This is a genomic window from Cryobacterium sandaracinum (assembly GCF_004403415.1).
GTDB classification, from domain to species: Bacteria; Actinomycetota; Actinomycetes; order Actinomycetales; family Microbacteriaceae; genus Cryobacterium; species Cryobacterium sandaracinum.
Window position 1 is genome coordinate 55,295 of record NZ_SOGO01000025.1, and the last position, 57,671, is coordinate 112,965.

Consider the following 57,671-nt stretch of genomic DNA (forward strand, 5'->3'; position numbering starts at 1 on the left):
CCACGGTTCGTACCGCCGGCTCCGCCGGGAGACCGGGAGCGCACGCAGACCCCACGTCCCGCAGGAACGGTGCCTGAAGGCAGCAAGAGCTTCATCGTGACGTTGCTGCTTTCGTTCTTTCTTGGTGTCTTCGGCGCCGACCGGTTCTACCTCGGAAAGACCGGCTCGGCCGTCTTGAAGCTCGTCACCGTCGGTGGCTTCGGCTACTGGATGATCATCGACCTGCTCATCACGCTCTTCGGCGGCCAGCGCGACGTGGGCGGATTTAGGTTGGCCGGATACGACAAGCACAGGAAGACTGCCTGGATCGTCATCGCTGCAGTTTTCGGTTCAGCTGTACTGATCAGCATCGGTGCGGTGACACTCGCGGCCGCCGTCGACAGCGGTGGTCCGACGTCGTTCGGCTGGGTGCTCCTGGCGATCCTCGCTGCAGTCGGGATCGTCGCGGGCTCGATCTGGATGCTGCATCGTCGTCGGGCCCATGGCGCAGCCGCGAAGGAGCCGCGCGCCGTCGACTCGCTGCCCCCGCTCGTCCGCGAGCGCATCGCGAAACTGCAAACGCTCCGGCAGCTGTACCTGATGCACGCGGCAGCCGGCGACCGCGTCGCACCGTCGCTGATCGGGCAGATCGATTCAGTGATCGTAAACGTGACTGAACTATTCCGGCGGCTCAGCCTTCCGACCGACAAGGTGCAACGGGCTCTTGCCCAAGCCGAGTACGTCGACAAACTCGGCAAGCTAGCTGAGGCACTCGATCGCGACTACCTGCTGGACGTGCTCGCCAACCCGCGACTGTGGGACAACCCGGAGCAGCATATCCGCGGTGTAGCAGTGATGTTCGACGCGGTAGATGCCCAGCTTCTTGACAATATCCGGCAGGTGAACGGCCGCCGTGGGTTGAAGTTTCAGGTCGCAATCGACGGTCTTATGGACCCACGTAAGGCGATGGACGACCGGCAGCGCGACCTTGGCTCAGCGTCGGGCGCCGAATAGCGCGCGTTTCGGCTACGGCTCACTGCACGGCCGCGGGGTGGGCGCCGTGTCAAGGCGCCGTGCTCACGATGGCGGATAAGTCAGGTCCATTGCTGACCGTCCCACCAGCGTTGTCGGCCGGAACCGTCGTCATACCAACCTGCGGGAGTGATCGCGCGCGAGTCCGCGAGTATCTTGACCTCTTCTGCCTGGAACCGCTCAGTCCATTGCTGGCCATCCCACCACTGCTGCTGGCCAGAGCCATCGTCATACCACCCCGCCGGAGCGGGGTCCTGTTCAGAGCTGCGCAGAGCGGGATTTCTCTCGAGCATGTAGTTGATGCGATCCGAGAACTGTTGCGGGGTGAGTTTGTTCAGTTCGCTCTGCCAGTCCAGAAGCGCGCCGTCCGCATCGTCGATTCGGGCATTGGACAGCAACCTCCACTGCTCTTCGCTGAACGCCCGAGCGAGGAGCATCGCCCGAACACGCTCCTGCCACTCTGCACTGCTCATACTGATCTGCGGCATTCCGAACCCCGCCTCCACATCAGTGGATGGCGTTACCGGCGCAGTGTCTGGTGCACCTGGCGACCTCGGAGCAACCTGACCTTGGGTAGTCTGAAAATGAGCCGTCCACTCGTGGCCATCCCACCACCGCAGGTTTCCCGAGCCATCGTCATACCACCCTGCGGGCGCCGGGGCTCGACGCGGGTCGGACTGGAAGTGTTCAGTCCACTGCTGGCCATCCCACCAGCGCTGACGCCCGGAATCCGCGTCGTACCAGCCCGCGGGTGCGGAAACGCGCGAAATGGCAACCGCTGCTTGACCTTCGGCCCGGCGAGCCTCGGCGAGGCTTGACTCTAACTCGCGGAGCCGCGAATTCTTGTCGCGGGACGCGCCCACCATAGCAATGGTGCCGATTGTCAGTCCGACCAGTGCGAGACCAGCGATTGCCGCACCGAGTCCTGGTCCGTCCTCGTCCGATTGCGCGTACTCATAGTCCGGGGAGGATCCCTCCTCCTTGTCAACTGGAACCGACTCCGCGGGTCCTACGAGCGCATTCGTCCCGTTCTTATACAGCAGATCCCGTTGAGCGCCGGGAGTACCTTTAGAGTTCGCAAGATGCGTTCCCTTCGGAACACGGACACTTCGGAGTTGCCATTCTTCAGCCATGCGATTCCTTTCTCCGATGCCTCTGGAAGGATTGCCCACCAGCGCAGCATCCGCATCCTTCGCACGAATCGGGACGGAATCTGAGTCTTGAGCCATGTGAGTTTTTGCCTGTTCTCTTTGTTCAATCGAACGTACTGAGCTCCGCCTTTAAGCCGGGGCCTCAAAGAAAACCGAGCTACGCCGCGGCGCCTGCCTCCTGACGGCAACTGAAATAGGCGAAGGGCGATGACGGTCGTTCGAGCAGTCCTGATCAGGGGTTGGCAGCCAAGTAGACGCCGTTTTGTGTGCGTTCTAGCCGACCGTTGTTTTGCCCGGTCAGTAGCGCGGCCGAGAGGAGATCTCGGGACTTGGTCGTCAGCGATGTACCGCCAAACATGTTCAGGGTCTCCCGCATCAGTTCTACTTCATTCATCCCTGCTGAGGTGTGGCAAATTTCCACCATTGCATTAACCAGTTCTCGAGGGCTGATGTGTTCGAGAGGGCGGGCGACCCCACCAGGCGTTGGGCGGAATCCTCGCCAGGTCCTCGGGTCAAGGCGGGCCGGCCAAGCGAACGGTTTCTCGTCCTGGGCCTTCAGCTCCTCGGGCAGGTGCCGAAGGATCGATTGCATGCGAGTTGCATTAACTCGTTCGAGCCCGAATCCCAGCGCCAGTAATTTAGTGAGGCGTACGTAGTGGATGGGTCCCTCCGCGTCGACAATCGCTCTGAGTGCGGTGGATACGGAGGCAGCGGCCTGTAGGCGAGGGAGGGCATCCAGGACACCGGTTTGCCCGAGGTAGCGAACTTGGTATGGATCGAATCTCTCCGCATTCAAAGAAGGCGGGGGCCCAGCCAGGGCGTGGGAGCGATACGTCGGGGACAAGGCAGATGCTAGTTTCCGCTCAGTCGTCGAGGGCGATGCACCCAGTGAGGGTGGCGTCTGAGCGTGCAGTGCCATGGCCATTGGTTCCTCTGGGGTCTCCGTCTGGCTTGCCTTTGCGGCCGCGGCGAGCGTTTGGGTAAGTCGATCGAGCACAGAATCTCGACTGCTCAGCCATTCAGGCATCCATATCCGTTCCACGGCTGGCCAGCGCATCAGCTTCGAGAGGACCTCGACCGGCAGTCCGTCCCGATCCGAGACGGTGCGCCTCGCCGCCCAACCGGGTCCGTCCAGCAGCACGGCCATGATGGGCTTGCCGGGGTCGCCCTGCTCGGCGACGCTCAAGTCGATTCGGAAATCGGAGAGGCCAACATCCGTCGTCACCGTGAGTCCGCGCTCTCGCAGCCCTTCGGCGATGTCTTCTCGGTGACGGTCAATGGCGGTCGATATCCGCGTTGACCCGGCCGCCGCGTCGCCACCCTTTTCCGCCATTTCAAGGTACGCCTTGAAGTGTTTAATGCCGACCGAGGTCGTTTCCTCCGCCCTGAGGTCTTTCGGGTTGAAGCTGCTGAATACGATTACCTGGCGCCTCGCCCTTGTAATTGCCACGTTGAGTCGACGCTCACCTCCGGGCAGGTTCAACGGCCCGAAGTTCAGGGGGAGGTATCCACGGTCGTTGGCACTGAAAGCCGTTGAGAAAAGGATGGTGTCGCGCTCGTCACCCTGAACATTTTCCAGGTTCTTCACGAATAGGCCGTCGGTGTCGTTGTCGAGCGCCTGCACTATGCGGTCGTCACCACTGTCGCGCAGTCTGGTCTCGATCAGAGTTCGCTGTTGCATGTTGAATGTCACTACTCCGATTGAGGGAACCACGAGGGGGGAGGCCCAGAATCGTCTGATGATCTCGTCCACGACTGCTTCGGCTTCCACCGGGTTGGTGCGGAGAGCTTTGCCCGTGCCGCTTCGCAGGAACTGGCCGTTTACACGTTCCAAGCTCACACCGTAGCCGGCGATCCCATTATTCCCGGACGTGTGTATGGGTGCCGGGAATGATGAAAGGCGGTCGCGGTAGTAGGCCCGGTTACTGTAACTGATCAGGGATTCGTCCTGACTCCGATAGTGCCAGGATAACCATTTGCTCGGGACTTGGGATTGCACACACTCGGAAAGAATGGATTCCTCATCACGGACGAATTCCATCGCTCCGCTGTCGTCATCCGCGGAGCCGATGCTGCTTTCGCCGAAGCTGGATGGCGGCATCTGTTTGCTGTCCCCAACTACGACGACGGATTTCGCGCGCCCCATTGCTCCGATCGCATCCGCGACCCGAACTTGGGAGGCCTCATCGAAGACGATGATGTCGAATAGTCCGGCTTGCGCGGGAAAGAACCTGGCAACGGATTCCGGACTCATCAGCATGCAAGGCATGATTTGCGTGATGAGGTCTCCGAAGTTGCGCATCAGGTCCCGCACACCCATGCCGCCGCGCTGCCGGTCCAGCTGCCGTTTGAGCAGCCCAATCTGGCCGGTGCTCGCGGTGGCACCAAAGGTGCGTTGACCGAGAACGGTGAACGGAATATAGGACGGTAGGTGTTCGCGTACCGCGCGGGAGGAGTCAGTGAAGCGCGTGATTGAACGGTTGTGCGCCACAGTTTCGAACTGGTCCAGGGCAGTCGCGTGAGCGCGTTCGCCAATCGATGCGATCGCGAGGCCCTTCTCAAACGCCCGGCTGGCGTCGACGAGTTCGGTCGTGCCGGCCAGGATGCTTGTCCGCGCCTCTGACAGGCCCGCTGCTGTAAGTGGTGCGAGGTGTTCCAGGAGATCGACCCACCGACGCAGGGAATGCATTTGGGGATCGAGGGCGTCTCGCTCGGGAGCCGTCCGCCGCCACGCAGCAATGAATCCGATGTGGCCCGACCATTTGACTAGCGGCTGTGGGGTCACGCCCAGCGCGGAAATGAGTTCCTCCACTGCGGTGCCACACCTTGTGACGGCCGCACGCAGCTTAGGGCTGACATTCGCACCAGCATCGCTGTAGTAGGCGCGCAATGCGACCGTGAACGCCTCGCCGTGCGGCGAAGTAGACGGCGTGAGCACGCTGCCCACCCAGCGAAGCCAGTTAAGTTGCCTGGACAGGACTTCCACGTCCGGGGCCAGAAGGGGGTTCCACTCTCCGGGGATCGTCACCCCATCCACGCTTCGAACTAGGACCCTGACCTCGTCCAGTTTGGATTGCGCGGCGACGAGTTGCCTCGTGACTTCCGACAGGCTCTTCAGAGGGATGACTACGCCTTCCACCAACACGCCGTCAAGCATCTGTAGAGCAGCGAGCCTGCGTTTCTTGCGCCCGAAGAAGCCGGAGGCGTCGGCTGCGGTTGCGGCGGCATGGACACTTGTTGTATCGAGCTGGAATGCGGCCGGGGTGACCACGTCGAGGGCGGCCTGGTATCCGGCAATGAACGCAGTCACCGCAGCCATCGCATCGCGCTCGGCGTCACGCCACTCACTCGCGACGGTCGCCTCAAGGACGCTCAAAGGGAGTCGGGGCGACGTCGCGAGTGTTGCCAGGGCAGTGAACTCCGGCGCTGTAACAGTATGGGTAAGCACGCCAGCGACGGTCCCGTCGGCCGGTAAGTCTTTGACCGCGGCATCCATTTCGAGGGATGCCGCGCGAACCCGCTCAATGTCCAGTGACGGTACGGGCGGCTCAGTCAGGAACGCCCACGGGTGCTCCGGCCGTGCACGTGCCGGTTCCGCAACATCCGGGAGATTCCGAAACACCCGTCGAACATCATCCAGAACATCGGCGGTGACGTGACCCGGCAGATCCGACGGCACCGACATCGCCGCTACATCCTGGGCGGAGGACAGCGCTTGGGTCCTGGCTGAGTAGTACGAGAGGCCGGCCGGGTTCTCGTCGTGGAGCCTGCTCGCATACCGCGCCAGGCTTCCTCGTGCGGTCGCCAGCGCCTCAAGGTCATTCTTGAGGCCTTGTCCGTCGACCGTCACACGGTGTTCGAGAGCGGCTCGAATTTGGGCGCGCACGGCAACGGGCTTGCTGGCTTTGTCGTGCAGATCCAGGGCGAATGCACCCATGCCCACTTCCTCGAGCCGCTTCTGCACCACTTGGAGAGCTGCTCGCTTTTCCGCCACGAAGAGGACTCTCTTGCCGTCGGCCACGGCTCGGGTGAGGAGGTTCGTGATGGTTTGCGATTTGCCTGTGCCCGGAGGACCCTCGAGTACAAAGGTGCGATTCGCAACCGCTTCCGCGACGGCGGCAAGCTGTGAGGAGTCACCGGGAACCGGGCATTCGGCGCCGAGAGCGTCAAGGTCGGCCAAGGGTGGAGGTGGGACAGGGTCAGCGAATGCCTCGGTCGGCGTATAGATGAGATGGTTGACGAGTGAGTTTTCGGCGAGCGTTTCCCAGTTCTCGTCGAGGTCCTTCCAGAGCCGAAACTTGGCAAATTGGAGGATTGCCAGGTCCAAAGTCGACTCCACACGGTAGTGGAGTTTGGCCGCGACGATCGCTTCACGGGTGGCTCTCAGCGCCGCTTCTAGGTCGATTCCCGAAGCGCCTTCGACCGGCTTCTCCAGTCCCGGGATAGATAGACCGTCCTCTTGGCGCAGCTTCTCCAAAAGGCAGTAGTTGGGTGTTGACTGGCCTGCTTCGTCCAGCACCACTCGGTAGCTCCCGGCCCGGTTCGTCGTTTCCAGGGTCACGGGAACCAAGACCAGCGGGGAGCGCAACTCGCGTCCCTTGACATTCCAGACCAGGGTCCCGAATGCGAGGTAGAGATTGTTTGCACCTGTCTCCTGAACGACGGTGCGCGCCTTGTACGCAAGAGCTCGCAGTCGGGTCGTGTAGGCAGCATCGGTCACATCGGCATACACAGACTTCTTGTCCTGCAGGAGCAACGCGAGTTGGTCTTGGGGAAGGTCTCGCCCAAACCGGATGCCGCGCTGACGGTCAATGCTGGCGACCTGGTCCGAGGGCAGAAGGGTCAGTCCCGTGCCGTTGACAATAAGATCTTCGATGCTCGCGAGGTAGCGGTCGGCAACTACGAGGGGGAGCCTGCCGCGGTCAGTGAAGTTGATCAGCCTGTTGCGGAGGCTGAGGTCGAGCAGCGCGTTCTTCCATTGCTCGACGCGGTACGGAACGACCCGGCCGGGCCTGTCTTTCATGGTTCCGGCAGGGGCGCCGGCATGCGGTGGGGTCGGCATATCTGGAGTGTGGGGGTGGTACTCAGTGACGATGATGGTGCCGCTATCGTCCTGGGTGCGCGCTGGCAGGGGGATGATCTGGTTCTTCCGCGCCTGCACAACGTCGGTCACCCCGATGACGTTCTCAAGGTTGCCGGAAAGCTGCGAGACGTACGGTGATCGTTGCGACTGAGCGAAGGTGCTCTCGGTGAGCTCGGTCGTCAGCATCGTCGTCTCGACGAGCTTGATCAGTTCGAGGTCGACGAGGTTGACGACCTCCGTCGCATCCGTCGTCGCCGGAGCACCAAGACTGCGGTCTTCCTCGCGCCAGTAGCCGACGAAAGCGTGTCCATCGACGACCCAGAGAAGTGGGTTGATTCCCGCTTGCTCAAGGGCAGCGGCGAACACGACCGTAGTGTCCAGACAGGTGCCAACCCGTCCCTCGAGAACCTCGGCAGGGTTGCGCACCTTCTGTCCCACGTCAGCCCAACTAGCTGGTGGATTGGAATAGCGGATGGCGCGATTCCGCATCGCCTCGAAAACAGCCGCGACGATCTCGTCGACCCTGTCGGGGCCGGCCTGATACCCCTGAAGCGAGCCGCTACCCGTGTCGTGTTCGAGGATGTCGGAAGCCTCGCTAAGCAGCGGTGCGATCGCAGGGTGGTTCGGCTGCACATGGGCGGCCAGCATCTCCAGTGCCAATTCAACCGGGCGTGACACCCACTGGTGCGCAGCCAGAAGCTGGACCTCGACTGACTTCTCGGCCACGGTATCCCCGGCCACGAGTAGTCGAGCGCGAATGACGGCCGGACGTTGCTCCTCGACAGTCAGCATCACCGCTGGGTCCATGAGCAAACCGAGCTCGGTGAATGAGCTGGGTCGGCCGGCCCCGAGCTCTACCAGTATCTCCCGGGGGGATCCAAGACTGCCGAGGGCACTGGTGACCTCAAGCCGGAGTACAGCCTCACGAAGCTCCGGGCCATGGTTCGTGATGGTCAGTTCGCTGACGACGGCCTGTCGGTTGTGGGCCAGAGCGTAGCTGAGGATCGGAGTCGCGGAAAGCTCAATCTCGTACGTGGCACTCATAACCGGCGAAGCCGGCCCCGCGACTTGGGATGCAGCAGGGGTTTCCTGGGCGCCGTGCTTCGGAATCACGACGGTTTCCTCCGCCGGATTTGGACGGGCGGGAGCTACCGCGAGTTTGAGCTCCGCCGCGGCCCCGGCTTGTTCCGTGGCGTCCACGAGCGCGAGCAGTCGCTCAGCACTGTCAATCGCCCGATAGGCGTCGTTGTTATCAAACTCCCCACCGTGCGCCCAGCTGTTCCGTACATCGCGCAATTCGCTGGCGAGCCTCTGCGCTTCGCGCGGAAGCATGTCCGCGAAGGGATACCCCACCGGATCCAACCGCTCGGTGATGACCCGGAGAAGTGACTGCAGGTCTTTGGGCGAGTAGGTCTTACCCAGGATGCGGTTGTGGCGGTCCTTCTCCTCGAGAAGGGTCACCCAAGTCTTCCCTTGAGGAACAATCGGGGTGAGGGCAGCGCTGACGAAAGGTCCGAGGCCATCTACGACGAGTTCAAGTGCCCGTGCGACGTACTCGCGGTTAGTCAGGTCCACGTTGACTGCTCCTCTGCATCACCCCGGCTGGGCAGAACGCTGCGCAAGACAACGCTCTCCCATACAACCAGAACCAGCGGATCGCGGCTCCCAGTCCTGTCGCCCCCGAACAGGGGCGCTAGGGATTCAAGAAGATTCATCAGGTGGCCTTCATCAGACGCTCTGGGCGGATGGACGGGTTCGAGCCGGAGTAGTGGCCGACCTCGATGCCGACTCCGAATTTTTCACCAACCATCGGCTGCTTGTCCCAGCAATTGTGTTGCTCGGCGCGTCTATAGGTCTGCGAGAAGTGAAGCTTTTCTGTGATCCGACTCAATGTCCCGGAGGGCGATACCGGTGTACTCGACCACTAGTTGGATGTCGTAATTCTCTCCAGTAAGAGCGAGACAGATGCTGGTGTTCTCATTGGCCCATGTCTCAAAGCGAGAATGATGGCCCACACTGATCGCCATACCCCATTCGGTCGGGTCATCTTCGTACAGGTCGTCGTTCCAATAGATGTTGGATTCTCCGGAGACGCCGTACTTGCTTGTGAGCGCTTCTTTGAGCGTTGAAAAGGCGGTGATATAGCTGTTCTTGTTCTGGTACTCCTGCGTGATGATGTATTTGGCTCGGACGAGTTGGTCCTCAATGAGGATGTAGAATACCTGCGCTTGCAGCCCGGCCAACACAGTGTTGAACCCCAGCGAGTCTTCGTCTTCATGATCCGGTTGCTGCACCTCAGAAGCCTTGATCTCCGACATGGTGGCGCCCCACGGCACTTTCCTGAAGCCGAGGGCAAGTTGAGCTGGGTTGCCAGCCATGGGCGAAGGCTCTGTGGCCCAAGTCCCGTCATCGTTCAGGACGACCATCGCACCACCTTCAGTTGTCGCGCGCATCGAACCCCCATTGAAATCCTTGACTGAACCACTCGAGTGAGTGCCTCGTACAAGTCAACAGGATCGGGCCACGCGGGGGCGGAGTCCGCTACCCCCAATTCGCGCGACTCTTGGAGAGGCGATCAATGCCAAGAGATCTCGAACAGTGTCGGCCACGGCTGCGGTGATCAAGTCACCTCTTACGTCCCAGTAGGGGAGCGCGTTGATGGGCCGGTAGTCATAGGGCCGCTTCTGGGCGTCGGTCATGGTCGGATCAACGTCTTCGGCACAGAATCAATGCGGACAACGGGGGTGGATTCGCGGGTCGTCAGCCACACGCCGGGCACGTTCAAGTTGATCAGCAACACCATGGATTGCCCGATGTGGCATCGGACAACCTCGAACAGATCGATGTCGTCGCCGTCCTGGCGCAGGCGAAGGGGTGCGTGAACCCCGGGACTGGTCACGCGCCGAAGCAGTCGTCGGTCGAGGTCGAGCCAGTAGCGAGTGGCGGATGCCGTCGTTACGACGTAACAGCCGGTTGCGTCATCCGTCAAAGTATCCACGCTGTGCTCCTTCCGGGCCCGACTAGCCCATTTCGCCGATCACTCCGCGGGTGCGGGTGCGATGCTCTGGATCGTGGTGGACAGCTGCCAGTAGTTCTCGACGAAGGCCGACTCGTCATCCTCGGGATTCATCAACCAGTAGCCCCGTGCGCCGACCCCGCAGCGCACGATCTCACGGAGCGGCCGCGTCCGATCGTTCACGGTTCGACTGGCACCTTCGCCGGGGATTCGGGTGACCGTCATCGCGTCCAGATCGAATCGATACGTGGAACTCAGCGTCGTCACAATCCAGCGGCCGCCCTCGGCACCGGTCAGCTCCTCCGTCCGTTCGCTGGCCATCACTCGGGGCGATCTGCCGGCTGAGCGGGCACAGGTTCAATGCGCACGACGGTGCTGGAACGTTGCCAGTAGTACTCAACGGTCTCAATGTCGGGGCCTTCGGGGTTTAGGAGCCAGTAGCCGAGCTTTCCAACCCTGCACTCCACGATCTCCCTCAGCGGGCGAGTGGGCCCATTATCCGTGGGGGCGGACGAGGGATCGGGAAACCGAAACCTGTCGATGGTCATGGCGTCCAGGTCGATCCGATAGGTCGAGTCCTCAGTCGTGATGAGCCAGCATCCGCCTTCGATACCCCACAGGAAATCCGGTCCACTCGCCCCGCAGTCGCCTGCAGCGCCTTCAGCCATGTCAACCATGCCGCACCCCGTTTCTCTCGGACCGGGTGTCCACTTGTCGGACCTCTCGGGCCTGCTGAAGTTCAACGCTACGAAAGTTGCCGGTTTCAATCAGCCGACTCAGCGACAAACCCGGCCAGCCCCGTGGTGAAAGGTAGGACACACGGGAGTCTTCAGCGGCTTCAGCAATAGGCTGCGAGGCAAATAGCTACGTGGAGGTGGACCATGGCCGGAGCAGAGCGTCCCGGGGAACCGGACACCTCGGGGGTTTCCGAGCCCGGTGTGTGGCGGCTCAGGCGTGCCATGGCGGCGAGCCCGGATGTGGTTTCGCCGCAGCTCGCGCGCAGCCTGCAGGCGACAGAGAACATGTGGCGCAGTATCGCCGCAGAGTTTGGGTTGCTGACCAGCGGGCAAGTCGCCGAACTCCTGGGTGCCAGGCCGTCAAACCGGAAGCTGGCGGCGCGGCGGCGCGCTGCGCATCAGATCGCCGGTGTCGTCCGGCGGAATGCTGTCCTGTATCCGGGTTACCAATTCGATCGGGCCCGCGGAACGATCATCCCGGTTATGGCGCGGCTCATCGAACTGGCGGCGGCAAATAACTGGTCCGAGGCGGATTTGTTGCTTTGGCTGTGCTCTCCGACGACGGCATTTGACGCGGAGGACCGTCCCGTCGATCATCTCGAGCAACCGGATGCAGTGTTGCGTGCGGCCAAGAATCAGTTCGAGGCCCGGTGGTGACGGTGTTGAGGCTGCCCGTGCAATCCACGGGCTTTCGGCGACCCCATACAAGAAGTCGCTCCTGAGAATCTTCAGGAGCGACTTCTTGGATTCGGCTATGTCGTAGGCGCAGCACCATCCTCAGGGGTGCACCGGGTTGCCCGCTGACGGTCTCCGCGACGCGCGTTCGTGGTTGTTTCTACCGCCACTGTGTTCGAGGCCTGATCCTGGACTTCAACGCGTAGGTACGCGGCGATTGAGCGCAGGTTGTAGTTGGTGAGCAGGATCGTCACGAAAACCTGGGCGGCAGCGAACCCGCGCACGCTTCGGCGGGAGGCGTCGTCCAAACTCTCAAGAACGGGGCTATTGACACCGGCGTTCAGGCTTTCAGCGGAGTTCCGTGGTGGAGTATGAAATTCCTGCCACTCCGGGCTGCCGTAAGTGAAGGCCTGACGCTCGCGCAGACCGTCCTGTTTGCCGAAGGTCACAGAATGCTGGATGCAGATTTTGTCGGGATATTCCGGGAGGTCGTTCTCGGCGACGCGAGGACTGGCCGAGCTGACGTCGCTCGCGGGCCTTTCGCGTAGGCGGCAGGTGACGGTCGGGTTGGCCCCGACGGCGGGGCACATCATGCGGACCCGGCCTTGGTCATCGGGCTTGCCCTTGGGACGAAGCTCGAAGTGAACGCGTGCCTGAATGCGACCTCTATATGTTTCTGCGTCGATGGTGCCGTTGACGTGATCCCTGGACGCGTTTTGGAGTGTCGTGGGCATGCTGGCGCAGTAGGCCTTGCCTTCGATAAAGGTTGATCCGAAATGGCCGCCTTGCACTCCGAGTCGCTCGATGCGGTAATCGGTCGACGGTGTGAACCCGAGGTTGAACGTGGGCTCATGGAGACGCTCGACGCGGGAGCTGGCGAAGTAGGCCTTGTCGGCATCCGTGATGCCGAGTGCGAGGCCGGTGCTGAGTGCCGAACGCATCAGCGAAACGGCTTCTTCGGTCACCCCGATGTTGGGCATGCTCAGGGTTGCACTGATCGCCAGCTTGGGGAATCGGGATTCCCCGGGGTGTTCCGAGTCGACGCGCACGGCGATATTGGCCATCCAGCCCCAGGTGAAGTCGCTCCTGCCGACACCCTTCCCGTGCACATGCCAGCCGGCGAATGCGTCAACAGGTCCAGAATCCAGGGACAGAGGGCTGGTGCCGATTTCGTCTGCAACATTCTTCGCCAAGTTGTTTTTGGAGAAGCCGCGGGTGGTCGGCGACCCGATGAACGTCTGGTCGACGGCGAGTTCGATGCGATGGGTGGCCTGGCGGAGGCGCCGCGGCTGCTGCATAAATGTCATGTGCAGGAACCCCTTCGTGAATTCGCCCAGACGGGTCTTCATCTTCTTTTCGAGGTCAGAGTCGTGCGCGTCTAGGACGGCCTGGATCTCCGTGTACGTGTTTGCCGTTTTCCTCTCCTGAGGAAAGGGATCCATGAGTGGGAGCATGCGGTGGAAGGCACGGTGAGTGACGTCGAACCAGCGCTTGGCCTCGCGAGTTTCGCCTGCGAAACCAGGTGCCACATCGGAGAGGTGCAGAAGCGTGCGGGATTCCTGAGTCAGTCGGTTCTGTAGGACCACCGCGAGGGAGCTGATCTGGAGCGGACCGTGCTCGCTGGCGAGCAGAAGAAGCCCAACCAGGGTGGCGTGGTCAGAGATGAGGGGGAGTCGTGCGCTGGCACCGGTGACGTGAGCGTCCTCGCTTCGCCACGCATCCAGCTTGTCAAGGATGCCTGACTGGAGAACCCGGGAGTGGGCCAGAGCGACCTGCTGCGAAGTGAAGACATGGTCTGTGCGACCACCGGAGTGGACTTCGGATGCGCTCATGCCGCCGAAATCGGTGGTGTCCGGTGTGGTGGAGTCAGTAGTCATGGTTGCCCGCAGCTTGGGGAGGCTGTTGGTGTCGGAGTTGAGGTTGTCGATGAATCGGTTGTTTGTCATAAGACATATGTGTGCGGCGGATTTCGGGCACTGAGCAGAATTCGGCCATATTCGTCACCGTCCAACCCCTTGCCTGAAGGTAATGCCTGATCAATTGCATAAAAAGAATTTCAAAAGAATTTCTGAGATTCTCAGATCTGTCGATATTGGAACGCCTCGCACCACAACCGTAGGAAGAATTCGCGGATCAATCCGCCGATTCATGGACGAAGTCCCGTGAGTCCGCGAGCGATCGCGCATCTTCAGGCTGCCCCGCGCATGACTTCGTCGAGGCCGCCACCCCGGTGGCCACGACGGGCTACCGATGAACGGCACGAATCCCCAGGAGAACCTGTACGCCAAAGCCGAGGCGCTCTGGCTGAAAGATCCAGATCCGGACCCACGCTCGGTCCGCTACGCGGAAGCCGACAGGAACAGTGCACACCGCGGCGCTTCCCGACCGACCGCAGCCAAACGCCCAGCCAACTGGGTCTCTGCCCTCTATAGCTACGAAGACTACTGGCGTGAAAACGGGAGAACCCCGCGCGAGCGCACCCGAAACCTTGCCACCCTCCCCGCGGAAGAACGGCGCCGGGGCGAGTGGGCCCGGTACCAGCGCCGCTTCGAAGACAAACTCTGCCGATACCAGCTCCTTCGGCTCGACGTCTCACCGGCATTCGAGTTGGATCCCCACGACCAGGCATGGCAGGAAAACTTCGACGCCTGTGTCCAACACGTTGACCTGACCGGGAAACTGCCGTCCCACAACGGTGCAGACACGGTGGAGTTCTCGCTGGCCAGATGGTTGGGCCGCCAGCTCCGACAGTTGCAGATGGGGACACAGTCCGCGGGCCGGGCCGCGCAGCTCGCTGTGCTCATGGCCCTGCAGAACACTGGATCTGGACTCCGCCACTCCCGCTGAGTACGGGATACCCGAAAGACCGACTCGTCGACAACGGATGCCCAGCGTGCACCCCAAGAGGAACACCTCACCGTAATTTGGTGACATGGCTATTCACGAACCGGAGTCCCGATGCGGGTGTCTCGCGCTCGGTGATTGCCGAGCGTGGGACAAGTCAGCGAGGGCGCTGTGATCACTGCGACCGGGCGCGGCACGCTGTCCGCCGCCAATCGCATCGGATTCCTCGGCGACACCCACGGCGACATGCAACACGTGTTGACCGTGGCACGAACGATGTCAGCCCGAGGGATCGAACATCTGGTGGTCCTGGGCGATTTCGGGTTTCTGTGGCCGGGGCACAACTGGGGCATCGATATTGACAAGTTGAGCCGACGACTCAAGATGACGGCCCAGACCCTCGCGTTCGTTGACGGCAATCACGAGGACTTCGACCTCCTCTACAAGTTCCCGGTCGCCGATGACGGGCTGCGCTGGATCCGACCGAACATCGTCCACATCCCGCGTGGTTACAGGACCGTACTTGCAAGCGGCGCCACCCTTGCTGCCCTCGGCGGCGCCAACTCGGTCGATATCGGCCATCGTGTTTTGGGGCGTTCCGTCTGGGCGGAAGAGTCAATCACCGAGGCAGACCTCACCACGCTCGGGCACGAAGTTGCCGACGTGCTCATCGGACACGATGCACCTCTGGACCTACCGTCCCTAGATGCGTGGCTGGCGGCAACAGACCACGGGTGGCCGCCAGCCGGCCTCAAGTACTCCGCTGAAGGACGTGCCATGTTCCATCGCGGGTTCCAGCAAGTACGTCCCCGGCTCTACCTCGGCGGCCACTACCACCTGCACGTCGACGAACTGGTCACCCACGCCTCCGGCGACGCGGAATTCCAGACACGCGTTGTGATCTTGGATCAGGGTGGCTCAGCATCCGCGAGCAGCCAGGCCATCCTCGACGTGCAAACCCTTGGCCTGGAATTCATCACCCGGGATGGTGGCAGAGAAGGGCCGACGAAATAAGAACCGATGCGCTCGATGACCGCGAAGGCACCCCCGCCGTTTACTGGCGATCAAGGCAACCCTCCTCATCTTCTCCTCGATCTTGGTGCCAGCGGTGTCTGTCGCGGTGAGTTTTGCAGCCAAGGTCTTCGCTCTCCGCGCACACTCGCAATGACCTCATCCGAGCAGCTGTGCAGGGCGGTCGCCGCTGTCCATGCCCGGGAACAGCGAGAACCCCGCGCTTGGGCGGGGTTCTCGCTGTGGCGACTGGTCAGTCGTTCAGATGCAGGATGGCGAAGTCCGCCTCCTCTACGGTGAACTGCTCCCCATATTCGCTGGTGAGCTGCTCACGAATCGACTCCGGCGACATGGCCATAGTCTCCTGGTAGGACTTCGCCTTGGCGAGAGCATTGGCGTTCCAATCAGCCTGCACATTGTCCACCCCGAACTGAGCGGCCTCCGGCGAGAATTGTTCGCCGTACTCCGAGGTGAGTTGACCGTAGAGTCCCGCTTTGCTCATGTGCATAGTCTTCGAGTAGCTCGCGGCCTTGACTAGCGCGGAAGCGAAGTCAGCAGGAACGGCTGGGGCCGGAGGCTCGGGAGCCTGCGTTTCCTCAACCGGAACCGCCTCTTCAACTGGTGCCGTAGTCTCGACCGGCTTTGGTTCCGTCGTCGCAGCCGAATCCTCCGCGGCGATCGGCGCCACGGCGGCGGGCGTTGCATCGGTGGCCGTGGCTGCGTTCGCACCCGAGATGAGCATGGAGAGGGCGATCAGGGCGGCGGAGACGATCCAGGCGATCTTCTTGTTCTGGTCGTAACCGGCCAGCATCCGTCCCTGCTTGTCGCGCTGAGCTCCGGTGAGAACCAGGATCAGGTCGACCAGAACCCACACGCCCAGACCGCCGAAGGTGAACAGCTTGAGCAGGCCGGTGCCGACCTTGCCCAGGTAGAAGCGGTCGGCGGCAAACATGCCGAGCAGCAAGGAGAGCAGCCACGTCACCACGAACGACTTGTCCGAGACGAGCACCGGTCCGGATGGCCCGGCCGAACCGGCAGGGAAGCCCGGCCGCGGTGCCGGAGGAGCGAGAGGGATGGGCTGTTCCTGCTGCGCGGCGGGAACGCCGGCTGCACCTGAAGTGGTGGGTTTGATCTCGGACATGCTGTGGCTCCTGTTCGATTGATGCTGTGAGAGTGGAAGTGGGGTGGCCGGTTAGTAGGCCGGCATCTCGATCACGATGTCGAGGCCGTTGTCGGGGTGGTAGCCCCACGAGGCGGAATAGTCCTCCCAGGTACCGGTCTGGCGCCCGTCGAGGGCCCGGGTGCTGTCGATCCGGTTGATGACGCTGTCCGGGGTGTCGAGCTCGAGGAGCACGCAGGCCAGGTCGTCGAAATTCGCACCGGCCGCTTCCTCACCCTCGCTCTGCATCGAGATGCTGCGACCCTCATCGCCCACGGTGATCCAAGGGTTCGTCTCGACCTCACAGGTGGCGGCGGCATCCGCCATCGGGTTGCCCAGCGCGATCGAGCCGAGACCGCCGGCAACGGATGCCATGAGCAGCGACCCGACAACGCCGACGACCAGGCCGATGGCCAGGCCGACTGCGCCGACCCTGACCTCGCGGGGGCTGAACGCCGGCGGCGAGGTGGGAAGTGGCGCCGGGGTCGAGGGTGCTGCTGCAACCGTGGGTGCTACAGCATCCGTCGTCGAACCGGCCAGCGCCTCAGTGCTCGCGGTGCTGTTCTCCTGTGGTGTCATGACCGTGATCTCCTATGAATGGTCTGGCTAAGCGCTGAGCGCCGAGCGCGGCGATCCCGGCGAACCGCGCCGAGTGTTGAAGTGGTGGGAGCAGGCGGCTCACGGGCGTTCCCCCCGTGACCGTGCGCCGCCTGCCTATGCCTGAAACTTCGGGTGGATCAGGCACAACGTCACGCTAGGGGCGACCGCAACCAGTGCGCCCGCAAGTGACTGATAACAGGGGTTATCAGCAAACTGCATGGGTTCTCACTCCGCTGCCCTAACCTGAAGTCACACGAGCACACACAACAGGCAGAGGGGGGAGCACGAATGAGCACGTCTGAGCCGGCGCTCCTGATGACGATGTCCGACATCGCAGCCCTCGCCCGGGTGCAGCGCCCGGTCGTCTCGGTCTGGCGCACCCGCTCCGCTCGGACCGATACCCCGTTCCCTGCCCCGGTGAGCCGCCGGCGCGGCCAGGAACTCTTCGACGCCCACCAAGTGGGCCAGTGGCTCACCGACACGCGCCGCGGCAACAACCCCGACGCGTCAACGGATGCCGCAGCCCACGCCGCCCCCGCCGAATCGGCCGGCAGCGCGCAGTCCTCCCTCAGCGCGGTGACCGCTCTCCTCGCCCTGCGCAGCCAGCTCGGCACCCCGCTCAGCACACTCAGCGACGCCGACCTGCTCGACGCCGCCGACGAGCATGACCCCGACGACACCCTGTTCTACCGCGAAATCGACGCACTCGGCCCGGCCCGTGCCGCGCTCATCGGATACGTGGATGCGCTGGTGGAGGCTGCGTACGGCGAGGGCCCGGCCTTCGAGGGGCTGCTGGCCGACCGGTTCCGGCTCGACCTGCGCGACCACAGCGAGACCGCACTGAGCAGCCCGGCACTCGAGGTTCTGGCGCTCTCCGCGTCAGCGCTCGCCGCTACCCAGCACGGCGACGCACTATTCGTCGACGCAGCCGGGAGCGCGGGCGACATCCTCCTCGCCCTGGCACAAGCCGACGCCGACCACAGCGACCTCACCGTGCTCACGCCGAACGACGACGGCGAGGCCGGGCGTCTCCTGCGCCGGCGCCTGCTCGTGCACGGCATCACCCGCGTGGGCCTCGAGGTGGCGGAGTCCGGGGCGTTCGCGGTCACCGGTTCCGCCGTGCACATCGCCCAGTTGCCTCCCGCCGGCCGAGCCGCGATGGCACCCGCCGAAATGCTCTCGGCGATCGACCAGATCGTGCTGCAGATGACCAACGACCAGCTCGGCGTGGTCATTGCCCCCTCGGCGGTACTCAACGATGCCGGCCTCTCCCGGGAGAGCGAGGAGCTGCGCTCCGCCCTGCTGCGCTCGGGCCGCGTGCGCGCGGTCGTGCGCCTCCCGGTCGGACTCCTCACCCACAAGCCGCAGCAGGCCCAGGCGCTCTGGTTGCTCGGTGCTGCGCACGTGCAGGTGCCCCTCGCCGACCGGTGGACCATGGTCGCCGACCTCACCGCAACGCCACTGACCGCCGCCGTGATCGATGACCTGGTCAGCGACCTCGTTGCCTCCCTCGGTGACCGAGGCACCGTGCGCGCCCACGCGTTCCGGTTTGCGCGCTTCGTGCTCACGCGCATCCTGCTCGCCCGCCGGGACTGGCTGGTGGCCGGTGCGCGCCCCGTCGCATCCGCACCCGCAACGCAGGGCGCCGCGCTCGCCGTGCGGGTCGACGAACTGCTCGCGCTGCTGGCACCCGCGCCACGCCCAAACCCCGAAACGGATGCCGCACCCGGCCTCAGCCACCTTGCCCACTTCTCCGCGCACGCACCTGACCCCGCCGACCATTCCGCGGGCGGGCACATGCCCGGTACCCCGGCGGTACAGACGGTGGAGCAACTCCTGGCCGCCCGGCACCTGCGCTACATTCCGGGCAACCGCCTCGCCGCCAGCGACGTGACCGAAGGCCTAGCCGAGGGCGCCGGCGGGAGTCGGCGGCGTGGTGAGGGCATCCGTCTGATCGGGCCGGCCGAGGTGCTCGGCGTGATCTCGCTCGGCCAGCGCCGCATCGACCGGCTGCGTTTCGCCGCCGACTATCCCTCCGGCCGGGTGACGGAGCCGGGCGATGTCGTGTTCACCACAGTGCCGCACCCCGCCGCGATCGTCGACCGGGAGGGCACCTCGGTGGTGCTCTTCCCCGCGCGCATCCTGCGGATCAGCGCCGACGACCCGAACGGGCTGCTCAGCGAGGTGCTCGCCGCGGACATCACGGCGCTTCCGCCCGGGCAGCGGCGGTGGCAGCGCTGGCCGCTGCGCCAGGTGCACCACACGCAGAGCCGTGCGCTCACCGACGCCCTCGCCTCGCTACGGTTGGAACAGGGACGCGCTCACGAGCGCCTCGCCCACCTCGACGAGCTCGCCGCCCTGCTCATAACCGGCGTCACCGCCGGCAGCGTCACGGTCTCCCTGACTGCGGGCCCACAAATTTCACACGCATTCGCTCCATCGGAAGGAACCAACTAGTGGCACCCAAGATCAAAGTCGCGGCCTTGCCGTCGACCATGAAAGAGCTGAAGGACACCCTGTGGAAGGCCGCCGACAAGCTGCGCGGCTCAATGGATGCCTCGCAGTACAAAGACGTCATCCTCGGCCTGGTCTTCCTCAAGTACGTGTCCGACGCCTTCGATGAGCTCCGTGAGCAGATCCGCACCGAGCTCGAAGCCGACGGCCTCAACGAGGACCAGATCGGCCAGCTCATCGACGACGTCGACGAGTACACCGGCCGCGGCGTCTTCTGGGTGGGTGCCCGCGCCCGCTGGACCTACCTCGCCGAGAACGCGAAGGGTCTACCCGCAATCGCGGGGGAGGCGCCGAAGTCGATCGGCCTGCTCATCGACGAGGCGATGGACCTGCTCTCCGCCGACAATGCCGCTCTCGCCGGTTCGCTGCCGCGCATCTACAACCGCGACGGGGTCGACCAGCGGCGCCTCGGCGAGCTGCTCGACCTGCTCAACTCGGCTCGCTTCACCGGTCACGGCGCCACGAAGGCCCGAGACATCTTGGGCGAGGTCTACGAGTACTTCCTCGAAAAGTTCGCGGCCGCCGAGGGCAAGCGCGGCGGCGAGTTCTACACGCCCGCCGGAGTGGTGCGCGTGCTTGTCGAGGTGCTCGAACCCACCCACGGCCGCGTCTACGACCCGTGCTGCGGTTCGGGCGGTATGTTCGTGCAGACCGAGAAGTTCCTCGAATCCCACCACAAAGAGGGCTCGAACATCTCCGTATACGGCCAGGAGATGAACGAGCGCACCTGGCGCATGGCCAAGATGAACCTCGCCATCCACGGGCTGAACGGCAACCTCGCCAGCCGCTGGGGCGACACCTTCGCCCGCGACCAGCACCCCGAGTTGCAGGCCGACTACGTGCTCGCCAACCCACCCTTCAACATCAAGGACTGGGCGCGCAGCGAGAGCGACCCCCGCTGGAAGTACGGTGTGCCCCCGGCCGGTAACGCCAACTACGCCTGGATCCAGCACATCATCTCCAAGCTCGCTCCCGGCGGCAGCGCAGGCGTGGTCATGGCCAATGGTTCGATGACGTCGAACTCCGGCGGTGAGGGCGAGATCCGCGCCCAGCTCGTCGAGGCGGACCTAGTTTCCTGCATGATCGCGCTGCCAACGCAGCTGTTCCGCAGCACCGGCATCCCGGTCTGTACGTGGTTCTTCGCCAAGGACAAGACCGCGGGAGAGAACGGCAGCATCGACCGCACCGGCCAGGTTCTCTTCATCGACGCCCGCAACCTCGGCTATATGGTCGACCGCGCCGAGCGCGCTCTCTCCGATGAGGACATCGCGAAGATCGCCGGCACCTACCACGCCTGGCGCGGCACGAAGTCAGCGACGGACGCCGCACTCATCTACGAAGACGAGCCTGGCTTTTCATACTCCGCATCATTGACTGAGGTCAAGACCGGTGATTACGCTCTCACGCCTGGCCGTTACGTTGGCGCCGCCAAGATAGAGGACGATGGGGAGCCAATCGAACAGAAAATCGTTCGGCTTGGCGAGGAACTGTTCACCCAGTTTGACGAGTCGGAACGGCTCGCGGCGGTTGTGCGTGCGCAGCTGGGGAGAGTCTGATGCTCAGTTCTGCGAGCAAGACAGGCGGACGCGACGCTACGGGAGCAGTGGTGCCTGGTCGCTTCGCTCTGAGCATTGGACGCACTGCGCTGCCTGAACCTTCAGGGTTTATCTGGCGCGCTTTGAGCGACCTCGCGCGTCTGGAGAGCGGTCACACTCCGAGTCGAAGTCGCTCGGACTATTGGGAAGGCGGAATCCCATGGATAGGTATTCGCGATGCGACGGCACATCACGGTGAGATCATCAGCGATACAAACCAACACGTTTCTGAGTTGGGCCTATTGAATTCTTCAGCGAGGTTACTTCCCGCTGGGACAGTCTGTCTCTCGAGGACTGCCTCCGTCGGCTACGTCGTCATAATGGGCGTTCCAATGGCGACTAGTCAAGACTTCGTCAACTGGGTGTGCGGCCCGGGACTCTCACCGAGCTACCTCAGGTATCTCCTGATGGCTGAGCAAGAGAGTGTGCGGCGATTCTCCTATGGAACAACGCACCAGACGATGTATTACCCAGATGCAAAAGCCCTGCAGGTGCTTGTGCCCACGCGCAGCGTCCAGGATGCAACTGCAGAGGTCCTCGGGGCACTCGACGACAAGATCGCGGCTAACACCAAGCTGGTCGCCTTGTTAGGCGAGACCCTCGCGGCTTCGTTCACTGCAATTGTGAGGGAGTCCGAGGGCTTCATTCCATTCAGCGAGCTTGCCACTGTGACCAAAGGGGTGTCCTATCGGAGCGTTGACCTTGTGGAATCACGGACGGCGTTAGTCACTCTCAAGTCATTTGACCGAAACGGTGGTTATTCCGCCCGCGGTCTCAAAGACTATGCAGGCCCTTACAAGCCAGAACAGCGGATCTACCCTGGGGAAATTGTCGTGGCCCAGACCGATCTCACTCAGGCCGCCGAAGTGGTGGGTCGGGCTATTCGTGTACCTGGAAGCGGGAACCATGAGACTCTCGTGGCCAGCTTGGATCTTGCCATCGTTCGTCCGGTTTCAGGCGTTCCCGTCGAATTCATGCTCGGTCTGATGCTCCAGGGCGGCTTCCGCGCACATTGCAAGAGCAGGACGAGCGGCACGACCGTGCTGCACCTTGCCTCGGATGCGATACCCACTTTCCGGGCTCCGCGAGTGTCTGTGGACGTCCAGCAGCGATATGCGGCCGTGGCTCTGCCAATGCTAGAGATGCGTGATTCCCTGAGGAGCGAGAGTGAATCCTTGGCCGCCACCCGCAACGCACTCCTCCCTGCGCTCATGTCTGGCAAGCTTCGGGTGAGGGATGCAGAGAAAGTACTTGAGGGGGTGCTCTGATGGCGGGATTTTCGGAAGCGGAGTGGGAGCAGGTGGCGCTCGAGCTGCTCAGTGAGCCGCTCGGCTGGCAGCCGACAGCAGGCGAGCAGATCGCGCCGGGCAGCGGGCATCGGGACAGCTGGGATGACCTGCTCATCCGGCCGCGACTGCTCGATGCTCTGCGCCGTCTGAACCCGACGGTGCCGGGGGAGTACCTGGTACAGGCGCTCGCCGAGATCGCCTCGCCCAAGTCGCAGGACGCGATCACCGAGAACCAGCGCATCCACGACTACCTGATCGACGGGTTCCGCCTGAGCTACATCGGCGACGACGGCACCGAGGTGAATCCGAGCATCCGTCTGGTCAGTGCCGAACCGTCGGAGAATGACTGGCTCGCGGTGAACCAGGTCACGCTCGTCCGCGGCGACTACAAGCGGCGCTTCGACGTCGTGCTGTATTGCAACGGCATGCCTGTGAGCGTCATCGAGCTGAAGAAGGCCGGCAGTGAGTCGGCGGATGTCGCCGCGGCGCACGCCCAGCTGCAGACGTATCTGCGGGAGTTCCCGATGGCGTTCCGGTTCTGTGTGTTCACGCTGGCCAGCGACGGGATCCTCGCCAAGTACGGCACCCCGTTCACGCCGCTTAACCACTTCTCGCCGTGGAACGTCGACGACGACGGCACCCCGGTGAAGCCCGGCGACACGAACGACTGGAACGCGACCACCGGGATGGAGATCGCGCTGCTCGGCCTGTACAACCAGGAGCGGTTCCTGCAGCTGATGCGCTCCTTCACCGCGTTCGATGAGGGCGCCGACGGCCTTGCCAAGCGCATCGCCAAACCGCACCAGTACTTCGCCGTCACCAAGGCCGTGGGTAACACGGTGCAGGCGGTGGAGAGCAACGGCAAGGCCGGCGTGGTCTGGCACACGCAGGGCTCGGGCAAGTCGATGGAGATGGAGCTCTACGCCAACCTGGTGTCGCGGCATCCGAAGCTGAAGAACCCCACGGTCGTGGTGATCACCGACCGCAACGAGCTCGACGGGCAGCTTTACGAGACCTTCGCGGCGAGCCTGCTGCTGCCGGAGAAGCCGCGTCAGATCAAGCGCCGTAGCGAACTGCGCGATGAGCTCAGCAACCGCGCCACGGGCGGCATCTACTTCACCACACTGCAGAAGTTCGGGCGCAGCGAGGCCGAGAAGCAGGCCGGTGCGGAGCATCCGCTGCTCTCCGACCGGCGCAACATCATCGTGGTCGTCGACGAAGCGCACCGCAGCCACTACGACGACCTCGACGGCTACGCCCGCCACCTGCGCGACGCCCTCCCGCATGCCACCCTGATCGCCTTCACCGGCACACCGATCTCCTTCGACGACCGCAACACCCGTGACGTGTTCGGCGAGTACATCGACATCTACGACCTGTCCCGTGCCGTCGACGACGGTGCCACGGTGCCGGTCTACTTCGAGCCGCGCCTGATCAAGGTGAACCTGGCGACGGATGTTACGGAAGAGATCCTTGACGAGGCCGCGGACGAAGCCACCGTGGGGCTGGACGACACCGAGCGGGCGCGGATCGAGGCATCCGTCGCCGTGGTCAACGCCGTCTATGGCGCACCGGACCGCATCGCCGCACTGGCCGAGGACATCGTGGCGCACTGGGAGAATCGGAGCGGCCAGATGACGAAGTTCATCGAGTCGCCCGGCAAGGCAATGATCGTGGGCGGAACGCGCGAGATCTGCGCGAACCTGTACTCGGCGATCGTGGCGCTGCGGCCGCAATGGCACTCGGAAGAGCTCGACAAGGGTGTCATCAAGGTCGTCTACTCGGGCACCGCGTCGGACAAGCCGCCGGTCATCGACCACGTGCGCCGCAGTTCGGCCAACGCCGTGGTCAAGGCCCGGCTCAAGGACGTCGACGACGAACTGCAGCTGGTGATCGTGAAAGACATGATGCTCACCGGGTACGACTCGCCGCCGCTGCACACGCTCTACCTGGACCGGCCGCTGAAGGGCGCGCTGCTCATGCAGACGCTCGCGCGGGTGAACCGCACGTTCCGCGGCAAGGAGGACGGCCTGCTGGTGGCGTATGCGCCGCTCGCCGACAACCTGGCCAAGGCGCTCGGCGAATACACGAAGACCGACCAGGTCTCGAAGCCCATTGGCCGTGACGTCGACGACGCCATCGTGCTGACGCTGTCGCTGGTCGACACGTTGCGTGCGATGCTCGCCGGGTACGACTGGAAGGCGGAGCTCGCCAAGGGTGGCCCGAAGCGTTACCTGAACGCGGTGACTGGTGCGGTCAACTATCTCCGGGATGCGGCGACGCCGGGCAACCAGGTTACCGACGGCGAAGAGACCCTGGCGGCCGCGTACCGCCGCTACTCGGGGCAGCTGTCCCGGGCGTGGGCGCTGTGCTCGGGTGCCGGGTCGCAGGAGCTCGAGGAGCGCCGGCCGGAGATCCAGCTGTACGAAGAGGCCCGGGTGTGGATGGCCAAGTTCGACGCCTCCGACCGTCAGGCCCGGGGGGAGCCGGTGCCGGAGGATGTGCAGCGTCTGCTCGGCGAGCTGATCGCATCCGCGACGAGCGCGGGCGGGGTGCTCGACATCTACGAGGCTGCCGGGATGCCGAAGCCGTCGCTTGACGATCTCAGCCCGGGGTTCATGGCCAAGACGCAGCATGCGCGTAACCCGCAGCTTGCGATCGAGGCGCTGCGCAAGCTGCTGACCGATGAGGCGGTGCGCACGACGCGCAACAACCTGGTGCGGCGGCGCGCGTTTTCGGACCGGATCTCTGAGTTGATGAACAAGTACACGAACCAACAACTCACCTCGGCCGAGGTGATCGCAGAGCTCGTTGCCCTGGCCCGCGAGGTCGCCGCGGAGGCGAACCGCGGCGCTGGTTTCGCGCCTCCACTTAACCACGACGAGCTCGCGTTCTACGACGCCGTGGCGCAGAACGAATCGGCTGTCGAGGTGCAGGGCGAGACCGTGCTGGCGGACATCGCGCGCGAACTGGTTGCCGTGATGCGCCGCGATGTGCGCACCGACTGGACCGTGCGTGATGACGTGCGCGCCAAACTGCGTTCCTCGATCAAGCGCCTGCTCGTCAAGCACGGCTATCCGCCGGACCGTCAACCCGTGGCCATCAAGCTCGTCATGGAGCAGATGGAGTCCATGGCGCCGCGGTACAGCGAAGAGCGGGCGGCGTAGGCGTAATGAAGCTACGGAGCAGCGCGCGGATCTTGAAAAAGAAGGCTCTCTTCTCAATGCGGATGAGCGTGTCGGCTTTCAATTCGATGAGCGAGGACGGGAGAGCAACCTCAGTCCTGTTGCACGTCCAGCACGCATTCGAAATGCTTCTCAAAGCGGCGCTGAATCAGGCACAGGTCAAGGTATTTGACCCGAAGACCGGTCGATCCCTTGGGTTCGAGGCAGTAGTGAGGCAAGCCCAGCAGGCTTCAAGTATCAAGCTCACGGACGAAGAGGCAGGCACCCTTCGAGCGATTGATGCGATGCGCGACGACGAACAGCACTGGTACAACGAAGTTGACGAAGGCATTCTGTTCCTCCATGTGCGAGCGGCGGTGACCCTATTCGATGACGTGATCCACCGCGTGTTTGCTGAGCGGCTTGCTGACCACCTTCCACGACGGGTCCTGCCGATCTCTGTCGAGCCCCCGCAGGACTTTCAGATTCTCGTCGATCGCGAGTATGCGAATATCGCCCAACTCCTGAAACCGGGGCGACGGGCCGGGGCGGAGGCAAGAGCGCGCATTCGAACTTTGCTGGCGATGGAGGCGCACAACGAGCCAGACACCAAGGTTTCAGATACCGACGTCATCCGGGTGGAGAAAGGTATTCGCGCAGGCAAGGAACGCGATCAAGTGTTTCCGCGTCTCAGCAACGTTGGGGCAACCATCTCCGGGGAAGGACCGGAAGTTCAGGTACGCATGGTGAAGAAGGGCGGCTTACCGGTGACATACGTCCCGGACGGAACTGGCGCCGATGTGGCTGCCATTCGCACTGTGGACCTTCAGAAGAAGTACCACCGCTCTGCCACGGACTTGGCCGCCGCCACGGGTCTCACTCTCCCGCGAGCCCGGGCACTGCGGGCACACCGCGGAATCGATGTCGACGCCAATGTGACACACACGTTCCACTTCGGCTCGCAGCGCCACATCGGCTTCTCGGATCATGCCCTGAGTTTGATGAGGGACGCCAGAGACACGCTCGACATGAACGCGATTTGGCTCTCACACAGGGCTGCGCCGGCTGGCACAACATTGGTGTCGTGCATGCAGGTGGGATGCGCTTCGACAGGAACGCTTTTGCCGTAGCTGCGGTCCGGAGGTCGGGCATTTCCTGAATTGAGTCGCCAAGCCGTCCGTGCCTGGCACGCGAGGAGTTCGTGGAGTCATTGACTCTGGGTCACGGACATCACGGAGACCCCACGAGAGAAGGAGTCAACCAAACCGGGGCAGTCCCAGTTCGCCCTCGCTTGTGGGCTGGGCGGCAGCTTCGTCAGCTGCAAACCGTTACTCAGCCTGCCTGCCACCCATCTAGCAACCTTCCTGGTACTCCAAAGAAGCGTGGCGGACACTAACTGACGCCGATCGGCAGGAAGCGCTGAACAAAGAAGGGCAAAAGACCGACTCGTCGACAAAGATGCATCCGGCTCAGCGATTCGTTGGCGTCGACCGTAATTTGTATGACATGTGGATCGGAAATGGAGACGCCGTTTGCGGCGAGCCCACGCACGCCAACCATCGGTCTGGTCCTGTGAGAAGGGGCCAAACACGCTCTTGCGCCCCTGAGGGTTGGCTAAACCGCGTCAGAGGTCGCAGTCAGTGGCAGTCGAGGCTGCGGCAGCCTTTGGCGTTCACAGGTCGACGGGTAGACCCTAAGAGGCATTCGCAGACTCCGGAGGTCCCTCCGCCGGAGGGAACTCCGAGACGGACCACAGGAGGTGATGTCGGTGGATTCCTGCGGACTTTCTCGACTTGCTCGGAACTCGCAGACGGCAGGCCTGACCGCTCAGCCGAACGTTGCCTCGGCAAACACTGACATTCCGGGGAGTGAGACGGAGTACGGCCCACCGAAGCCAATGATGGAGCTAGGGGACTTGACGTTTTACTGCGCCGTCGGACGGTTCGAAGTGCGCGTCGCTCGTGATGGTGTCCATCGTGGCGCCGATGAAGGTGACGAGGCCGGGAATCACGTTTGCCCAGTACATGAGATCGGTCAGGGTAATCATGGTTTCACCCCGATTGATGCGCTGGAAGCGTTCGTAGTTCAAGCCCGTTGGAAGCGTGGCTCTCGCGCAATAGGACTTGAGATCTGCGTTCTGGTCCAGGAGGTACTCGCGAATCCGGTTTGCGATCGCGTGCTGAACTTCGGCCGCTGCCTGTTGCGGCGACTCGACATTTGTGGACGTCAGCCGGGAACTGGAGTTGCCGAACTTCTTGCGATTCGTGGCGAGGGAGCGTGGTTCGAACACGGCGCCCCCGGGTTTAGGAGGTCTGGGCATGACGCAATCATACGCATTATTCACCATTCCAACCGGATATATTACCCGTGAATATGAATATAGAGAATGTCTGTCTGATTTACACCGTTTTTGAAAAATCGGTGTGCGGGGTAGCCGCACACGCACATAGGCATGACCCCCACACTCCTCACTTCCGTCCTGCCCACCCCCAAGACCGCCACGCGGAAAGCGCCCGCCGGCTCTGCTCGCTCAAAAGCCCACCTCGCCGGGATGAAGGCCCTTTCAGACGTTACGTACGACAGCGAAGCGCGGGTGCTTCGATTCGGGAGGACGTCCGATGACCCGAGTTTGGCGGCCGCCAGGATGACACTCCGAGGCGGAGTTTCCGACGACAAGGATCAGGCAGCGATGGCGGCGGCTCGAGCCGCGCTGAGCGCGCTGAGCGCGAAGAAGATGGCTGAGTATGTGCCGGACCTGCCTGCCGAGCAGCTCGAGTCCATTCGGCCCTTTGTCGAAGATGCTGTTGCGTTGGCACTGCCGCAGACGACCTACTCCGTCGAGACGCTCATGGGACCCTGCATCCATTTCGCGTATTGGGCCGTGTACGTGGTCGGCGCCGAATTAGATGCCACGATCATCTTCAACCGGGAGTTGATCGAGCACTATGTGCGCGACAATCTCCCCGATCTGACCCAAGGAACCCAGCGCAACTATCGCTCATGGCTCTTTCGAGTCGCGGAAGCCGTCAACCCCGAAGCCAACCCACGGAACCCGATGCCGCTCAACGAGCGAAGCCTCGACACCCCCTACGACGAGGCCGAGCGCGTCGCGCTCGACCGGTGGGCGGCAGGGCAGGGCACCGTGTACATGCGTCGTGGCGCTAGTACCCTGATCGCCCTTGGCGCTGGGGCTGGCCTTACGTCGGTAGAAATTGCGACGCTTCGACGCGACTCCGTGATGGTGAGCCCCGATCGAGTCGTCACCATCAACGTCACCAACGACGGTCGCGTCCGCACCGTCATCGTTCGTGCTCGCTACGAGAAGTCTCTGGCCAAGGCCATCCGTGATCTGCCGGGCGAGTCTTTCGTATTTCTGCCCAAGCGAACGAGCACGAAGAACAACGTCGTGAGCGCGTTCGTGGCCCGTGCCTCGAGCCCGACCGGCAGCCCCTCCGTTCGGGTTCGTCGACTTAGGAACACCTGGCTTGTGCAGCAGATGACCGACCGTGTTGATGTCTTCACGTTGATGGAGGCCGCCGGCCTCCAGTCCCTCGAATCGATCTCCAGGCTTGCTAGCTATGTTCCACGCCTGAGCAACGACGCACGCATCGCACAGTTGCGGGGCACGAAGTGACCCGCCCCACCAGTGCCAGCCAGCGTGAACAGGCCGAGGAATGGATGCTGACAACGTTCGGGCAACGCATGGGCGACTACCTCAGCGAACGGCGCACGGCACCACTCAGTGTGGCCGTGGTTGAGGTTGACCGAGTCCTGAAAAAGGCGCGCATCGGGCAACTGCTGGCGGGCTGGCGCTCAGAGGACGTTTTGTCGGCGGCCGGGAGGAAACCGATCATGGACGAGACTGCAGTGCTGAGCCTGATCTTGCTTCAGATCCGAATTAACCAGCCCACGTTGATCACCGAACTCTCCCACACGTTCCTCAAGCTCAGCCCGAGACAACGCGCCGTGCTCAGGCTCACCCATGACGGCCTGGACGAGCGTGTCTACGAACGGATCTGGGCCGCGCTGCAGCGCCTGATCGCGCTCGTCGACGAATTCCCCGGCCGACGCGACAAAGTCCTCACCGAAGCCGAGTACCGAAAAGTGAAAGCCAACCGCGATCCACAGCAATGTCGCATCCGTCGCATTCGAATGTGGACCTTGGCCAATGACCTGGTCCACGGGTCTTGGCTACTTCTTCCCGAGGAACTTCGCAACCGGCCCGATGGGAACCACGCCATCGACGGCACATTTGTTCCACTCCAAGGAAAGACCGGAAACCCGTCGTCCAGGAACCTCGAAGGCAACCGTCGCACCGCCAACCCTGACGGTGGCTTCTACAAACGCGAAGGCAGCCACGGAGCCGTCACCCATGCGGACGCTCGTGCGTTCAAGAAGTCAGATCCAGGCCAAAAACACAAGGGCCGATCCATTGAGAAACTCTCTTGGGGTGTGGAAATCGAAGTTGCTCGGCTGACTCCCAACACACCGGGTGAAGTGGATTCCTTCCCCTTGGTGACAACAGCTCTCGGATTCCACATACCAGGCGCCATCACCGGGGAAGGCTTGAATCTCCTGAACGCTCTGGCCCTACGGCAGCGCAAGATCAACTTCGTCATCATGGACCGCGCCTACTCAGGCGCCAAGTTTGACGAGTTTCAAGTGCCGGCGCGCCGTCTGGGGGCGAAATTGGTGTGCGACTACAAGGATGAGGATCTCGGCGTTAAGGCCTTTGACCCGCGCGGCTTCATCCAGGTCTCAGGAACCTGGTACTTGGACACGCTCCCGGGAGTCCTCTGCAACGCGGACAGGATCATCAACGCAGTTCGGAAGAAGCACGGTGAAGATGCGGGCAAGCTTGCCAAAGCTGAAGCGGCTCACGAGAAGAAGTCAGGACAGTTCAAAGGATCTCTCCGCAACCCGATTGAGAACGAGGAAGACCAAGAGGAACTCACGTTGACCATCGAGGCGGCTCGAAAGAAGTACGGCAGCAGTGCGCGCATCCTGTCCGGGGCGGAAACCCTGTACTCCCAGCAGGTGCAGCGTCGGGAACTGTTCCGGCTCAAGAGCAAGGGGCGCATGAGCGCGGATGGCACGCGCCGATACATGATTCCCACGGAGGCGCCGGGTTATGAGCTCTGGAAGGCGAAGCCGCTCGCCCACCAGGGTGACAGCGTGCTCATGAAGCTGCCGACCGGCAAAGACGCCGAGACTCCCAACGCCGGCGGTCTCAAACACGAGCAGTATTACCCCTACGGAGGCGAACAGTGGCGAACCACCTACGGAATGCGCAATGGGGTCGAATCGGTCAACCGGAACCTGAAACGAAGCCAGTATGAAGACATCGCCAACCCGGACAAACGTGCCGTGCGCGGCAACACGTTCACGTACATCGTCGTCGCGCTTGCCTCTGTCGTCGAGAACATGCGCCAGATGCTGAGCTTCTACAAACGCAAACTCGCGATCAAGCCAGTGACAGCGAAGAACCGAGAACTCCCCGCGACCTTCTGGCAAACCACCGGCCCTGCCCCCATCATCGACGAGGCGCAGCCACCGCCGGGCTAGAAACGGCACGCTTAACACACACCCCCGCTTACCGCGCAAGATCGATTCCATTTGGCGTACCTGAAATTCTCAGGTACGCCTTTTTTGCGATTAACCCGACGGCTATACAAGGAGCGAGGAGCCCTGGGCGCCCGATTTCGGGCAAAAAAATAGGCCGGACAACCGATATCGGTTGTCTCGACCTATTTCCCAAACGGAAGTCCGGAATACTCCGAACCTCTCTATGTGCCCGAGGGGGGACTTGAACCCCCACGCCCATAAGGGCACTAGCACCTCAAGCTAGCGCGTCTGCCATTCCGCCACCCGGGCCGAGTGTTCCAGCGGCCGTTCCCGGCCGCCGAATATGTAATCTAGCACGGATTTCGAGGCCCTCCAGCCGCGCCCACCGTCGCCCGCCGGCGGCGAGGCCCGGTAGCGTGACACGCATGCTTTCCTTTGCTGACAACACGCCGGCCGACGCTGCACTGGACCTCACGGCCACGATCGCTCGCGACCTCATCCGTTTCGACACGACCAACTATGGCGAGGGCCGTTCGAACGGCGAAACGGATGCCGCCGAGTACGTCGAGGCGAACCTGCGGTCTCTCGGCCTCGCCCCGCAGCTGTTCGATTCAGAACCGGGCCGCACGAGTGTCGTCGTGCGCGTTCCGGGTCGTGACAGCAGCCGCGGGGCGCTGGTGGTCCACGGCCACCTCGACGTCGTTCCCGCTGACCCGGAGGCCTGGTCGGTGGACCCGTTCGCCGGCGTGATCAAGGACGGCCTCCTGTGGGGCCGCGGAGCCGTTGACATGAAGAACATGGACGCCATGATGCTCGCGTCGCTCCAAAACATCCTCGGCTCCGGCCAGGAACCGGCCCGTGAACTGATCGTGGCGTTCTTCGCCGACGAGGAGGCCGGGGGAGTGCTCGGCTCGCACTACCTCGTCGACACCCGTCCGGAGCTCTTCCACGGCGCCACCGAGGCCATCAGCGAGGTCGGGGGCTACTCGATCACGCTCGGCGGTCGGCGTGCCTACCTGCTCCAGACGGGCGAGAAGGCGCTGATCTGGATCAAGCTTGTGGCGCGGGGCGAGGCGGCCCACGGGTCCCGGCTGATCCGTAGCAACGCCGTGACCCGGCTCGCCGAGGCTGTCGCCAAGGTCGGCCGACGCGAGTGGCCGATCCGTCTGACCGAGACCACCACCCAGCTGTTGGCGGAGCTGGCACGGGTGCTCGACGTCGACCCCCAACGTGTCGGTCCCGACGAGCTGGCCCTCGCCACTGGCACGGCATCGGGCTTCATCCAAGCGAGCCTGCGCACCACGACCAATCCCACCGTTCTGCACGCCGGGTACAAGCACAACGTCATCCCGGACCGGGCCGAGGCGCTCATCGACATCCGCACCCTGCCCGGCGACGAGGATTCCGTACTCGCCGAAGTGGCCGCGCTGGTCGGCCCCGACATCGAGATCGTGATCATGCACCGCGACATCGGTCTCGAAACAGAATTCGGCGGGCCCCTCGTCGACGCGGTCGTCGAAACCCTTGGCCGACACGATCCGGGCGCTCCGGTGCTGCCCTACCTGCTCTCCGCCGGCACGGACAACAAGGCCCTCAGCACCCTCGGGATCAAGGGTTACGGTTTTGCCCCGCTCAAGCTCCCCGCCGACCTCGATTTCCCGGCGATGTTCCACGGGGTCGACGAACGGGTGCCTCTCGACGCGTTAGTGTTTGGCAGGCAGGTCCTGACCGACCTGCTCTCGAACTACTGAACAGCAAAAGGGCATTTCGTGAACTTCATCGACGCACTCATCCTGGGACTCGTGCAGGGACTCACCGAATTCCTCCCGGTCTCCTCCAGCGCCCACATCCGTATCGTCGGGGAATTCCTAGGAACCGGAGGTGACCCGGGAGCCCGCTTCACCGCGATCATCCAGATCGGTACCGAGGCTGCCGTGGTGATCTACTTCTGGCGCGATATCGTGCGCATCATCGGGCAGTGGTCCAAGTCCCTCGTCGGCAAGGTTCCGCGCGCCGACCCGGACGCGCGGATGGGCTGGCTGATCATCCTCGGATCGCTGCCCATCGTGGCGCTCGGCCTGCTCTTCCAGGACCAGATCGAGTCCTCGCTCCGCAACCTGTGGATTACCGCCAGCGTGCTGATCGGCTTCGGCCTCCTGCTCGGCATCGCCGACTACGTCGGGGCCAAGCGCCGCCGGCTGGGCGACCTCACCGTGCCCCATGGCATCGTCTATGGCTTCGCCCAAGCCCTCGCGTTGATCCCCGGCGTATCCCGCTCGGGAGGCACGATCACCGCCGGCCTGTTCATGGGGTACGAGCGCGCCGCCGCCGCCCGCTACGCTTTCCTGCTCGCCATCCCGGCCGTTCTCGGCAGCGGGCTGTTCCAGGTGTACAAATCGATCGTCAAGCCGTGCCTGGAGGGTGCGACAAACTGCACCCCGGAGATTTTCGGCCCGTGGGACACCCTGGCGGCCACGGTCATCGGCTTCGTCGTCGCCCTGTTCGTGATCAAGTTCTTCATGAGCTACATCTCCAGACGTAGCTTCCTGCCGTTCGTGATCTACCGCATCGTGCTCGGCCTCGTGCTGATCGGCCTGCTGGTGACGAACACCATCTCCGCCTAGTTAGGCTGAGAAGATGCGTGCCTGGCGACGACCCGAAATTCCGCAACTCCCCGGTCAGTCCGGCGCACCCTGGCTGCACGATACCGCCACCGCGGCCCTGATCGAGGCCAAACCCACTGACATCGCCCGGCTGTACGTGTGTGGGATCACCCCCTACGACGCCACGCACCTCGGCCATGCGGCCACCTACCTGGCCTTCGACACTCTGCAGCGGGTCTGGCTGGACGGCGGCTATCGGGTGCACTACGCCCAGAACGTGACGGATGTCGACGACCCGCTCCTCGAGCGAGCGGCCGCCACCGGCGTCGACTGGGAGGTTCTCGCCGAGTCGCAGGTGAACCTCTTCCGCACCGACATGGAGGCACTGGGGATCATCCCGCCGAACGACTATGTCGCCGTCACCGAGGTCATCGACGAGATTGCGGATGCCGTGGCCCAGCTCTGGGATGCCGGCCTCGCGTACCCGGTCCCCGTGGACGCGGCCGCCGCAGGCGCGCCCGAGCCGACGGAGGCCGCCGGTTCCGACATCTACTTCGACATTGAGGCCGCGCAGCGCGCGACCTCGTGGACGCTCGGCGACGAGAGCAATCTCGACTCCGAGGCCATGCTCACCCTGTTCTCCGAACGCGGGGGAGACCCGGCCCGTCCCGGCAAGCGGGACGTCCTCGACCCGCTGCTCTGGCGCTCGGCCCGCCCCGGGGAACCGTCCTGGGCGTCGCGCGTCGGCGCCGGCCGTCCGGGCTGGCACATTGAGTGTTCGGTCATCGCACTGAAGGAACTCGGCACGGACTTCACGGTGCAGGGCGGCGGCAGCGATCTGATCTTCCCGCACCACGACATGAGTGCGGGGCACGCGGCAGCCCTATCCGGGCATCCGCTGGCCGGCGTCTACAGCCACACCGGCATGGTGGCCTATCAGGGCGAGAAGATGAGCAAGTCGCTCGGAAATCTGGTGCTCGTGTCCAAACTGCGCACCGCGGGAACCGACCCGCGAGCAATCCGCCTGGCCCTGCTCGACCAGCACTATCGCGCCGATTGGGAGTGGACGAACGCGCACCTTCGGGCGGCGGTGGCCCGCCTCGCGACCTGGACCGCGGCCTTCGGGACAGCGGGCACGGCCGGAACCCTCGACACGCACGCGGTCATCGAACGGCTGCGGGCCGCCCTCGCCGCCGACCTCGACACCCCGAGCGCGCTGGCGGTCGTGGATGCCGCCGCAGCCGACTCCGACAGAGTCGACGATCCGGCACTGCTGGCCCGCGCGGTCGACGCGCTGCTCGGCGTGGCTCTTTAGGGCTGGCGGGGCGAGTCGGTCGGCGGGCGCCCCTCGCCGGGGCCGTCCCGGCCATCGCCGCGCTTGCGCAGGTATTTCTCGAATTCCTGGGCGATCGCTTCGCCGCTGGCCTCCGGGGAATCGACCGTGTCGCGAGCCTGTTCGAGCTGCCCGATATAGGCCGCCATCTCGTCGTCCTCGGCCGCCAGCGTGTCGATGCCGCTTTGCCATTCATCGGCCTCGCTCACCAGGTCGCCGCGCGGGATGACGACATCGATGATCTCCTCAAGCTTGTTGATCAGTGCCAGCATCGCCTTCGGCGACGGCGCATTGTGCACGTAGTGGGGGACGGACGCCCAGATCGACAGGGTCGGAATGCCGACCTCCTCCGCGGCGATCGCGAGCACGCTCAGGATGCCGACGGGGCCTTCGTAGGTGCTGCGCTCAACCTGAAGTTCGGCTCGTACCTGCGGGTTGTCGCTGGAGACGAAGATGGAGATAGGCCGGGTGTGAGGAACGTCGGCCAGCATCGCCCCGAGGAAGACGATGCCGCCGACATCCGCGGCGAGGGCGGCGTCGAGAATCTCTGCGGCGAATCCCTTCCAGCTGCGGGACGGTTCCGTTCCAAGGAGCAGATAGATGTTTCCGGCGTTCGTGCCGCTGACGCGCAGCTGGGCGTCGTCGGCCAGGGGAGCCCCGGCCTTGGCGGGGGTCGTCGGTCCGTAGAGTACCGCACCCGGCCACTCCAGTTTGCGCCGGCCGTCTTCGCCGCCGGCCGAAATGGTGGGCCGGTTGAACTGATAGTCGAAGTAGATCTCTGGGTCGATCTCCGCGACCGGGGATACATCCAGCAGATCCTTCAGGGTGCCCACGGCGCCGGTCGCCGCCTCGCCGGCGTCGTTCCAACCCTCGAACGCCACCACCAGGAGGCGACCGTTGAGGAACCCATTAGCCTCTGTCACTGTCCGAAACCTCTTTCGACGGGGTGCCCCGCACGGCGCACCATCCATCAAGGATAGGCGGTGCCCCCTACACTTGAACTCCGTGAACGCGATCCGAATCAATTCCCCCCTGCCTGCGGCCGTGCTCTGGGACATGGACGGCACCATCGTGGACTCCGAGCCGTACTGGATGCGGGCCGAGACGGAACTGGTCGAGTCCTTCGGCGGCGTCTGGTCCCACAGCGACGCCATGCTGCTGGTCGGCTCCGGCCTCGAGGGTTCCGCGGTCATCCTGCAGGATCGGGGCGTCGATCTGGCCGGCGACGCCATCGTGCACCGGCTCACCAGCCGTGTCCAGGAACTCCTGAGAACCTGCGGTGCCCCATGGCGGCCCGGCGCGCTCGAGCTGCTCGCCGAGCTCAAGACCGCCGGCGTCCCCATGGCGCTGGTCACCATGTCACAGCAGCGGATGGCACGACAGATCGCCGAACTTGTCGGATTCACCGCCTTCGACACCATTATCGCCGGCGATATGGTCACGAACAGCAAGCCGCATCCAGAGGCGTACCTGACGGCTGCCGGGCTGCTCGGCGTCGACCCCGAGCACTGCATCGCGGTCGAGGACTCCATTCCGGGCATCGCGGCCGCCGTGGCATCCGGGGCCGTCGTCGTCGGCGTCCCGCACATGGTCTCCCTGCCCGAGAGTGCGCACTACGAGCTCTGGCCGACCCTCGCCGGTCGCACTCTGCACGGTTTCACCTCGCTGTACACCGCCCGTCGCGGATCCCTCGGCCGCAAGCCGGCCCCGACCGACCCACACTGACCCGAGAGCAAGGACGTAACGCACGCATGAGCGACAATCAGGTCATCCAAAACAGTGGACCCTTCCGGATCGGCGACCGGGTACAGCTGACCGGACCCAAGAACAAACTGAACACGATCACCCTGGAACCAGGCAAGGGCTTCCACACCCACCGGGGAATCCTGGCGCACGATGACGTCATCGGTGTCCCGGACGGCTCGGTCGTCACGAACAACGTCGGCGTGGAGCACCTCGCCTTGCGGCCGTTGCTGAACGACTTCGTGATGTCGATGCCGCGAGGCGCTGCCATCATCTATCCCAAGGACGCCGCCCAGATCATCGCGCAGGCCGATATCTTCCCGGGGGCGACTGTGGTGGAGGCCGGCGTCGGTTCCGGCGCCCTGTCGCTCTGGCTGCTGCGCGCCATCGGCCCCGCCGGGAGGCTGGCCTCATTCGAACGCCGCAGCGAGTTCGCGGATGTCGCCCGTGACAATATCGCGACCTTTCTCGGGTCTGATCCCGCCAACTGGAGCATCACGCTCGGCGACCTCGCCGATACCCTCCCCGACACGATGCCGGCCCAGAGCGTGGACCGGGTCGTGCTCGACATGCTCGCGCCCTGGGAGTGCCTGGGCTCTGTTTCGGACGCGCTCAAGCCAGGCGGAGTGCTGCTCTGCTACGTGGCCACGGTGACCCAACTCTCGCGGGTGGCCGAGGCCATTCGTGCGACCGCTTTCTACACGAACCCGGACTCGAACGAGACCATGGTTCGCGGGTGGCACGTCGAGGGTCTCGCCGTGCGGCCCGATCACCGGATGATCGGGCACACGGGTTTCCTGATCACGGCCCGCCGTCTCGCCCCGGACACGATTCTTCCCGAATTGAAGCGCCGTCCGTCGAAGACCGACTTCTCCGATGCCGATGTGGAGGCCTGGACGCCGGGCGCCCTCGGCGAACGCAGTGTCAGCTCGAAGGTCATGCGCAAGCGCGTGCGGATGGCCGAGACAGGCGCGGCCATCTCGAAGGCTCGCGGGCTCGACGCGGGCGAACCCGACGACCTCGCACCCAACGCCCGTTAGGATTGTTTCGGCCTGTCATCCGGCCCCGAATTTGCCCCTGTCCCGCATAATCACCTGCCCCACACTGAAATGAGATCCCGTGCGTAGAGCTCCTGCACTCATCGCTTCCGCTGGCCTGCTGGTCGCGGTCCTCACCGGCTGCAGCACCCCCGTCGACGCCGCAGACTGCCAGGCGCCGGTCACGAAGGGGGCAGCGTCGAAGCTCGTGTCGGTGTCGGGCGAATTCGGCTCCGCGCCGACGGTGGACTTCCCGACCCCGTTGAAGACGGACTCCACCCAGGCCAGTGAGATCATCGCCGGCACGGGTGCCGGTCTCGTCCCGGATCAGCTGGTCAAGCTCGACCTCAGCCTCTACAACGGTACGACGGGTGCGTTGATCAGCGCGGGCGAGTACGACGGGGTCAACCAGGCCAGCATCGTCCTGGACGACGAACAGTCGCTCCCGGGCCTGGCGATGGGCCTGGAGTGCGCCCAGGTCGGATCCCGGCTGGCTCTCATCGTCTCCCCGGACGACGGGCTCGGTCCGGCCGGCGGAGACCCCAACAGTGGCATCGGCGCCGACGACTCGCTGGTCTTCGTGATCGACGTCGTGCGAGCCAACCTGCTCCGGGCCAACGGCGCCAACCAGTCGGTCGCGAGCGGGCTTCCGTCCGTTGTCCTTGCGACTGATGGAACCCCCGGCCTCACCATTCCGTCGAGTGAGCCGCCGACCGAGCTGCAGATCGGCGTCCTCAAGAAGGGCGATGGCGAGCAAGTCGCGGAAGGCGACACTGCGACCCTGCACTACACGGGCGTGCTCTGGAACGAGAACACGGTCTTCGATTCCAGCTGGCAGACCGGGAAACCGGCCGAGTTCCTGATCGTGGACGGTTCGAAGACCGAGGGCGGGCTGATCCCCGGGTTCGCCCAGGCCATCATCGGGCAGACTGTCGGTTCGCAGGTCATCGCCGTCATCCCGGCCGATCAGGCTTATGGTGATGAGGCCTCGCAGAAGATCCCCGCAGGCTCAACGCTCGTGTTCGTCGTCGATATCCTCGGCGTGAACTAAGTCTCGGCCTGCAAGCGGCGGATAGACTCGCAGCGTGCCGTCCACCATTGAAAAGAACAGCCGTGTTTCGGTAGAAGAACGCCTGTTCAGCCTGGTACTTGCGCTTATCGCAACGGAAGTCGGGTTGACCAAGGCCGATATTCTGTCCACCGTGCAGGGGTACCGCCAGCGCTATCTCCCCGGCGGAGACAACGCGAGCCTGGAGCGGCAGTTCGAACGAGACAAAGACGACATCCGCGAACTGGGCATTCCGCTCGAGGTGGTTGAGCCGCCGGACGATCCCGGGAGCAACCACCATTTGCGCTACCGCATCCCCAAGGGACTCTACGAGCTTCCGGTGGACGTGACTTTCAGTCCGGACGAGCTCATGCTGCTGAAGCTTGCCGCGACGGTCTGGCGGGAGGGCTCCCTGTCTGCGGAGTCCAGGCGTGCGATGACTAAACTGCATGCGCTGGGCATCGACTCGAGCGATCCCGTGCTCGGTTACTCGCCGTCCCTGCGCGTGCGGGAGGCGTCCTTCGAACCGCTCAGCAAGGCAATGGATCGCGGTCAGGTTGTGGCATTCCTCTATCTGAAGCCCGGCGAGGCGGCGGCGCGCCGCCGTCAGGTCGAGCCCCGCGCCATGGTGTTGCACGACGGACGATGGCACCTGTTCGGCACCGACCAGGATGCTGCGGCAACCCGCACGTACCTGCTCTCCCGGATCGTGGGCCCGGTGGTGACGGTCCCCGGAGCCTCGTTCGTGGCGCACGGTGACGGTCAGGGGCAGGAAGCGCTCAGCGAGCTCGAGGCGCTGTGGACCGCCAACATCGCCGTGATCGCCGCCCGGCCGGGCAGCGATGCCGCGGTGAGACTGTCGAAACGAGTCGCCCCGGGAGAGATTCGAACGAACGCGGACGCATCCGCTCTCCACCTGAACTTCACCGATCTCAACGTGTTCGCCGACGAGCTCGCCGGCTACGGCCCGGAGGTTCTGGTGCACTCGCCCGCGGCCCTGCGCACGGCGGTCCGGTCCCGCCTGATCACCGTGCGGGATGCCCACACCGATTTCGATCTGAATGTGCACCCGGATACCACGACGGCGGCCGACGAATGAACGGCGGTCCGGCACTCGGAGCATCCGACAAGCTGACCTTCCTCCTGGCGCTGGTTCCCTTCCTGATGGACCATGACCGCATCAGCGTGACCGACGTCGCCGCGCACTTCGGGGTGTCGCCTGACCGGGTGCGCGACGCGGTCAATCTCATCGCGGTTTCCGGCATCCCCGGGGAAACCCGCCAGTACCTGCACGGCGACCTGTTCGATATCCATTGGGACGAGTTCGAAACGAACGACCTCATCGTGCTCACCCACCTCGTGGCCATCGACGACTCGCCGCGCTTCTCCGCCCGAGAAGCCGCCGCGCTGATCGCCGGCCTTCAATACCTGTCGTCGCTACCGGAGAATGCCGACGTCGACGCGATCGCGTCGCTGATGGCGAAACTCACCCGCAGCGCCTCAGCGGCTCCCAGCCAAGTTGCCGTCTCCGGCACGGACGCCCGCAGCAGCATTGCGGTCGTGCAAGCCGCGGTCCGCGGCGGAGTACAGATCGAGTTCGACTACCTGAATGCCCGCGGCGAGAATGAACTGCGCCGGGTCGACCCGTGGCGCATCCAGTCTGTGGACCGGGACTGGTACCTGCGCGGCTGGTGCCACCTCCGCGAAGCGGCCCGCACCTTTCGCCTCGACCGAATGAGCGATCTGCACGTGACCGACGTGCCGACCAACCCCCGGTCCGCCGATGCTGTGCCGACCGAGACCCTCTTCGAGGGCTCCGCGTCCGACCAGGATGTGACGGTTGAACTCCCGACGTCTGCCGTTCCGCTGCTCGCAGACTACGCACCATACGGCGCCCCCGGCGCACACGGGGACCGCGTGCGGAGGACACTCAACGTGGCTCACTATCACGGCCTCAAACGCCTCGTCACCGGCCTCGCCGGAGTCGTGGAAGTGGTTGACCCGGCCGAGGCGCGCGCGGTCGTGCGCGAGTGGGCGGCCGCCGGCGTGGCCCGCTACGACGAGTCCGAACCGACAGACGTGGGGGAGTAGACGATGCCGTGGTGGTCGTGGGCACTGATCTGGATCGGCCTGGTGCTTGGCCTGCTCGCGATGCTGGCCTGGTTCGGGTTCGCCCTGTTCAAGAAGGTCATGGCCACACTGGAAGCCCTTCAAGAACTCGGCGATCTTGTCGCTGACGTCACCCGGGGGCGGGAGATGCCGCCGCCGGTCCGGTTCCAACCGGCCGTCTTCACAAAGCCCGCCGACCTCTACCGCGCTCTCGAACTGGTGCAGCGTGACCGGGCGCAACGTCGACAGCGGCGGCGGGATTCCTTGATCGCCAGAGGTAAACTGTTTATAACTCGCCCATTGACCCAGAGGACAGATACTGATGCTTAACAACCTGACCGGATGGCACTTCCTGATCATCCTCGTCATCGTTCTGCTTCTGTTCGGTGCGCCCAAGCTTCCCGGCCTTGCCCGCAGCCTCGGGCAGTCCATGAAGATTTTCAAGAACGAGATCAAGAGCGATAAAGAAGACGCCGAAACCACCGGCAGCGCTGACGACTCTTCGAAGGCCGCCGGCACAGCCGATCCGACGACGAAATCGTAAGTCCCGTGGCGGGGCGAATCCCTCGGCGCACGGCCACTGATGGAAAAATGTCGCTGGGGCAACATCTGCTCGAGCTGCGCAAGCGTCTCTTCCTCGCTGCGGCAGGAGTACTGGTTGGTGCGATCGTCGGCTGGTTCCTGTCCGATTTCGTGTGGGACGCCCTGCGCGAGCCGATCTACGCCATCATCGAGGCGCAGGACCGCACGGCTCAGCTGAACTACCCAGACATCACTAGTGCCTTTGACCTGAAGTTGAAGATCGCCTTCTACGTGGGGCTCGTCGTGTCCAGCCCGGTCTGGCTCTTCCAGATCTTCGCGTTCCTGGTTCCCGGCCTCACCCGCATCGAAAAGCAGTACACCTTCGGCTTCCTCTTCACCGCCATTCCGCTGTTCCTGGCGGGCTGCGCCGCGGGATGGTTCGTTCTGCCGAACATCGTCGGACTGATGACGAGTTTCGCACCCAAGGAAGACGCCGCTCTCATCGTCGCGCAAAGTTACCTCGACTTCGTGTTGAAGCTCATGATCGCGATCGGTGTGGCTTTCGTGCTCCCCGTCTTCATCGTTCTGCTCAACCTGGCCGGAGTGATCAGTGCTCAGTCGATCATCAAATCCTGGCGGATCGCCGTGCTGTTGATCACGCTGTTTACCGCGATCGCCACCCCCGCTGCCGACGTGATCTCGATGTTCCTTCTTGCCATCCCCATGGTCGTGCTTTACTTCGCCGCCTATGGAATCGCGTTCCTCCACGATCGACGTGCCGCCCGCCGCGCCCGTTCCCTCGAACAGGAGTTGGCGCTCTGAGCGCATCCGATGACCAACCTTGAATCGCCCGCGGAACGCTATGCCGCCTCCAGAGCCCGCGCCGGCCGGCCCCGCCTGGAGTCATTCCGCACCGGGCTCCGCTTCGGACTGGATCCCTTCCAGCTGGCCGCTTGCGCGTCTCTCGAGGACGGTAACAGCGTGCTCGTGGCCGCGCCCACGGGTGCCGGCAAAACCCTGATCGCCGAGTTCGCGATCTATCTGGCAATGCAGAGCTCACGGAAGAAGGTCTTCTACACCGCCCCGATGAAGGCGCTGAGCAATCAAAAGTTTCAGGAACTCGTCGCAGAATACGGGGCGGATGCCGTGGGCCTGCTCACCGGCGACACGAACGTGAACCCGCAGGCCCGCATCGTGGTCATGACGACCGAAGTGCTGCGCAACATGCTCTACGCCGATTCGGACCTCCTCACAAACCTTGCCTTCGTCGTGTTGGACGAGGTCCACTTCCTGGCCGACCGGTTCCGCGGTGCCGTCTGGGAAGAGGTCATCATCCATCTGCCCCAGGACGTACGTCTGGTCTCGCTCAGCGCCACGGTCTCAAACGCCGAAGAATTCGGCGACTGGCTGCAGGCCGTCCGCGGCGAAACGGATGTCATCGTCTCCGAAGAGCGGCCGGTTCCGCTCGAACAACATGTGCTGGTCAAGAGCAAAATGATCGACCTCTTTGACGCAGCCGGCCTGGCCGGGACCCACCGGGTGAACCCGGAGCTGGTGCGGCTGGCCCAGTCGGGCGGGCGCGCACCCGGCGTCCGCTCGTCGAACGGACGCCGGGGCGGCGACCGCGACCGCGGCCGGGGGACCCAGCCGCGTGGCGGTTTCGAACCGGGGCGGATGGACCGCTCCGACATCGTGCGGCTGCTCGAGGGCAAACACCTGCTCCCGGCGATCTTCTTCATCTTCAGCCGAGTCGGCTGCGACCAGGCGGTCCGCCAGGTACTGCGGGCCGGCGTGCGCTTGACCGACGCTCAGGAGCGCGAGGAGATCCGGCAGATCGTCGACGAGCGCTGCCGTACGCTGCTCGACGAAGACCTCGGCGTGCTCGGCTACTTCGAGTGGCTCGACGGCCTCGAGCGGGGTGTCGCCGCCCACCACGCCGGGCTGCTTCCGGCGTTCAAGGAGGTCGTCGAGGAGCTGTTTCAGAAGAAGCTCCTAAAGGCCGTCTTCGCCACGGAAACCCTGGCGCTCGGCATCAACATGCCGGCCCGTACGGTGGTGCTCGACAAGCTCGAGAAGTTCAACGGCGAGGCGAGAGTGCCGGTCACCCCGGGGGAGTACACCCAGCTGACCGGTCGGGCCGGGCGGCGCGGCATTGACATCGAGGGCCACTCGGTGATCCAGTGGGCTTCCGGACTCGACCCTCAGACGGTGGCGTCACTCGCGTCTCGACGCACCTACCCGCTCAATTCCAGCTTTAAGCCGACCTACAACATGGCCGTCAACCTGATCGACCAGTTCGGTCGGGAACGCACGCGTGAGGTCCTCGAGTCCTCGTTTGCCCAGTTCCAGGCCGATCGGGCGGTCGTCGACCTGGCACGCAGAGTGCGCCAACAGGAAGAGTCACTGACCGGGTTCGCACAGTCCATGGTCTGCCACCTGGGCGACTTCACCGAATACTCCGCCATCCGTCGCAATCTCACCGACGTCGAGCGCCAAAATGCGGCGGGGGAGACCGGCGCCCGTGCGGCGCGCGAGCGCCGCCAGCGCGAACTCGGCAGCCTGCGTAAGCGCATGCGCGAGCATCCGTGCCATAGCTGCCCTGAGCGCGAGCAGCACGCACGGTGGGCACAGCGCTGGTGGACGCTGAGGCGAGACACGGATACCCTCACCCAGCAGATTACGACACGCACCGGCGCCGTCGCACGCGTCTTCGACCGGGTGACCGAAGTTCTCGTGGGCTACGGCTATCTCGTCGAGAACCCCGACGGCACGGTCACGCTCAGCCCGAGCGGCCTGATCCTGCGGCGCATCTACGCGGACCGTGACCTCCTGGTAGCGGAATCGCTGCGCCGGGGCCTGTGGAACGACCTCGACCCAGCGGGTCTCGCCGCCATGGCCTGCGCTCTCGTTTTCGAACCCCGCCGCGAAGAGGGTTTGATCGACGAACGCTACCTGCCCAAGGGCGCCTTCCGCGAGGCCCTGCACGAGACCCAGGAGTTGTGGAGCCGCCTCGATGATCTCGAACGCGATCACAAGCTTCCCGGCAGCAACCCCCTCGCGGTGGGACTCAGCCTGGCGATATGGAAGTGGGCGCGAGCCGGTTCGCTCATCGACGTCCTGGATGAGGCCGAGATGGCGGCGGGCGACTTCGTGCGCTGGACGAAGCAGACCATCGACCTTCTGGATCAGCTCTCGGTCGTGGCCGACGACCCCGTCGGCCGCACCGCTCGCAAGGCCATGGATGCGATCCGCCGTGGGATCGTGGCCTACTCGTCAGTCGCCTAGGCTGATGACGTGATCTCGGGGACCCTTCGGCCATTGGCCCTCCCGTTGCCGGCCGCTATTCTGCTCGCCGCGGCGGCCGGCGCGATCCTGGACGCCGGGTTTCCCGATCGGTCGTGGTGGATTCTGGCCCTGGTCGGAGTCTTCCTGATGCTCTTTGCCCTACTGGGGCGTGGTTTCTGGTCCGGCCTGCTCATCGGGTCGGTGGCCGGATCAGCGTTCTGGTTGATCCACATCAGCTGGCTGACGCTCTATCTCGGACCTGTGCCCTGGCTGGCACTGGCCGGCTTGCAAACCATATTCTTCTGCATCAGCCTGGCGCTGATCGGTGTCGTGCTCGAAACGGGGCCGCGGGTGTGGCCGACCAGCCTGGGCCGCCTCGGCGTGGTGCCGGTGGTCGTGGCTGGGCTGTGGACGGCGCGGGAAGCACTCGCCTCGGTATGGCCGTATGGCGGATTCGCTTGGGGCAGGGTGGCCATCTCCCAGTCCGAGAGCCCGTTCAATTCACTGGTGGCCTGGGTCGGCATGTCGGGACTCAGCTTCGTCCTGGTCTGGCTTTGCGCCCTGGCTCTGCAGTTGCTCCGCGAAACCCCGGTGCGACTCACCGTGCGCTCAGGCATCGCCGCAGGGGCGATCGCGGTCGTATTGGTCGTACCGGCCTGGCCGACGGTACAGACGGGGGAGGTGCGTCTGGCTGCCATCCAGGGTGCATCGGATGCCGGTCTGTTCGCGCGCTACTCACCGGGGCAGATCCTGGCGGACCACACTTCGGCGACCTTGGCCGTCATCGACGAGGAGGTCGACTTCGTCGTGTGGCCGGAGAACGCCAGCGACATAGACCCACTTCGTTCAGCGGATGCCGCCAAGAACCTGGACTTCCTCAGCCACCGGATGGGCGTCCCGATCATCGCGGGAGCGATAACGCAGCGGAACAACAAGATCTACAACAGTTCTCTGCTGTGGCAGGAGGGGGAGGGCGCCGTCGACATCTACGACAAGGTGCATCCGGTGCCCTTCGCGGAGTACATGCCGGACCGTGCGTTCTGGCGGCCATTTGCTCCCGAGCTGATCGACCTGGTCGCGCGCGACTACGCCATCGGCACCCGGGACAACGTTTTCGACATCAACAGGATCGTGGCGGGGCTCGCCATCTGCTTCGATATCGCCGACGACCAGCTCGTTCAGGAAATGGTCGACGACAAAGCCGAGATCATCCTTGCCCAGACGAACAACGCCGACTTCGGCCGCACCGACGAGAGCGTGCAGCAGTTGGCCATCGCGCGACTCCGAGCCATCGAAGCCGGGCGCACAGTCGTGAATATCTCCACCGTGGGCACCAGCGCCATCATCACGCCGGATGGTGCCACGCTCGACAGTCTGCCGACCTGGCTGCCCGGAGCGATGGTGCAGTCAGTTCCCCTGAGCGACACGGTCACCCCGGCGATGGCTGCGGGACGGGTAATCGAGTGGCTGGTGTGCGGCCTCGGCCTTGCCGGGTTTGTACTGTGCTCTCGTAACACGCTGCGCGCCCGACGAAATCGGGCGCATAGCGTGTGATCCTGATCAGTTCAGGCGGCGCGAAAAAGGGCCGATCAGGCGCCGATCTTCTGCTGTCCGCGACGCTCCCGCAGGAACGTCAGCCGTTCCTCAAGGAGTTCCTCGAGCTCGGCGCGGGTGCGTCGCTCCAGGAGCATGTCCCAATGCGTACGCGGTACTTTCTCGTCGGAATGGTCCACTATCACCGGTTTGGAGTCAACCAACCGGGTTGCTGTCTGTGAACAGAAGCGACATTCCCATTCGTCAGGAGCTTCCGCCTCTGCCGAGAAGATCATGACCGTCTCCCGTGCGCACGTCGCACACAGATACGTGTGACTAACTCGTGGTGAAAAGGTTACGCCCTCTTCGCTCTGAAGGCTTTGTGCGCCTAACCTCATGCCACGCAAACTGCGATCCGCCATCGTGTGGTCTCCTCTCGCGATACAACTTCTAGGTATAAACCATCAAGCTGGACGTTATCTTTCCGTTATGTGACTTCTCGGAGCGAACTCTCAGGCTCGCGCCGCGATGATCGCCACGGCCAGGTCGCACCGGTCGGTGACGATCCCATCGACACCGAGGTCCAGGAGCCGGATCATGGACTCCGCATCGTTGATGGTCCAGACATGCACCTCCACCGCGGCCGCGTGCATGCCGCGAATGAAGCGGGGAGTGAGGATGCGAAGGAAACGAACCGACTCCGGCACCTGCACGGCGGCAAAGCTCCTCAGGGAGTGCCGAACCGGAGCGGCAAGGCCCAGTTCGGCGGCCAAAATGGCGCGCATCAAGACCGACGCGGATGCCGATGTGGCCACCCCGGGGAGCAGCGCAGCCGTGCGGCGACGGCGGTTCTCGGAGAAAGAGGTGATCAGCACCCGGTCGATGGCGCCGGCGTCCCGGACCGCCGCGGCCGTGGCCTCGACGGCGGCCAATGATTTGACGTCGATGTTGAACCGGGCCTCCGGGAAGACGTCAAGTCCCTCGCGAAGGGACGCGAAGGATTGCCCCTGACCGAGTCCGACCCGGCGCAGCTCACCCATGGTGAGCTGATCGAGGCGAATGCGGGTTCCGGCCACATCGTGTTCAGCGTCGTGGCTGAGCACGGCGATTCCGTCGTCCGTGGCGTGGACATCCGTCTCGATGTGGGTCGCGCCGACCGCGAGCGCGTGCCGGAACGCCAGCAGGGTGTTCTCCGGTGCATCAAGGGAGAGGCCGCGATGGGCGAAAACGCGCGGCCCGACCCCCTCGAGGTACATCGCCGCCTACGCCTCCGGGACGGCGGGGGACCGGCCGGCCGGCCCGGCCTGCGCGGTCTGCGCGGTCTGCGCGGGGGCGGCCGAGCCGCCGACGGCATGGCCGAACGCCGCCCCGATGCCGTTCATCGCGGCGGTGAGTTCGCTGGGCACGATCCACAACTTGTTCGCACTGCCCTCCGCGAGCTTGGGGAGGGTCAGAAGGTACTGATAGGCCAGGAGCTTCGGATCCGGGTCACCGTCGTGGATCGCCCTGAATACCGTGGTGATGGCCTCCGCCTCACCCTGGGCGCGCAGAACGGCTGCCTTCGCGTCACCCTCCGCCGACAGGATGGCGGCCTGCCGAGCTCCCTCGGCCGTCAGAATCGCCGACTGCTTCGTGCCCTCGGCGGTCAGGATGACCGCGCGGCGGTCACGCTCGGCGCGCATCTGCTTCTCCATCGAATCCTGGATGGACAGGGGCGGGTCGATCGCCTTCAGCTCCACCCGTCCGACTCGGATACCCCACTTGCCGGTCGCCTCGTCCAGCACGATCCGTAGTTGCCCGTTGATATTGTCGCGGCTGGTCAGCGCCTCTTCAAGGTTGAGGCCACCGACCACATTGCGCAGGGTCGTCGTCGTGAGCTGCTCGACCGCGCCCAGGTAATTCGCGATTTCGTAGGTGGCGGCACGTGCATCCGTGACCTGAAAATAGACCACGGTGTCAATGGACACCACGAGATTGTCCTCCGTGATCACCGGCTGCGGGGGGAAGGAAACGACCTGTTCGCGCATGTCCAGCAAGGGTCGCACCCGGTCGATGAAGGGAACCAGGATGTTCAGGCCCGGCTCGAGCGTCTTGTGATACTTGCCCAGACGCTCGACGACGCCGGCGTTGGCCTGCGGGATGATCTTGATGGCCCGGACTAGAACGACGACGACGAACACCCCGAGTACCAAGAGGAGGGCGGCAATGAAGATTTGCCCAATGAATTCACCGGTGGAGAGCACTATGTGATGTTCCTTTCCGAGGGATGAACGACGGCGGTGGAGCCTTCGATCGCGGTCACGCGAACAATCTCACCGGGTTCGGCGGATTGCGTGTCGGTGTCGGGGGAGAGGCGGGCTGACCAGGTTTCGCCGTTGGCCAGTTTGACCATTCCACCCGAGGGGCGAACGGTGGACAGTACTTGTGCGGTCATGCCGAGCAGTGCGGCGACATTGCTCGGTGTGTGATCGGCACCCTTCCTCATCAGCCGCAGGAGAACCGGGCGTATGAGCAGGATGAGGAGCACGGATACCACGGCGGCCGTGACGATCTGGAGCCACCACACGGCTCCCAGCAGGTTCGCCCCCAGGCCGGCCAGGCTTCCGACAGCAATCATCAGAAAGGTGAACTCGAGAGACAGCAGCTCGATGATCACACAGACGAGGATGAAGACGAGCCACACGATCCACAAGTAGTCGGTCAGGTCAGCCATCAATTTTGGAGCCTCTCACGTGACGTTTCCCTCTCGAAGCTATCACCTGCTCGTTGGCCGGAGTCGAGACTGGCCGAGGCTGAGTCCCGCCGCTCATGTTGGTAGGGTTGGGCGTTGTGACTACTGCACCCAAAAATCCCCTCGACGCCGGCTCTCTCATCGGCAAACGCGCCCTGGTCACGGGGTCGTCCCGTGGTGTCGGAGCGGCCACCGTCGGCCTCCTCGCCGAGGCGGGCGCCAGCGTCGCGATCAACTTCCGTAACAAGGAGGCACGGGCGATCAAGGTCGCCGATGCGATCCGCGCCGCAGGTGGCACGGCAATCACGGTCGGCGCAGATCTGACGGATGCTGCATCCGTCGAGTCCATGTTCGAAACCATCCGTGCGGAGTTCGGCGGCCTCGACATCCTCGTCATGAACGCCTCCGGTGGCATGGAAAGCGGCATGGCCGAGGATTACGCCATGCAGCTGAACCGGGACGCCCAGGTCAACCTGCTGCACGCGGCACGGCCCTTGCTCGCTCCGGGTGCCCGCGTGGTGTTCGTCACCAGCCACCAAGCCCACTTCGTCGAGACCACGACCACCATGGCCGAATACGAGCCGGTCGCCCGGAGCAAGCGCGCCGGTGAGGACGCACTGCGCGCCCTCATCCCCGAGTTCGCCGAGGCCGGCATCGGTTTCGTCGTTGTCTCCGGCGACATCATTGAGGGCACGGTCACCGCCGTCCTGCTCGAGCGAGCCAGCCCGGGCACCATGACCGCGCGTAAGGATGCCGCCGGCCGGCTGTACAACGTCAGCGAATTCGGCGCCGAGGTTGCGTTGGCGGCCGTCGAGGCCGTGCCGGAGAACAACACCAGGTACGTCGGGGACATCGCGGACTACGTCGGCGAAGCCGCCAGTCGAAACTGACGTCGCGGGCAGCACGTGCAGTGCGGCCTGGCGAATGCCGTGCGGCCGCGCCGTGCGGCCGCGCCGAGCGGCCGCGCCGAGCGGCTACGCCGTATCGAGTGTCGCCGACCGGCCCCGGCCGAACATGAAGGCCTGCGCCATTTGGATGATCCCGGACAGAACGAGGAACACTCCGCCGATCGTGACCAGAATGGTGACCGACTCGACGGGGGAGAAGAGCACCACGACGCCGGTCACGACGGCGATGGCGCCGAAGACCGCACCGAACCACCTGCTGGAGTCCGGAGCCGTCTCGACCAATCCGGCCACACCTTCCACGATCCAGGAGATCCCGATGAGCATCCCGAGCACTGCCAGGGTGTCCGAAGGGTTTCTGATTGCCACGATACCGCCGACGATCAGCAGCACGCCGAGCAGGATGTTCACAACCCGGCTACTGCCGGACGCACCCTGTGTGAATAATCCTCGGCCTACGTGAACGATGCCGCTGATCAAAAAGTACAGGCCGAAGAGGATCTTGAGGGAGCCGACGGTGGCGTCCGGCCAGGACAGGATCAGGACGCCGACGACCAGGGCCAGCAGGCCGGTGCCAGCGATGGCCAGGCGCACACCGGTGATTTGTGACGTGCTGAGCGCTCTCTAATCCAACGACAGATCGAAGGCCGTAACGGTAGTGGGCATTTCAGCTGCCTCTCGGATTCTGGGAACGTGCCGTGTCGCACAAAGTAGTCGAGTCCGGCCAGCACGTCCAGACCTCTTCACTGGTAGACCGATAATGCACATTATGTCAGCGCGTAATGCATCTATTGCAGGAATTGCAGAATAGGACTCCCCTGGTATTTATCCGCCGGAGCGCTGGCCGCGTCAGGAACTTCCGCTGTTTCTCTGAGATGCGGGGCGCTATATCTGCACTGGTCAAGGTCTGAGCGCTCCGCCTCAACGTGGGGAATTTCGCGGCGCATATCCTCTCGGGATCCCCGTATTTCCGCGGTTTCACGCCGAGTCCTTTGCATGTTTTGCATTTGAAGAGCATAATTTGCAGACAGGTTGAGGGGGCTTATGAGCGTTGCATCGGGCCAAGTAACCCATCTGCCTCTGCGCCCCGAGGCGACCAGCCCGGATGCCGTTTTCACCGACATGGTCGACAGCTGGCGCCGCCAACAGCACTCCCGCAATTTCCGGCACGAAACCATTTCTGGACGCGAACGAACGATCTGTCGGTTCGCGGACTTCACCGGGCACTTCCCGTGGGAATGGACGTTCGCGGACGTCGAGGACTACTTCGCTTACACGCGCTCGGTATCAAACCTGTCCCAGGCCACCGTCCGGGCGTATCAAACCAACCTCAAACTGTTTTGCGACTTCCTCACCGATCCGGCCTACGACTGGAGCGAAGTCTGCGGACGTTCCTTTGGCCGGCCCGTCACTCAGATCATCACCGACTTCAACCGGGCCACCCACACGCAACAGAATGAACAGCGGGCAACGAAACGCCTGTTTTCGCGTCGTGAGCTGCAGGACTTCTTCGATCTCGCCGACGTCGAGGTCGAGCGTGTCATCAACTCGGGACGCAAGGGCGCCATCGCCGCCTACCGCGATGCCATCGCGTTCAAGACCGCCTACGCCTGGGGACTTCGCGCCAACGAGGTGACCCACCTGCAGCTGGTCGATTTCTCCCGCAACCCGCACTCGCCCCAGTTCGGCGACTTCGGTGTCCTCCACGTCCGTTACGGGAAGGTCCAGAAAGGGTATGCGCCCAAGCGCCGCTCCGTTCTCACCGTGTTCGAGTGGTCGCCTGAGGCCGTTCACCGGTGGATCCGCACCGGACTGCCTCACCTTGCCGCTCAACCGACCGACCTGTTCCCCACCAGCCAGGGCCTCGTCGTGCCGAAGTCGAATCTACGGCGACGCTTCCGCGCCTACGTCAACGAGCTGGGCTTCCCGGCCGGCCTGGACATGCATTCCCTTCGCCGGTCCTACGTCACCCACCTGTTCGAGTTCTATGGCTTCGAGCACACGTTCGTCCAACAACAAGTTGGCCACCTCCATGCGTCGACCACATCCATTTACACGGCAGTCTCCAGCGACTACCAAACCCGGGCGTTGAACCGCGTCCTCGAGCGCACGATCAACGCGACCACCAACAGCACCCCGTGGGAGGAAAAATCATGAAACGAGAAATCGAGTACCGCTGGCGCGCACGCGAGCTCATGGCGCGCCACGGCATGAAGAACAGCCGAGAACTCGTCGCCCCGCTCCGAGAACGCGGCATCACGCTCTCGGGGTCGCAGATCTATCGACTCGTCGCCCAGGATCCCGAGCGGATCTCCTTCAAAGTCCTGACCGCTCTCTGCGACATCTTCAACGTTGAGGCGAACGAGCTCGTCACCTTCACCGCAGCGAACGCCAAGAGCCAACGCCAAGAACGAACAATCGCCTCCGGCGAGAACATCGTCAACTTCGCCGACGCATACAAACCCGTCCGCGCCCGCATCCTCGACGATGACGACTGAGCACCGCACCCGCGGACGCCCCCGAACCCCAGGCACCCTGCACTGCGACCGCTGCGGTGGTCTGGTCGCGAAGATTCGAGTGCACTGGCCCGACGGCGCCATTTGCGGGATCTGCTTCACCACAGCCACACACACCCGCGGCCCTTGCGCTACCTGCGGCGACACACGCCTGCTCCCTGGCAAAGACGCGGACGGATCGAACACCTGCCGTGACTGCGCCGGCATCACCACACTCCTGCACTGCGACACCTGCGGCGATGAAGCCGAACGATTTCGTAACGGCAACTGCATCCGCTGCGTCCTCCGCGCCGACCTCACCGCAACCCTCCAACCCAACACTCCCCCGGACCTCCGGCTCAAACGCCTCGTCGCTGTCTTCGCCAATGCCGAGCGACCCGAGAGCATCTATACCTGGAAACGCGGCATCGGCGCCAGTGCCCTCCTCACCCGACTGGGCACCAGGGAACTGGCCATCAGCCACGAGGCCTTCGACGCCCTACCCGCATCCAACGCCGTCGAACACCTTCGCGAAACACTCACCCATCACGGCATGCTGCCGCCCCGGGACCGCCAACTGGCGGCGTTCGAACGCTGGCTCGAGAAGAGAATCGTGTCTCTTGCTGACCATCGCGAGATCCAAGGACCGATCGAACGCTTCGGCCGGTGGCATCACTTGAAACGACTCCGGGCGAAGTCGTTGCCCGGCACGAACATGAACTTCGCCGTCCGGTCAGCGAAGCAGGAAATCACCGAGTCAGGACGATTCCTCGCCTGGCTCCTATCCGAGCACGACACCACCTACACCGATATCCGTCAATCGCACCTCGACGACTACCTCGCCTCCGGACCATCCACTCGCCATGCCATCAACACCTTCATCGCCTCGCTCGTCACATCACACGAGATCGCGAAAGTCCGGGTCCCCCGTCGTGAAGCACAATCGACCCCGATCCTGACGCAGGCAGCCAGAATCGACCACATCCGCGCCTGCCTCACCACCGGAGAAATGCCCGCCGCAGACCGCGTCGCCGCACTTATCCTGCTGCTTTACGCACACCCGGTCGGAAAGATCGCAGCCCTGAAAACCAGCGCCCTCGAAGCGCGACCCGATGGCCTATACCTGCGTCTGGGATCGGTGCCAGCCCTACTGCCCGCACAAGTCGCGGCAACCTTCTGGGACTACGTCCACAACCGCCCCAACCAGCAAACTGTCAACACCGACAGCCCTTGGCTCTTTCCCGGCAACCTGCCTGGCCAACACACCCATCCAGAAAACATGCTGAACCGACTTCGCAGCTGGGGAATCGACCTCAACGGCGTCAGAAACACCGCCCTGCGCGACCTCGCCAGAGAGCTCAATCCCACCGCCTTGGCCATTTCCCTGGGATATAGCAGCGAGACAATCCACCAGCACGCCGCCGCCGCCGGAGCACCACACGCCGACTACATCAACCTCAAATCATCACAGCTCCGGCCCTCGCCCAGGCTCAGTTCCGTGAAGGATTAGGACCCTTTCGGATAAGTCCAGTTCCCGCTTTGGCCGAAACCCGCCATGCGCAACACGTTCGTTCTGCTCGTGGGCACCATCCGCGAGCGCCTACTGCAGTGCAGTTATCCACCCGATGAAACGGGCTGGGCTCGCGTAGTGGATGACGCCGTCGCGGTAGCGGTACGCGGAGTCGAACTCCGGTATCGGCCGGCTAACCGACCGCGGGCCGGTCTCGATATACCCATCAGCCAGAAGCTGAGCTCTCAGAACATCCCAAGCCGGCATATCCCGGGTCCAGTTCGCGTACCGAACGGTCAGGTCCGTCTGCGGTTTCGTCCACTCACATCGCAGACCGTCAGCTCCGACCAATGAGTCCAGTTCTTCGCGGGGGCCGTCAGCACGGAAAGTGAGTCCGTCCGTCGCCATTTTCGAATTCAGGTCGGCGGTGAAAGCGTTGTCGCATGTATCGGTTTCAGGGATCGGCGTCGGGGTTGGAGTTATGGTTACGGTCATCGTCGGCGCAGAAATTGGTCCACCAGCTTCCGGTACCGACCCAGAACAGCCGATCATCGCCACCGCCAAACAACCCGCCGCCAGAACCGCACTCGCCCCTCGAAACCCCCTGATACGCATAGCCACAACCTACTGGTTCTGGCCCGCCGCGATTTCCATAAGCCGTCGTTCCGTAACTGGCGCCACGACTCCCCTGTCAGTCAGCACGCCGCCGCTGGAGCGCCCCACGCCGACTACATCAACCTCAAATCACCACAGCGCAGACCCCCCCAGGCTCAGCAACGGGAACCATTAGGACCCTTTCAGATAAGTCCAGTTTCCACTTAGACGATGCTTTCGCCTGATCAGGTGAGGCATAGGATCACTTCCGAAGCGTCCCGCATCGTGCCGGAATGTGCCGGAATGTGTCCAGCGGTGGATTTGGACCCTTGTGCAGACATTTGGCGACGGTTAGCCGAACCGCCGCCGCCGGACTCATTCTGGGCGGTCGATTTCCTTGTCGGTGTTCTCCGGTTCGTGCGGGCGCAGGACCATCCCGAATTCGTTCACGGGCAGGAACGCGTCCCGGTCCCACGCGCCCGGATGCGGCACGGGGCACGTAAGGATAGTGTCATGGGCGCCGCGCTCGATCAAATGTGCACGCATGGTCTGCCCACAGACCGGGCATTCCTTCAGATCGGTCGGCACGTCCGTATCCGCGAATCGCGGATCCACTCGGTCGGAGTGGCGAGTAGGACTGCTCACCGGCGGTTCCCTGTCTTTGTCCATGTGCTCAGACTACGCCGAGTTTCAAAATCGACCAGATGCGTGTGCTTTGCGTCTATTCTTCTCCGAAGCCCGATTCCAGAAGGTCTCCCAGAGCGGCAACGGCTGCCGCTCCGGCCTCATCCGAGGAGGAGATCTTCGCGGTCATGCCGCGGATGAGTCCGAGTGACATCACGGCGAGCAGACTGGATGCATCCCTGCCGTTCACGGTGACTCGTGCCTCGAACGTATTGGCGAGCTTCACGAAGTCAGCAGCCGGTCGGGCATGCAGACCATCCTTGTTCACCAGGGTAACGGTTCGCGTGACCACCGGCGGCAGCGCTGGTTCCGCCCCAGCTGCGGAGACGGCCCCGGCTGCGGATTGCGCGGCCCGCACGACAGACTCGATGTCTCCCCCAATCTCGGCGGCGACGGCCGCAGCCACACCCCCCTCGACCAGAGGCGCATCCACGATTCGTACTCGGGCACGCGCCGCGTCTCCGAGGAAATCCAACGCGGTTTCGGCCGTCAGGATCGCGGAGCCCAGGTCGCAGAGGAGCACGACGCCGGCGCCGGCGTCAGCCTGTGCAATGCCGCTGACCACCTTCGTGAAGCTCGTGCCGATACCCCCGTCGTCTGTCCCACCGGCCGGGACCATCCTCGTTTGGGGTGCCATCTGGGTTGCCAGATCGAGGAGACCGTCGGCGATCTTCGAGCTGTGGGAGATGAAAACGAGGCCGACAAGCCCCTCTGTGGCGGTCATTTCAGGCGGTCGCTGCGGTGTCGGCAGCTGCTCGCAACAGCAGGGCCGAAGACTGCGCTCCCGGGTCGCGGTGACCGATGGCCCGTTCGCCGAGGTAGCTAGCCCGTCCCTTGCGCGCAACCCAGGGTTCCGTCGCCTCTGCCCCTGCCTCGGCGGCAGCTGCCGCCGCCATCAAAATCGCCAGGTCGTTCGCACCGTCGGCACGGGCTGCTTCGGCGGCGTCGACCGCCGGAGTCCAGGCATCGACCATGGTCTTGTCTCCGGGTTCCGCCTTGCCGCGCAGGACGATGCCGTCTCGCGCGGCCGCCAGGAATGCGACTAGAGCGGCCCCGTCAAGATCAGCCGAGCCGGTGATGGCCACGGCCGCCTTGAGGAACGCTGTTCCATACAGTGGACCCGCCGCACCGCCCACGGTTGAGATCAACGTGGTTGCGACGAGTTTGAAGACGTCCCCGGGGTTCGCCTCGGACGAAAGGTCATCGAGTTTCAACAGCACCGCCTGGAAACCGCGGTCCATGTTTTCGCCATGATCACCATCGCCGATTTCACGGTCCAGATCAATCAATTCCACACGGTGCTCATTCATTACCGCCGCGCTGGTCCTGATCCAGGCTTTCGCCCACGTGCCGTCTAGCTTCATTGGATCTCCTTCTACCGGCCTATCGTCCCCACCGTAGCGCTGCCGTCTGGACCGGCGCATCCCACAGGGCAGTCAGTTCGTCATCGAGTTTCAGCACGGTGATGGATGTTCCCTGCATCTCGAGAGACGTCGTAAAGTTCCCGACGAGTGTCCTGGATACTTCGATCCCCTGTTCGGCCAACACCTCGGCGGCCCGTCGAAACACGATGTACAGCTCGATTTGCGGTGTGCCGCCCATTCCGTTGACGAAGAGCAGCACCTCGTCCCCGGCTACGAACGGGATGTCCTCAAGGATAGGGCCGAGGAGCCGGTCGACGATGGCGTCGGCCGGCTCCAGCTTGATCCGCGCGCGCCCCGGCTCGCCGTGGATGCCGATCCCGATCTCGATCTCATCGTCGGCGAGCGTGAAGCTGCCTTCCCCGGCGTGGGGAACAACGCACGGCGTCAGCGCCACACCCATCGAACGCACACCGGAGATGACCCTCTCTGCGATCGCGGCGACGGTCTCCAGGGCGTCTCCGCGCTCAGCCGACGCTCCAGCGATCTTCTCGACCAGGACCGTCCCGGCCACGCCACGTCGCCCGGCCGTGTACAGCGAGTCCTTCACGGCGACGTCGTCGTTGACGATCACCGAGCGGACCTCGATTCCGTCCGCGGCGGCGAGGTCGGCGGCGGTCTCGAAATTCAAGACGTCCCCGGTGTAGTTCTTGACGATGTGGAGCACCCCCGCTCCCCCATCGACCGCCTTCGTCGCGGCGAGG

Annotated in this window: 48 protein-coding genes and 1 tRNA gene (1 of these 49 cut by a window edge); 28 read left to right on the top strand and 21 right to left on the bottom strand. The window is 63.9% G+C overall.

Annotated features, from left to right (window positions below; genetic code table 11):
- The first annotated feature begins 69 nt into the window (after window positions 1–69).
- Window positions 70–993 carry a TM2 domain-containing protein gene (locus tag E3T25_RS08845; protein ID WP_134373714.1) on the top strand — a complete coding sequence of 308 codons (924 nt, stop codon included), beginning with the start codon at window positions 70–72 and terminating at the stop codon, window positions 991–993.
- Between the two features lie 80 nt (window positions 994–1,073).
- Here the strand turns inward: E3T25_RS08845 and E3T25_RS17440 are convergent, their stop codons facing one another.
- From E3T25_RS17440 to E3T25_RS08885, 6 genes are all read right to left on the bottom strand, one after another.
- Entirely contained in the window at window positions 1,074–2,144 is a 1,071-nt protein-coding gene (locus E3T25_RS17440) for a DUF2510 domain-containing protein (RefSeq protein ID WP_241976882.1), read from the bottom strand.
- Window positions 2,145–2,394: 250 nt separating this feature from the next.
- Window positions 2,395–8,820, bottom strand: a complete 6,426-nt coding sequence (locus tag E3T25_RS08865) for a DUF4011 domain-containing protein (protein ID WP_166785977.1) — start codon at window positions 8,818–8,820, stop codon at window positions 2,395–2,397.
- A 272-nt stretch (window positions 8,821–9,092) separates the two neighbouring features.
- On the bottom strand, window positions 9,093–9,623 hold the full coding sequence (locus tag E3T25_RS08870) for a hypothetical protein (protein WP_134373716.1): 531 nt from the start codon (window positions 9,621–9,623) through the stop codon (window positions 9,093–9,095).
- Between the two features lie 317 nt (window positions 9,624–9,940).
- Window positions 9,941–10,243 carry a hypothetical protein gene (locus tag E3T25_RS08875; protein ID WP_134373718.1) on the bottom strand — a complete coding sequence of 101 codons (303 nt, stop codon included), beginning with the start codon at window positions 10,241–10,243 and terminating at the stop codon, window positions 9,941–9,943.
- Between the two features lie 39 nt (window positions 10,244–10,282).
- Window positions 10,283–10,582, bottom strand: coding sequence for a hypothetical protein (locus E3T25_RS08880; RefSeq protein ID WP_134373720.1), 300 nt, complete (start codon window positions 10,580–10,582; stop codon window positions 10,283–10,285).
- Window positions 10,582–10,938, bottom strand: a complete 357-nt coding sequence (locus E3T25_RS08885; RefSeq protein ID WP_134373722.1) for a hypothetical protein — start codon at window positions 10,936–10,938, stop codon at window positions 10,582–10,584. The genes E3T25_RS08880 and E3T25_RS08885 overlap by 1 nt, the downstream gene beginning before the upstream one ends.
- Window positions 10,939–11,142: 204 nt before the next feature.
- Between E3T25_RS08885 and E3T25_RS08890 the strand changes: the two genes are divergently transcribed.
- Complete coding sequence (locus tag E3T25_RS08890) at window positions 11,143–11,655, top strand: hypothetical protein (RefSeq protein WP_134373724.1); 513 nt, start codon at window positions 11,143–11,145, stop codon at window positions 11,653–11,655.
- Between the two features lie 95 nt (window positions 11,656–11,750).
- Here E3T25_RS08890 and E3T25_RS08895 read toward each other — a convergent pair whose 3' ends face one another.
- Window positions 11,751–13,619, bottom strand: coding sequence for a hypothetical protein (locus tag E3T25_RS08895; protein WP_134373726.1), 1,869 nt, complete (start codon window positions 13,617–13,619; stop codon window positions 11,751–11,753).
- Window positions 13,620–13,923: 304 nt separating this feature from the next.
- Here E3T25_RS08895 and E3T25_RS08900 point away from each other — a divergent pair, with 304 nt between their 5' ends.
- Complete coding sequence (locus E3T25_RS08900; protein ID WP_134373728.1) at window positions 13,924–14,520, top strand: helicase associated domain-containing protein; 597 nt, start codon at window positions 13,924–13,926, stop codon at window positions 14,518–14,520.
- A gap of 168 nt (window positions 14,521–14,688) precedes the next feature.
- Window positions 14,689–15,531, top strand: a complete 843-nt coding sequence (locus tag E3T25_RS08905; protein ID WP_134373730.1) for a metallophosphoesterase — start codon at window positions 14,689–14,691, stop codon at window positions 15,529–15,531.
- A 250-nt stretch (window positions 15,532–15,781) separates the two neighbouring features.
- Here the strand turns inward: E3T25_RS08905 and E3T25_RS17445 are convergent, their stop codons facing one another.
- Together E3T25_RS17445 and E3T25_RS08915 are read right to left on the bottom strand one after the other, a co-directional pair.
- Window positions 15,782–16,669, bottom strand: coding sequence for an Ltp family lipoprotein (locus E3T25_RS17445; RefSeq protein ID WP_241976883.1), 888 nt, complete (start codon window positions 16,667–16,669; stop codon window positions 15,782–15,784).
- Between the two features lie 51 nt (window positions 16,670–16,720).
- A complete protein-coding gene (locus E3T25_RS08915; protein ID WP_134373732.1) occupies window positions 16,721–17,266 on the bottom strand; it encodes a hypothetical protein in 546 nt (181 codons plus the stop codon).
- 309 nt (window positions 17,267–17,575) lie between these two features.
- Here E3T25_RS08915 and E3T25_RS08920 point away from each other — a divergent pair, with 309 nt between their 5' ends.
- From E3T25_RS08920 to E3T25_RS08940, 5 genes are read left to right on the top strand one after another with little or no spacing between them, the layout of a single operon-like run.
- On the top strand, window positions 17,576–19,744 hold the full coding sequence (locus E3T25_RS08920) for a hypothetical protein (protein WP_134373734.1): 2,169 nt from the start codon (window positions 17,576–17,578) through the stop codon (window positions 19,742–19,744).
- Window positions 19,744–21,357 carry a class I SAM-dependent DNA methyltransferase gene (locus E3T25_RS08925; protein WP_134373736.1) on the top strand — a complete coding sequence of 538 codons (1,614 nt, stop codon included), beginning with the start codon at window positions 19,744–19,746 and terminating at the stop codon, window positions 21,355–21,357. The genes E3T25_RS08920 and E3T25_RS08925 overlap by 1 nt, the downstream gene beginning before the upstream one ends.
- Entirely contained in the window at window positions 21,357–22,664 is a 1,308-nt protein-coding gene (locus E3T25_RS08930) for a restriction endonuclease subunit S (RefSeq protein ID WP_134373738.1), read from the top strand. The genes E3T25_RS08925 and E3T25_RS08930 overlap by 1 nt, the downstream gene beginning before the upstream one ends.
- Window positions 22,664–25,852 (top strand): type I restriction endonuclease subunit R, encoded by a 3,189-nt coding sequence (locus E3T25_RS08935; protein WP_134373740.1) that lies wholly within the window; start codon window positions 22,664–22,666, stop codon window positions 25,850–25,852. The genes E3T25_RS08930 and E3T25_RS08935 overlap by 1 nt, the downstream gene beginning before the upstream one ends.
- A 5-nt stretch (window positions 25,853–25,857) precedes the next feature.
- The gene (locus tag E3T25_RS08940; RefSeq protein WP_174720216.1) at window positions 25,858–26,979 is read left to right on the top strand and encodes a DUF3644 domain-containing protein; all 1,122 of its coding nucleotides are present in this window, start codon (window positions 25,858–25,860) and stop codon (window positions 26,977–26,979) included.
- A 776-nt stretch (window positions 26,980–27,755) separates the two neighbouring features.
- Here E3T25_RS08940 and E3T25_RS08945 read toward each other — a convergent pair.
- Entirely contained in the window at window positions 27,756–28,139 is a 384-nt protein-coding gene (locus E3T25_RS08945) for a hypothetical protein (RefSeq protein ID WP_134373742.1), read from the bottom strand.
- Between the two features lie 399 nt (window positions 28,140–28,538).
- On the opposite strand from E3T25_RS08945, the gene E3T25_RS08950 reads away from it, so the two are divergent.
- Together E3T25_RS08950 and E3T25_RS08955 are read left to right on the top strand one after the other, a co-directional pair.
- Window positions 28,539–29,483, top strand: a complete 945-nt coding sequence (locus tag E3T25_RS08950; RefSeq protein ID WP_134373744.1) for a hypothetical protein — start codon at window positions 28,539–28,541, stop codon at window positions 29,481–29,483.
- Entirely contained in the window at window positions 29,480–31,414 is a 1,935-nt protein-coding gene (locus E3T25_RS08955) for a hypothetical protein (protein ID WP_134373746.1), read from the top strand. Before E3T25_RS08950 ends, E3T25_RS08955 begins: the two co-directional genes overlap by 4 nt.
- A gap of 226 nt (window positions 31,415–31,640) precedes the next feature.
- Here the strand turns inward: E3T25_RS08955 and E3T25_RS08960 are convergent.
- Window positions 31,641–31,723 (bottom strand) — tRNA-Leu (locus E3T25_RS08960).
- Between the two features lie 116 nt (window positions 31,724–31,839).
- Here E3T25_RS08960 and E3T25_RS08965 point away from each other — a divergent pair.
- The 3 genes from E3T25_RS08965 to mshC are packed head-to-tail and all read left to right on the top strand — an operon-like array spanning window position 31,840 to window position 35,332.
- Window positions 31,840–33,165, top strand: a complete 1,326-nt coding sequence (locus E3T25_RS08965; RefSeq protein WP_134373748.1) for a M20/M25/M40 family metallo-hydrolase — start codon at window positions 31,840–31,842, stop codon at window positions 33,163–33,165.
- An 18-nt stretch (window positions 33,166–33,183) separates the two neighbouring features.
- Window positions 33,184–34,038 (top strand): undecaprenyl-diphosphate phosphatase, encoded by an 855-nt coding sequence (locus E3T25_RS08970; RefSeq protein ID WP_134373750.1) that lies wholly within the window; start codon window positions 33,184–33,186, stop codon window positions 34,036–34,038.
- A 13-nt stretch (window positions 34,039–34,051) separates the two neighbouring features.
- On the top strand, window positions 34,052–35,332 hold the full coding sequence (mshC, locus tag E3T25_RS08975) for a cysteine--1-D-myo-inosityl 2-amino-2-deoxy-alpha-D-glucopyranoside ligase (RefSeq protein WP_134373752.1): 1,281 nt from the start codon (window positions 34,052–34,054) through the stop codon (window positions 35,330–35,332).
- Here mshC and E3T25_RS08980 read toward each other — a convergent pair.
- Entirely contained in the window at window positions 35,329–36,273 is a 945-nt protein-coding gene (locus E3T25_RS08980) for a proteasome assembly chaperone family protein (RefSeq protein WP_241980761.1), read from the bottom strand. The two genes, mshC and E3T25_RS08980, sit on opposite strands and share 4 nt — an antisense overlap.
- A gap of 97 nt (window positions 36,274–36,370) precedes the next feature.
- On the opposite strand from E3T25_RS08980, the gene E3T25_RS08985 reads away from it, so the two are divergent.
- The 10 genes from E3T25_RS08985 to lnt all read left to right on the top strand — a co-directional run bounded on the left by E3T25_RS08985 (window position 36,371) and on the right by lnt (window position 46,648).
- Window positions 36,371–37,075 carry an HAD family hydrolase gene (locus E3T25_RS08985; protein ID WP_370247858.1) on the top strand — a complete coding sequence of 235 codons (705 nt, stop codon included), beginning with the start codon at window positions 36,371–36,373 and terminating at the stop codon, window positions 37,073–37,075.
- Window positions 37,076–37,101: 26 nt separating this feature from the next.
- Window positions 37,102–38,133 carry a tRNA (adenine-N1)-methyltransferase gene (locus E3T25_RS08990; protein ID WP_134373756.1) on the top strand — a complete coding sequence of 344 codons (1,032 nt, stop codon included), beginning with the start codon at window positions 37,102–37,104 and terminating at the stop codon, window positions 38,131–38,133.
- Between the two features lie 79 nt (window positions 38,134–38,212).
- Window positions 38,213–39,181 carry an FKBP-type peptidyl-prolyl cis-trans isomerase gene (locus E3T25_RS08995; protein WP_104102087.1) on the top strand — a complete coding sequence of 323 codons (969 nt, stop codon included), beginning with the start codon at window positions 38,213–38,215 and terminating at the stop codon, window positions 39,179–39,181.
- A gap of 34 nt (window positions 39,182–39,215) precedes the next feature.
- Complete coding sequence (locus E3T25_RS09000; RefSeq protein ID WP_241976885.1) at window positions 39,216–40,277, top strand: helix-turn-helix transcriptional regulator; 1,062 nt, start codon at window positions 39,216–39,218, stop codon at window positions 40,275–40,277.
- A complete protein-coding gene (locus tag E3T25_RS09005; protein ID WP_134373758.1) occupies window positions 40,274–41,269 on the top strand; it encodes a helix-turn-helix transcriptional regulator in 996 nt (331 codons plus the stop codon). Before E3T25_RS09000 ends, E3T25_RS09005 begins: the two co-directional genes overlap by 4 nt.
- Before the next feature lie 3 nt (window positions 41,270–41,272).
- Window positions 41,273–41,617, top strand: coding sequence for a hypothetical protein (locus tag E3T25_RS09010; protein ID WP_134373760.1), 345 nt, complete (start codon window positions 41,273–41,275; stop codon window positions 41,615–41,617).
- A complete protein-coding gene (tatA, locus tag E3T25_RS09015) occupies window positions 41,610–41,831 on the top strand; it encodes a twin-arginine translocase TatA/TatE family subunit (protein ID WP_104102079.1) in 222 nt (73 codons plus the stop codon). The genes E3T25_RS09010 and tatA overlap by 8 nt, the downstream gene beginning before the upstream one ends.
- A 47-nt stretch (window positions 41,832–41,878) precedes the next feature.
- On the top strand, window positions 41,879–42,631 hold the full coding sequence (gene tatC / locus E3T25_RS09020; RefSeq protein ID WP_134373762.1) for a twin-arginine translocase subunit TatC: 753 nt from the start codon (window positions 41,879–41,881) through the stop codon (window positions 42,629–42,631).
- 9 nt (window positions 42,632–42,640) lie between these two features.
- Window positions 42,641–45,094, top strand: coding sequence for a DEAD/DEAH box helicase (locus tag E3T25_RS09025; RefSeq protein WP_134373768.1), 2,454 nt, complete (start codon window positions 42,641–42,643; stop codon window positions 45,092–45,094).
- A 9-nt stretch (window positions 45,095–45,103) separates the two neighbouring features.
- A complete protein-coding gene (lnt, locus tag E3T25_RS09030) occupies window positions 45,104–46,648 on the top strand; it encodes an apolipoprotein N-acyltransferase (RefSeq protein WP_134373770.1) in 1,545 nt (514 codons plus the stop codon).
- Between the two features lie 35 nt (window positions 46,649–46,683).
- Here the strand turns inward: lnt and E3T25_RS09035 are convergent, their stop codons facing one another.
- The 4 genes from E3T25_RS09035 to E3T25_RS09050 all read right to left on the bottom strand — a co-directional run bounded on the left by E3T25_RS09035 (window position 46,684) and on the right by E3T25_RS09050 (window position 49,340).
- Window positions 46,684–47,049 (bottom strand): RNA polymerase-binding protein RbpA, encoded by a 366-nt coding sequence (locus tag E3T25_RS09035; RefSeq protein WP_104102069.1) that lies wholly within the window; start codon window positions 47,047–47,049, stop codon window positions 46,684–46,686.
- Window positions 47,050–47,139: 90 nt separating this feature from the next.
- Window positions 47,140–47,883 (bottom strand): glycerophosphodiester phosphodiesterase family protein, encoded by a 744-nt coding sequence (locus E3T25_RS09040; protein ID WP_134373772.1) that lies wholly within the window; start codon window positions 47,881–47,883, stop codon window positions 47,140–47,142.
- 6 nt (window positions 47,884–47,889) lie between these two features.
- On the bottom strand, window positions 47,890–48,849 hold the full coding sequence (locus E3T25_RS09045) for an SPFH domain-containing protein (protein WP_369827983.1): 960 nt from the start codon (window positions 48,847–48,849) through the stop codon (window positions 47,890–47,892).
- 20 nt (window positions 48,850–48,869) lie between these two features.
- On the bottom strand, window positions 48,870–49,340 hold the full coding sequence (locus E3T25_RS09050) for an NfeD family protein (protein ID WP_174843026.1): 471 nt from the start codon (window positions 49,338–49,340) through the stop codon (window positions 48,870–48,872).
- A gap of 116 nt (window positions 49,341–49,456) precedes the next feature.
- Between E3T25_RS09050 and E3T25_RS09055 the strand changes: the two genes are divergently transcribed.
- Window positions 49,457–50,248, top strand: coding sequence for an SDR family oxidoreductase (locus tag E3T25_RS09055; protein ID WP_233191461.1), 792 nt, complete (start codon window positions 49,457–49,459; stop codon window positions 50,246–50,248).
- A gap of 84 nt (window positions 50,249–50,332) precedes the next feature.
- On the opposite strand, the gene E3T25_RS09060 is transcribed toward E3T25_RS09055, so the two are convergent.
- On the bottom strand, window positions 50,333–50,857 hold the full coding sequence (locus E3T25_RS09060; protein WP_166785105.1) for an HdeD family acid-resistance protein: 525 nt from the start codon (window positions 50,855–50,857) through the stop codon (window positions 50,333–50,335).
- A 450-nt stretch (window positions 50,858–51,307) separates the two neighbouring features.
- Here E3T25_RS09060 and E3T25_RS09065 point away from each other — a divergent pair, with 450 nt between their 5' ends.
- The 3 genes from E3T25_RS09065 to E3T25_RS09075 all read left to right on the top strand — a co-directional run bounded on the left by E3T25_RS09065 (window position 51,308) and on the right by E3T25_RS09075 (window position 54,268).
- Entirely contained in the window at window positions 51,308–52,420 is a 1,113-nt protein-coding gene (locus E3T25_RS09065; RefSeq protein WP_134373778.1) for a tyrosine-type recombinase/integrase, read from the top strand.
- Window positions 52,417–52,761 carry a helix-turn-helix domain-containing protein gene (locus E3T25_RS09070; RefSeq protein WP_134373780.1) on the top strand — a complete coding sequence of 115 codons (345 nt, stop codon included), beginning with the start codon at window positions 52,417–52,419 and terminating at the stop codon, window positions 52,759–52,761. Before E3T25_RS09065 ends, E3T25_RS09070 begins: the two co-directional genes overlap by 4 nt.
- A gap of 79 nt (window positions 52,762–52,840) precedes the next feature.
- The gene (locus E3T25_RS09075) at window positions 52,841–54,268 is read left to right on the top strand and encodes a site-specific recombinase (RefSeq protein WP_241980762.1); all 1,428 of its coding nucleotides are present in this window, start codon (window positions 52,841–52,843) and stop codon (window positions 54,266–54,268) included.
- 969 nt (window positions 54,269–55,237) lie between these two features.
- On the opposite strand, the gene E3T25_RS09080 is transcribed toward E3T25_RS09075, so the two are convergent.
- The 4 genes from E3T25_RS09080 to dhaK form a co-directional block, all read right to left on the bottom strand.
- Window positions 55,238–55,450 (bottom strand): hypothetical protein, encoded by a 213-nt coding sequence (locus E3T25_RS09080; RefSeq protein ID WP_134342890.1) that lies wholly within the window; start codon window positions 55,448–55,450, stop codon window positions 55,238–55,240.
- Between the two features lie 133 nt (window positions 55,451–55,583).
- Entirely contained in the window at window positions 55,584–56,270 is a 687-nt protein-coding gene (gene dhaM, locus E3T25_RS09085; RefSeq protein WP_134342891.1) for a dihydroxyacetone kinase phosphoryl donor subunit DhaM, read from the bottom strand.
- Window position 56,271: 1 nt separating this feature from the next.
- Window positions 56,272–56,910, bottom strand: a complete 639-nt coding sequence (dhaL, locus tag E3T25_RS09090) for a dihydroxyacetone kinase subunit DhaL (RefSeq protein WP_104102053.1) — start codon at window positions 56,908–56,910, stop codon at window positions 56,272–56,274.
- A 19-nt stretch (window positions 56,911–56,929) separates the two neighbouring features.
- A protein-coding gene (gene dhaK / locus E3T25_RS09095) for a dihydroxyacetone kinase subunit DhaK (protein ID WP_134342893.1) crosses the window boundary here: on the bottom strand, window positions 56,930–57,671 show its 3' portion. Its footprint extends 260 nt past the window's final position; 742 of the gene's 1,002 nt are visible here — the last part of the coding sequence; the start codon falls outside the window, past its right edge; its stop codon occupies window positions 56,930–56,932.

What these genes read in the sequence shown, in the direction of transcription:
- E3T25_RS08935 (WP_134373740.1), top strand. Translation starts at nt 22,664, where the DNA reads ATGGCGGGATTTTCGGAAGCGGAGTGGGAGCAGGTGGCGCTCGAGCTG.
- E3T25_RS08880 (WP_134373720.1), bottom strand. Translation starts at nt 10,582, where the DNA reads ATGGCCAGCGAACGGACGGAGGAGCTGACCGGTGCCGAGGGCGGCCGC.
- tatA (WP_104102079.1), top strand. Translation starts at nt 41,610, where the DNA reads ATGCTTAACAACCTGACCGGATGGCACTTCCTGATCATCCTCGTCATC.
- E3T25_RS09035 (WP_104102069.1), bottom strand. Translation starts at nt 47,049, where the DNA reads ATGGCGGATCGCAGTTTGCGTGGCATGAGGTTAGGCGCACAAAGCCTT.
- E3T25_RS08900 (WP_134373728.1), top strand. Translation starts at nt 13,924, where the DNA reads ATGAACGGCACGAATCCCCAGGAGAACCTGTACGCCAAAGCCGAGGCG.
- tatC (WP_134373762.1), top strand. Translation starts at nt 41,879, where the DNA reads ATGTCGCTGGGGCAACATCTGCTCGAGCTGCGCAAGCGTCTCTTCCTC.
- E3T25_RS08940 (WP_174720216.1), top strand. Translation starts at nt 25,858, where the DNA reads ATGAAGCTACGGAGCAGCGCGCGGATCTTGAAAAAGAAGGCTCTCTTC.
- E3T25_RS09025 (WP_134373768.1), top strand. Translation starts at nt 42,641, where the DNA reads ATGACCAACCTTGAATCGCCCGCGGAACGCTATGCCGCCTCCAGAGCC.
- E3T25_RS08920 (WP_134373734.1), top strand. Translation starts at nt 17,576, where the DNA reads ATGAGCACGTCTGAGCCGGCGCTCCTGATGACGATGTCCGACATCGCA.
- E3T25_RS08990 (WP_134373756.1), top strand. Translation starts at nt 37,102, where the DNA reads ATGAGCGACAATCAGGTCATCCAAAACAGTGGACCCTTCCGGATCGGC.
- E3T25_RS08930 (WP_134373738.1), top strand. Translation starts at nt 21,357, where the DNA reads ATGCTCAGTTCTGCGAGCAAGACAGGCGGACGCGACGCTACGGGAGCA.
- E3T25_RS08890 (WP_134373724.1), top strand. Translation starts at nt 11,143, where the DNA reads ATGGCCGGAGCAGAGCGTCCCGGGGAACCGGACACCTCGGGGGTTTCC.
- E3T25_RS08965 (WP_134373748.1), top strand. Translation starts at nt 31,840, where the DNA reads ATGCTTTCCTTTGCTGACAACACGCCGGCCGACGCTGCACTGGACCTC.
- dhaM (WP_134342891.1), bottom strand. Translation starts at nt 56,270, where the DNA reads ATGACCGCCACAGAGGGGCTTGTCGGCCTCGTTTTCATCTCCCACAGC.
- E3T25_RS08950 (WP_134373744.1), top strand. Translation starts at nt 28,539, where the DNA reads ATGGCGGCGGCTCGAGCCGCGCTGAGCGCGCTGAGCGCGAAGAAGATG.
- E3T25_RS09040 (WP_134373772.1), bottom strand. Translation starts at nt 47,883, where the DNA reads ATGTACCTCGAGGGGGTCGGGCCGCGCGTTTTCGCCCATCGCGGCCTC.
- E3T25_RS09050 (WP_174843026.1), bottom strand. Translation starts at nt 49,340, where the DNA reads ATGGCTGACCTGACCGACTACTTGTGGATCGTGTGGCTCGTCTTCATC.
- E3T25_RS09065 (WP_134373778.1), top strand. Translation starts at nt 51,308, where the DNA reads ATGAGCGTTGCATCGGGCCAAGTAACCCATCTGCCTCTGCGCCCCGAG.
- dhaL (WP_104102053.1), bottom strand. Translation starts at nt 56,910, where the DNA reads ATGAAGCTAGACGGCACGTGGGCGAAAGCCTGGATCAGGACCAGCGCG.
- E3T25_RS09070 (WP_134373780.1), top strand. Translation starts at nt 52,417, where the DNA reads ATGAAACGAGAAATCGAGTACCGCTGGCGCGCACGCGAGCTCATGGCG.
- E3T25_RS09010 (WP_134373760.1), top strand. Translation starts at nt 41,273, where the DNA reads ATGCCGTGGTGGTCGTGGGCACTGATCTGGATCGGCCTGGTGCTTGGC.
- E3T25_RS17445 (WP_241976883.1), bottom strand. Translation starts at nt 16,669, where the DNA reads ATGTCCGAGATCAAACCCACCACTTCAGGTGCAGCCGGCGTTCCCGCC.
- E3T25_RS08870 (WP_134373716.1), bottom strand. Translation starts at nt 9,623, where the DNA reads ATGGCTGGCAACCCAGCTCAACTTGCCCTCGGCTTCAGGAAAGTGCCG.
- E3T25_RS17440 (WP_241976882.1), bottom strand. Translation starts at nt 2,144, where the DNA reads ATGGCTGAAGAATGGCAACTCCGAAGTGTCCGTGTTCCGAAGGGAACG.
- E3T25_RS08915 (WP_134373732.1), bottom strand. Translation starts at nt 17,266, where the DNA reads ATGACACCACAGGAGAACAGCACCGCGAGCACTGAGGCGCTGGCCGGT.
- mshC (WP_134373752.1), top strand. Translation starts at nt 34,052, where the DNA reads ATGCGTGCCTGGCGACGACCCGAAATTCCGCAACTCCCCGGTCAGTCC.
- E3T25_RS09005 (WP_134373758.1), top strand. Translation starts at nt 40,274, where the DNA reads ATGAACGGCGGTCCGGCACTCGGAGCATCCGACAAGCTGACCTTCCTC.
- E3T25_RS08885 (WP_134373722.1), bottom strand. Translation starts at nt 10,938, where the DNA reads ATGGTTGACATGGCTGAAGGCGCTGCAGGCGACTGCGGGGCGAGTGGA.
- E3T25_RS08895 (WP_134373726.1), bottom strand. Translation starts at nt 13,619, where the DNA reads ATGACAAACAACCGATTCATCGACAACCTCAACTCCGACACCAACAGC.